Source organism: Rhizobium sp. BR 314 (assembly GCF_047445805.1).
In the GTDB taxonomy this organism is placed as follows: domain Bacteria; phylum Pseudomonadota; class Alphaproteobacteria; order Rhizobiales; family Rhizobiaceae; genus Rhizobium; species Rhizobium lusitanum_B.
The window spans coordinates 57,129-106,961 of sequence record NZ_JARWLA010000023.1 but is presented as its reverse complement, the minus strand read 5'-3'; the positions used below and the strand labels follow the sequence as shown (position 1 = coordinate 106,961).

At 58.7% G+C, this 49,833-nt stretch carries 47 protein-coding genes; 3 read left to right on the top strand and 44 right to left on the bottom strand.

Features of this window, described 5'->3' with window-relative positions:
• Window positions 1-727: acetyl-CoA C-acyltransferase (locus QD461_RS24535; protein WP_414090067.1), on the top strand; the 727-nt coding region annotated here is incomplete at its 5' end.
• Between the two features lie 476 nt (window positions 728-1,203).
• Here QD461_RS24535 and QD461_RS24530 read toward each other — a convergent pair.
• The 14 genes from QD461_RS24530 to QD461_RS24465 all read right to left on the bottom strand — a co-directional run bounded on the left by QD461_RS24530 (window position 1,204) and on the right by QD461_RS24465 (window position 14,003).
• Entirely contained in the window at window positions 1,204-1,980 is a 777-nt protein-coding gene (locus tag QD461_RS24530; protein ID WP_414090066.1) for an IclR family transcriptional regulator, read from the bottom strand.
• Window positions 1,981-2,016: 36 nt separating this feature from the next.
• Window positions 2,017-2,955, bottom strand: coding sequence for a 3-keto-5-aminohexanoate cleavage protein (locus QD461_RS24525; protein ID WP_414090065.1), 939 nt, complete (start codon window positions 2,953-2,955; stop codon window positions 2,017-2,019).
• Between the two features lie 84 nt (window positions 2,956-3,039).
• The gene (locus tag QD461_RS24520; protein WP_414090064.1) at window positions 3,040-4,311 is read right to left on the bottom strand and encodes an MFS transporter; all 1,272 of its coding nucleotides are present in this window, start codon (window positions 4,309-4,311) and stop codon (window positions 3,040-3,042) included.
• Window positions 4,312-4,341: 30 nt separating this feature from the next.
• Window positions 4,342-5,343, bottom strand: a complete 1,002-nt coding sequence (locus tag QD461_RS24515; protein ID WP_414090063.1) for a branched-chain amino acid ABC transporter permease — start codon at window positions 5,341-5,343, stop codon at window positions 4,342-4,344.
• A gap of 5 nt (window positions 5,344-5,348) precedes the next feature.
• Entirely contained in the window at window positions 5,349-6,212 is an 864-nt protein-coding gene (locus QD461_RS24510; protein ID WP_414090062.1) for a branched-chain amino acid ABC transporter permease, read from the bottom strand.
• A gap of 4 nt (window positions 6,213-6,216) precedes the next feature.
• Window positions 6,217-6,921, bottom strand: a complete 705-nt coding sequence (locus QD461_RS24505) for an ABC transporter ATP-binding protein (protein WP_414090061.1) — start codon at window positions 6,919-6,921, stop codon at window positions 6,217-6,219.
• The gene (locus tag QD461_RS24500) at window positions 6,914-7,648 is read right to left on the bottom strand and encodes an ABC transporter ATP-binding protein (protein ID WP_414090060.1); all 735 of its coding nucleotides are present in this window, start codon (window positions 7,646-7,648) and stop codon (window positions 6,914-6,916) included. Before QD461_RS24500 ends, QD461_RS24505 begins: the two co-directional genes overlap by 8 nt.
• Before the next feature lie 55 nt (window positions 7,649-7,703).
• Entirely contained in the window at window positions 7,704-8,990 is a 1,287-nt protein-coding gene (locus QD461_RS24495) for an ABC transporter substrate-binding protein (RefSeq protein WP_414090059.1), read from the bottom strand.
• Between the two features lie 28 nt (window positions 8,991-9,018).
• Window positions 9,019-9,681: a DAPG hydrolase family protein gene (locus QD461_RS24490; RefSeq protein WP_414090058.1), complete on the bottom strand. Its 663-nt coding sequence runs from the start codon at window positions 9,679-9,681 to the stop codon at window positions 9,019-9,021.
• Between the two features lie 11 nt (window positions 9,682-9,692).
• Window positions 9,693-10,949 carry an ABC transporter substrate-binding protein gene (locus QD461_RS24485; protein WP_414090057.1) on the bottom strand — a complete coding sequence of 419 codons (1,257 nt, stop codon included), beginning with the start codon at window positions 10,947-10,949 and terminating at the stop codon, window positions 9,693-9,695.
• Between the two features lie 41 nt (window positions 10,950-10,990).
• A complete protein-coding gene (locus QD461_RS24480; RefSeq protein WP_414090056.1) occupies window positions 10,991-11,902 on the bottom strand; it encodes a 3-hydroxyacyl-CoA dehydrogenase family protein in 912 nt (303 codons plus the stop codon).
• A 2-nt stretch (window positions 11,903-11,904) separates the two neighbouring features.
• On the bottom strand, window positions 11,905-12,711 hold the full coding sequence (locus tag QD461_RS24475) for an SDR family NAD(P)-dependent oxidoreductase (protein ID WP_414090055.1): 807 nt from the start codon (window positions 12,709-12,711) through the stop codon (window positions 11,905-11,907).
• Complete coding sequence (locus QD461_RS24470) at window positions 12,708-13,058, bottom strand: cupin domain-containing protein (protein WP_414090054.1); 351 nt, start codon at window positions 13,056-13,058, stop codon at window positions 12,708-12,710. Before QD461_RS24470 ends, QD461_RS24475 begins: the two co-directional genes overlap by 4 nt.
• Before the next feature lie 105 nt (window positions 13,059-13,163).
• On the bottom strand, window positions 13,164-14,003 hold the full coding sequence (locus tag QD461_RS24465) for a cyclase family protein (protein ID WP_414090053.1): 840 nt from the start codon (window positions 14,001-14,003) through the stop codon (window positions 13,164-13,166).
• Window positions 14,004-14,921: 918 nt separating this feature from the next.
• On the opposite strand from QD461_RS24465, the gene QD461_RS24460 reads away from it, so the two are divergent.
• The gene (locus QD461_RS24460) at window positions 14,922-15,464 is read left to right on the top strand and encodes a CbrC family protein (RefSeq protein WP_414090052.1); all 543 of its coding nucleotides are present in this window, start codon (window positions 14,922-14,924) and stop codon (window positions 15,462-15,464) included.
• A gap of 225 nt (window positions 15,465-15,689) precedes the next feature.
• On the opposite strand, the gene QD461_RS24455 is transcribed toward QD461_RS24460, so the two are convergent.
• Both QD461_RS24455 and QD461_RS24450 read right to left on the bottom strand, forming a co-directional pair.
• Entirely contained in the window at window positions 15,690-17,165 is a 1,476-nt protein-coding gene (locus QD461_RS24455; protein ID WP_414090051.1) for a hypothetical protein, read from the bottom strand.
• 245 nt (window positions 17,166-17,410) lie between these two features.
• Window positions 17,411-19,195: an APC family permease gene (locus QD461_RS24450; RefSeq protein WP_414090050.1), complete on the bottom strand. Its 1,785-nt coding sequence runs from the start codon at window positions 19,193-19,195 to the stop codon at window positions 17,411-17,413.
• 243 nt (window positions 19,196-19,438) lie between these two features.
• On the opposite strand from QD461_RS24450, the gene QD461_RS24445 reads away from it, so the two are divergent.
• Window positions 19,439-21,808, top strand: a complete 2,370-nt coding sequence (locus tag QD461_RS24445; protein WP_414090049.1) for a DUF1989 domain-containing protein — start codon at window positions 19,439-19,441, stop codon at window positions 21,806-21,808.
• On the opposite strand, the gene QD461_RS24440 is transcribed toward QD461_RS24445, so the two are convergent.
• From QD461_RS24440 to QD461_RS24305, 28 genes are all read right to left on the bottom strand, one after another.
• Window positions 21,805-22,404: a PAS domain-containing protein gene (locus QD461_RS24440; RefSeq protein ID WP_414090048.1), complete on the bottom strand. Its 600-nt coding sequence runs from the start codon at window positions 22,402-22,404 to the stop codon at window positions 21,805-21,807. The two genes, QD461_RS24445 and QD461_RS24440, sit on opposite strands and share 4 nt — an antisense overlap.
• Window positions 22,405-22,524: 120 nt before the next feature.
• The gene (locus QD461_RS24435; protein WP_184711296.1) at window positions 22,525-23,862 is read right to left on the bottom strand and encodes an NAD(P)-binding domain-containing protein; all 1,338 of its coding nucleotides are present in this window, start codon (window positions 23,860-23,862) and stop codon (window positions 22,525-22,527) included.
• A 65-nt stretch (window positions 23,863-23,927) separates the two neighbouring features.
• Complete coding sequence (locus tag QD461_RS24430; RefSeq protein WP_414090047.1) at window positions 23,928-24,968, bottom strand: heme-dependent oxidative N-demethylase family protein; 1,041 nt, start codon at window positions 24,966-24,968, stop codon at window positions 23,928-23,930.
• Between the two features lie 29 nt (window positions 24,969-24,997).
• Window positions 24,998-25,963, bottom strand: a complete 966-nt coding sequence (locus tag QD461_RS24425; protein WP_414090046.1) for a PDR/VanB family oxidoreductase — start codon at window positions 25,961-25,963, stop codon at window positions 24,998-25,000.
• The gene (locus tag QD461_RS24420; protein WP_414090045.1) at window positions 25,960-26,565 is read right to left on the bottom strand and encodes a dimethylamine monooxygenase subunit DmmA family protein; all 606 of its coding nucleotides are present in this window, start codon (window positions 26,563-26,565) and stop codon (window positions 25,960-25,962) included. Before QD461_RS24420 ends, QD461_RS24425 begins: the two co-directional genes overlap by 4 nt.
• Window positions 26,566-26,575: 10 nt before the next feature.
• Complete coding sequence (locus QD461_RS24415; RefSeq protein WP_414090044.1) at window positions 26,576-27,709, bottom strand: aminomethyltransferase family protein; 1,134 nt, start codon at window positions 27,707-27,709, stop codon at window positions 26,576-26,578.
• 112 nt (window positions 27,710-27,821) lie between these two features.
• Window positions 27,822-28,721, bottom strand: a complete 900-nt coding sequence (locus tag QD461_RS24410) for a bifunctional methylenetetrahydrofolate dehydrogenase/methenyltetrahydrofolate cyclohydrolase (RefSeq protein ID WP_414090043.1) — start codon at window positions 28,719-28,721, stop codon at window positions 27,822-27,824.
• A 219-nt stretch (window positions 28,722-28,940) separates the two neighbouring features.
• Window positions 28,941-30,782 carry a succinoglycan biosynthesis transport protein gene (locus QD461_RS24405; protein ID WP_414090042.1) on the bottom strand — a complete coding sequence of 614 codons (1,842 nt, stop codon included), beginning with the start codon at window positions 30,780-30,782 and terminating at the stop codon, window positions 28,941-28,943.
• A 182-nt stretch (window positions 30,783-30,964) separates the two neighbouring features.
• Complete coding sequence (locus QD461_RS24400; RefSeq protein ID WP_414090041.1) at window positions 30,965-31,801, bottom strand: WecB/TagA/CpsF family glycosyltransferase; 837 nt, start codon at window positions 31,799-31,801, stop codon at window positions 30,965-30,967.
• 353 nt (window positions 31,802-32,154) lie between these two features.
• Window positions 32,155-32,682 (bottom strand): hypothetical protein, encoded by a 528-nt coding sequence (locus tag QD461_RS24395; protein ID WP_414090040.1) that lies wholly within the window; start codon window positions 32,680-32,682, stop codon window positions 32,155-32,157.
• Complete coding sequence (locus QD461_RS24390) at window positions 32,679-33,047, bottom strand: hypothetical protein (RefSeq protein WP_004114908.1); 369 nt, start codon at window positions 33,045-33,047, stop codon at window positions 32,679-32,681. Before QD461_RS24390 ends, QD461_RS24395 begins: the two co-directional genes overlap by 4 nt.
• A 13-nt stretch (window positions 33,048-33,060) precedes the next feature.
• Complete coding sequence (locus QD461_RS24385; protein ID WP_414090039.1) at window positions 33,061-33,654, bottom strand: rod-binding protein; 594 nt, start codon at window positions 33,652-33,654, stop codon at window positions 33,061-33,063.
• A 126-nt stretch (window positions 33,655-33,780) separates the two neighbouring features.
• Window positions 33,781-34,200, bottom strand: coding sequence for a hypothetical protein (locus QD461_RS24380; protein ID WP_414090038.1), 420 nt, complete (start codon window positions 34,198-34,200; stop codon window positions 33,781-33,783).
• 72 nt (window positions 34,201-34,272) lie between these two features.
• Window positions 34,273-35,025 carry a flagellar biosynthetic protein FliR gene (gene fliR, locus QD461_RS24375; RefSeq protein ID WP_414090037.1) on the bottom strand — a complete coding sequence of 251 codons (753 nt, stop codon included), beginning with the start codon at window positions 35,023-35,025 and terminating at the stop codon, window positions 34,273-34,275.
• Window positions 35,022-37,109: a flagellar biosynthesis protein FlhA gene (gene flhA / locus QD461_RS24370; RefSeq protein WP_184709480.1), complete on the bottom strand. Its 2,088-nt coding sequence runs from the start codon at window positions 37,107-37,109 to the stop codon at window positions 35,022-35,024. Before flhA ends, fliR begins: the two co-directional genes overlap by 4 nt.
• A gap of 199 nt (window positions 37,110-37,308) precedes the next feature.
• A complete protein-coding gene (gene fliQ, locus QD461_RS24365; protein WP_184709478.1) occupies window positions 37,309-37,575 on the bottom strand; it encodes a flagellar biosynthesis protein FliQ in 267 nt (88 codons plus the stop codon).
• A 31-nt stretch (window positions 37,576-37,606) separates the two neighbouring features.
• Window positions 37,607-38,116: a flagellar hook assembly protein FlgD gene (gene flgD, locus QD461_RS24360; protein ID WP_414090036.1), complete on the bottom strand. Its 510-nt coding sequence runs from the start codon at window positions 38,114-38,116 to the stop codon at window positions 37,607-37,609.
• The gene (gene flbT / locus QD461_RS24355; protein ID WP_184709474.1) at window positions 38,104-38,556 is read right to left on the bottom strand and encodes a flagellar biosynthesis repressor FlbT; all 453 of its coding nucleotides are present in this window, start codon (window positions 38,554-38,556) and stop codon (window positions 38,104-38,106) included. The genes flgD and flbT overlap by 13 nt, the downstream gene beginning before the upstream one ends.
• Complete coding sequence (flaF, locus tag QD461_RS24350) at window positions 38,553-38,900, bottom strand: flagellar biosynthesis regulator FlaF (protein ID WP_184709472.1); 348 nt, start codon at window positions 38,898-38,900, stop codon at window positions 38,553-38,555. The genes flbT and flaF overlap by 4 nt, the downstream gene beginning before the upstream one ends.
• Window positions 38,901-38,937: 37 nt before the next feature.
• Window positions 38,938-39,981, bottom strand: coding sequence for a flagellar hook-associated family protein (locus QD461_RS24345; RefSeq protein WP_414090035.1), 1,044 nt, complete (start codon window positions 39,979-39,981; stop codon window positions 38,938-38,940).
• Between the two features lie 3 nt (window positions 39,982-39,984).
• Window positions 39,985-41,493: a flagellar hook-associated protein FlgK gene (gene flgK / locus QD461_RS24340; protein WP_414090034.1), complete on the bottom strand. Its 1,509-nt coding sequence runs from the start codon at window positions 41,491-41,493 to the stop codon at window positions 39,985-39,987.
• A gap of 548 nt (window positions 41,494-42,041) precedes the next feature.
• Window positions 42,042-42,713 (bottom strand): transcriptional activator Rem, encoded by a 672-nt coding sequence (gene rem, locus QD461_RS24335; RefSeq protein ID WP_184709466.1) that lies wholly within the window; start codon window positions 42,711-42,713, stop codon window positions 42,042-42,044.
• A 280-nt stretch (window positions 42,714-42,993) separates the two neighbouring features.
• On the bottom strand, window positions 42,994-43,569 hold the full coding sequence (locus QD461_RS24330; protein ID WP_414090033.1) for a transglycosylase SLT domain-containing protein: 576 nt from the start codon (window positions 43,567-43,569) through the stop codon (window positions 42,994-42,996).
• On the bottom strand, window positions 43,529-45,097 hold the full coding sequence (locus tag QD461_RS24325) for a flagellar hook-length control protein FliK (RefSeq protein WP_414090032.1): 1,569 nt from the start codon (window positions 45,095-45,097) through the stop codon (window positions 43,529-43,531). The genes QD461_RS24330 and QD461_RS24325 overlap by 41 nt, the downstream gene beginning before the upstream one ends.
• A 2-nt stretch (window positions 45,098-45,099) precedes the next feature.
• Window positions 45,100-46,404: a chemotaxis protein MotC gene (motC, locus tag QD461_RS24320; protein ID WP_414090031.1), complete on the bottom strand. Its 1,305-nt coding sequence runs from the start codon at window positions 46,402-46,404 to the stop codon at window positions 45,100-45,102.
• 3 nt (window positions 46,405-46,407) lie between these two features.
• Window positions 46,408-47,841, bottom strand: coding sequence for a MotB family protein (locus QD461_RS24315; RefSeq protein ID WP_414090030.1), 1,434 nt, complete (start codon window positions 47,839-47,841; stop codon window positions 46,408-46,410).
• Window positions 47,838-48,470, bottom strand: coding sequence for a hypothetical protein (locus QD461_RS24310; RefSeq protein WP_414090029.1), 633 nt, complete (start codon window positions 48,468-48,470; stop codon window positions 47,838-47,840). Before QD461_RS24310 ends, QD461_RS24315 begins: the two co-directional genes overlap by 4 nt.
• A 249-nt stretch (window positions 48,471-48,719) precedes the next feature.
• A complete protein-coding gene (locus QD461_RS24305; protein WP_414090028.1) occupies window positions 48,720-49,697 on the bottom strand; it encodes a flagellin in 978 nt (325 codons plus the stop codon).
• Window positions 49,698-49,833 lie beyond the last annotated feature (136 nt).

Sequence of the window (49,833 nt, the reverse complement as noted above, 5' to 3'; positions counted from 1 at the left end):
CTTCTACGGCTACCACATGGGCATCACGGCGGAAAACGTCGCCCGCCAGTGGCAGCTTTCCCGCGAGGAGCAGGACCAGTTCGCCGTTTCCTCGCAGAACAAGGCGGAAGCCGCCCAGAAGGCGGGGCGCTTCAAGGATGAGATCGTCCCCTTCACGATCCAGACGCGCAAGAGCGAAGTAACCGTCGATGCCGACGAATATATCCGCCATGGCGCGACGCTGGACGGCATGGTGAAGCTGCGCCCGGCCTTCGACAAGGAAGGCACCGTGACTGCCGGCAACGCCTCCGGCCTGAATGACGGCGCGGCTGCTGCGGTGCTGATGACCGAGGCGGAAGCCTCGCGCCGCGGCATTCAGCCGCTCGCGCGCATCGTTTCCTGGGCAACGGCTGGCGTCGATCCGCAGATCATGGGCACCGGCCCCATTCCGGCATCCCGCAGGGCTCTGGAAAAGGCCGGCTGGTCCGTTGGCGATCTCGATCTGGTCGAGGCCAACGAAGCCTTTGCTGCCCAGGCTTGCGCCGTCAACAAGGATCTCGGCTGGGATACGTCGATCGTCAACGTCAATGGCGGCGCGATTGCCATCGGTCATCCGATCGGCGCGTCCGGCGCGCGCGTTCTCAACACGCTGCTGTTCGAAATGAAGCGCCGCGGCGCCCGCAAGGGACTTGCCACGCTGTGCATCGGCGGCGGCATGGGTGTTGCCATGTGCTTCGAGGCGCTTTGACGCAATTCATGGTGGGCTTGTTGCCTGATATGCCGGAAGCGGCTCACCGCCGCTCCTCGAAGCAATCAGCCAGCACGTTTCAAGGGGCATGTGGTCGGATTGGCAAAAACACCTATCCGCCCGTGGGCCAGCTTGTTGATCAGCGACCGTAGATAGACCCACGAAACGAGCAGCTCTTCCGTCGGCTCCTAGCGGACGACAAGCTGTTGCCGTTGCTCGACGCCCTCCGACAGCTTAACGCCGCAGTCCATCTTGCGGCATTTTCCTTACTCCACCCATGCTTGCCGATTGCGCTTCTGCACGACGAGCAGCCATACAGTGGAGATAGAGCCACGGACCAATCCATGGCCCCAATCCTTCCATCGCCGAACTTGGAATAGACCGCAGGCAAGATGCGCGAGAGCCGGTTGAACACGGCCTTGACGGTCAGAAACACCCCGCCCTTCCTGACGCTGCCGCCACCGGTGTAACTTCCCTCAATTCGCCCGGAAAATCTCCAGCGCGACTATTAGTGCGAGCGTGCGGCTCAGTTCATTGATGAGTAGCTTCTCGTGCGAATGAAATCGTGCGCTCGGGGTCGGCACCGAGATAGCGTAGAGGTCTCCCTGAAGGTCGTAGAAGGCCGCGCCGACCGCCGAAATTCCGTCGGTGTGCTGGTCTCGGTCGAACGCAATTCCGGTAGATCGGATCATCTCGATCTCCGCCTTATAGGTCCGAAGGGCTGCCGCATTCTCCGCAATGGAAGGCTGCTCCTCCTGGAGGCGGGCGAGAATTTGCGTGTCGCTCAGCTTGGCAAGGCAAGCCTTGCCGTTGGCCGTGTCGCAGAGCGGAAAGTTCTCCCCAACGAACGAAACGGTCCGCAGCCGATGCGTGCCCGGGATTTGATCGACGAATACAAGCCGCTTCGATCTGAACACGGCAAGATCGACTGTCTCCTTGGTCCTTCGTGCCAGCTCGACCAGATACGGCCGCAGCATTTCGAGGACATCAATCCGCGCCGAATCCGCCAGAGCACCGATCTCCGGGCCAAGGCGAATGCCCCGGTCCGGACTTGCCGCAATCACGAGCCGCTCAGTCTGCAGCGCCCCGACGATACGCTGAACAGTCGAGCGTGGCAGATTGACGCGATCGGCAATCTGCCCAAGACTCAAGCCGTCACTTTCGTTCTTCAAGCTCCTGAGGATCGCTGCTGCTCGCGCGATCACCTGGATGCCGGAACGGCTGTCATCGTTGCTCTTTACCGCGTCAGTCATGAATCGAACCTCGACCTCTTTTGGCCCGTACCTTAGTCAGAACCCAACCTGATCGCCACCCTTCAGGCCCAGGATTTGACGGGCCTCAGCCGGGGTCGCGACCTCATGCCCAAGTTCTTGAAGGATCGCCTTTATCTTGCCAACCTGCTCCGCATTGGAATTTGCGAGCTTTCCGCGTCCGATATAGAGCGAGTCTTCAAGTCCGACGCGGACAGAACCGCCAAGCATGGCCGATTGCGTCGCAAATGGCATCTGGAACCGACCCGCGGCTAAGACGGACCAACGGTACTGATCGCCGAAAAGACGGTCTGCGGTTCGTTTCATGAACATGAGATTGTCCAACTCGGGGCCGATCCCACCCAGAATGCCGAAGATCATCTGAACGAAGAACGGGCCTTTGACGAGCCCACGATCAACGAAGTGAGCAAGATTGTAGAGATGGCCGACGTCGTAGCACTCGTGCTCAAACTTGGTGCCGTGCTCCTCTCCAAGGATTTTGAGGATACGCTCGATGTCCCTGAAGGTGTTTCTGAAGATGAAATCGTCCGTGCCGCGCAGGTAAGGCTCCTCCCAATCGTATTTCCAGTTGGAATACCGATCCGCCAGCGGATAGATGCCGAAGTTCATCGACCCCATGTTGAGCGAGCACATTTCCGGCTTGGCGATCAGCGGGGCGGCGAGACGATCTTCGACGGTCATGTTCAGTCCGCCGCCGGTGGTGATGTTGATCACGGCGTCGGTCGACTGCTTGATGCGCGGCAGGAACTGCATGAACACGGCCGGATCGGGTGTCGGCCGGCCATCTTCGGGATTGCGGGCGTGCAAATGGAGAATGGAGGCGCCGGCTTCCGCGGCCTCGATAGACTGGCGGGCGATATCTTCCGGCGTGAATGGGAGCGCGTCTGACATTGTGGGCGTGTGAATGCCCCCGGTCACTGCACAGGTGATAATAACTTTTTTGGACAAGTCAGCCATGTCGGTTCCTTTCGATGAGCGGATTGCCGCTCCTGCTGTATTGCAGGCACGGGGCGAACGAGGCGCCCCGTGCCGTCGCTTGCGCTATGACCGCTGCACAGCCTCACTGGCGTTGTCGCTATCCGGCAGCAAGGTGCGAGCACCCCTGGTTTCCGGGAGAAAGAGCATGGTCACGCCAGCCCCAAGGAAACCAATCGCGCAAAGTCCTATCCCCATTGCCAGCCCATAACGCGTTCCGACCTGGCCCAGCACGAATGGGGCGAATGCGGAGATGCCCCGGCCGACGTTGAAGCAAAAGCCTGCCCCTGTCCCACGCACCCGGGCAGGATAGAGTTCCGGAAAGTACGATCCAAACGGACCAGCATAGGCAAAGAAGATCGCCAATAGCGGGCCCATCCAGAACAACAAATTGTTGTCATGGATCGACGCGTAGATCGGCAACATGATCGTCGCGCCTGCAAAGCAAATCAGAAGCGATGTGCGGCGGCCGATCTTGTCGGCAAGAAAGCCAAAAATCTGGTAGCCGACGAACATGCCTACGTTGAGCATGATAATGAAAATCGTCATATGGCTGGCATCCAGGCCGCGCTCCTGCACCAGATAGGTCGGTAGCCACGTGTTTGTGCCCCAGTAGCCGACCAGTGCGCAGCTCGCTGCGATAGTGCCAAGGATTGTCTTCCGCCGGAGCTCAGCTGAGAAGATCTCGGCAATCGAGGCGCGTTGCTTGGTGGCCGCCCGTGCAGCCTTCTTCCTTTCCTCTGCCCAGACCTGCGATTCCGGAACGAAGAACAAGATATAGATGACGGTGATGATTGCGCCGCCACCGCACAGGAACAGGATCCGCCACCCCCAGTTCGGCATGATGGAATGTGCAAGAACCGCTGCAATGCCAAAGCCGATCGGCCATGCGCTCAATACGAACGAAATGACCCTGCCACGCAGATGCTTCGGCCACGTCTCGTTGATAAAGGCTGCGGCAACGCCCCAAACCCCTCCAAGCCCAAGGCCGGCGATAAATCGGAGAATGATCAGGTCCGTCCAGCCGCGCGCCAGAGCCGCCGCTGCGGTAAACAGGCCAAACACGAGCAGGCTGATGATCAGCGCCTTTCGGCGGCCGTAATTGTCCGAGTACCAGCCGATGACGACGCTGCTCAAGCCAACGCCGATCATGCCGGCCGTTCCCAAAAGCCCGGCGTCTGCCAAGCTTAGATTCCACTCCTTGATGATGAGCGGCAAGGCGAGCGCCAGTAACATGAAGTCCATGGCATCGAATGCGTAACTGGCGAACGAGGCAGCCATGACATGCCATCGGCTTGGCGCGCCCACGGCGTCGATATGTTCATTGGAAACTCTCAAGACAAAGACCTCTCGTTCCGTATTTAAAATCTATTGGAAAATGACGCGCCGGCGGATGGGCACGAGCGAGACGCCGGTGCGCTCGCTCAAGGTCCCCCAGATGCCGCGCGGCGCCTTGAGCATGATCACGATGGCAAGTGCGCCCAAGATCATCAGATAGGTGGTCCCCAGATCCGCGAGCGTCTCGCGCAGCAGAAAGAAGACGATCGTGCCGATGATAGGGCCCTCTATCGTGCCAATGCCTCCAATGACCGCAATGAAGATCACATAGGCCGTCCAGTCGTTCACGCTGAAGGCTGCATCCGGGGAGATGCGAAGCTTCTGCAGGAAGATGAACGATCCGACCATGGTGGTGAGGCCAGCGACGCTGACATAGACCGTCATCTTCGTGCGCCAGGAATTGATGCCCAGGCTCTCGGAGGCAATCTCGCTGTCCCGCAACCCTGTCAAAGCCAGTCCGGCCTTCGAGCGTAGCAGAACCACCACGAACAACACCGATGCGACCGCGAGCGCGAGGCCAGTCCAATAAATGAGGATTTCGCGCCATTCTCTGCTGCTCGCGATCCCCGTAATGACGGAGGTGGGCAGGCTCGATCCCGAGCCGCCGCCGAGCGAAGAAATCTGGGCAAACGATAGTCGCAGCACTTCTGCAAACACCCAGCTTCCGATTGCGAAATACGCGCCATGAAGCCGAAACAGCAAGGTCCCGATTGGAACGGCAATGACCGCCCCAAGGACACCGGCCAAGAGGATAGCGGCGAGCGGATCCAACCCTAAGAAAATCGCGAGCGCAAACAGCATGTATCCGCCGAAACCGACGAAGGCTTGCTGGCCGACGGATACGAGACCGCAATAGCCTGAGAGCAGATTCCAAAGGCTGGCCAGAGCCAGGAACGAGAACATCTCGCCAAGCAGTCTTATATTGGCTCGGCCGGTGAGCCATGGTGCGGCGACCAACCCGATGAGAACCAGGCATGCGACGATCGATGTCGCATGACTGGCAGGGGTAAAGCGTTCGATGCGGAAGCTCATCTTTGTCAATCCATTTTCGGGAAAAGGCCGCGTGGGCTAAAGGCCAGCACAATGAAAAAGACGATGTGCCCGGCGAGGATTTGCCATCCAGGCGAAATCTGGGCACCGATGGCCTGAGCGACACCCAGCACGATGCCGCCGGCGAGCGTTCCCCAGAGATTGCCGAGGCCCCCGATGATGACCGCCTCAAAACCAAAGATCAGTCTTGTCGGGCCTGAGGAAGGATCGAAGTTCGTGCGGATGGCAAGGAATATGCCCGCGATCGCGACCACGCCGAGGGAGAGTGCCATCGCCATTCCAAAGATGTGGCGACGGTCAATCATCATCAGCTGCGCCACCTCACCATCATCGGATGTGGCACGAAATGCACGACCAAGCGACGTGTGAAAGAAGATCCGATCGAGGCCGAAGATCACCAGGATCGAGACAACGAACATCAGCAATGGCAGGACACCAATTGTGAGCCCCGAAAAGGCATCGAAGCTGGCGGTTTCCAGGGGACCCGCCGGCAGGCGACGACTGTCGGCTGTGAACCCCAGCAGCAGCCCGTTCTGCAACAGAACGGAAATCCCGAAAGTCACCAATAGCGGCGGGAGGAGATCCTTGCCGATTGTCGGATTGAGCAGGAACCGCTGAAGCGCATAACCAATGAGTGCCATGATCGGAACGACCAACAGAGCCAAGGCGAGTGGATGCAAGCCGGTGGCCTGCACAACGACCAGAGCGACGTAAGCGGCCAGCACGATAAGATCGCCATGTGCGATATTGACCAGCCGCATAACGCCGAAGATCAAAGAGAGGCCAGCCGCGAAGAGCGCGTATAGTCCGCCGAGCAGTATTCCCTGAATGATGGCGTTGATCCAATCCATGGCGTCAAGTCCCGAAGTAAGCGGCCGTGACTTCGGCTCGGCTGAATTGTGATGGCTGCCCTGCCAGGGAGATCTTGCCCTCTTGCATGCAGACGAAGCGATGAGCCACAGAGAGCGCGCGTGATACGTCTTGTTCGACGAGGATTGCCGACACACCGCTGTCGACGATCTTTGGAAGAACGGTGTAGATGTCCTTGATGACGACAGGCGCGAGACCGAGTGAAATCTCATCGAAGAGGATCACATCCGGGTTCGCCATCAGGGCACGGCCAATCGCGACCATCTGCTGTTGCCCGCCCGATAATGCCGTTCCGGGGTTCTTCCGACGTTCGGCCAGGATGGGGAAAAGGGAATAGATGCGTTCAAGCGTCCATGCGCCGGATTTGGCGCGTTCGCCGCCGATGATCAAATTCTCTTCAACGGTCAGCGATCGAAACAGACGCCGCCCCTCCGGAACAAGGGCAATACCCTCACGCGCGATCCTGTCGGGACGTTGCCCGCCGATTTCCTTGCCGTGGAAACGGACCATGTTGCTCCGACAGGAAACCAGACCGGTGACGGCCTTCAGCAGCGTGCTCTTGCCTGCACCGTTTGCGCCGATCAGAGCAAGGACTTCGCCACGGTTCAGCGTCAGATCGACACCGAAGAGTGCTTGGAAGTCTCCGTAGCCAGCCATCAAGTCATGCGTGGAAAGAACGACTTCAGGCATGCGCCACCTCGCCCTCTATACCCATATAGATCGCAACAACCTCGGGGCTGGCCATGGTTCTGGCAGGGTCGCCATCGGCAATCTTCCGTCCGAAGTCAACGACGGCGATGCGGTCGACGACCGCGAGGAGCGCATGGACGACGTGCTCGATCCAGATGATCGAAACACCCTGACTGCGAACGCTCTTGATCGCAGCGACAAGCTCGACGCATTCCGGTTCGGTGAGACCACCGGCAATTTCGTCGAGGAGGAGCAGCTTTGGAGAGCTTGCCAGTGCGCGTGCCATTTCAAGCCGCTTGCGCTCCAGCAAGGTCAATTGCCCCGCAAGCGTATTGGCCTTCTTTGCAAGGCCCGTGAGCTCCAAAACCTCGACGGCTTTCGCTGCACCAGCCTTTTCGCTGGTACGACCGCCGAATGTCGCGCCAACCAGCACATTTTCGTAGGTCGTCATGCCGACGAAGGGATGCGGTATCTGAAACGAACGGCCAATGCCGCGATGACAGCGGCTTCGCGCCGGCACACGCGTCACGTCCGACCCGTCAAAGTGGATCGTGCCGGCATCAGGCAATGTCGTCCCGGCAATCAGGTTGAACAGCGTCGTCTTTCCTGCACCGTTCGGGCCAATGATCCCGACGGCTTCGCCCGCAGCAACCGACAATGAGACATTGTCGGTCACCTGGAGGGCGCCGTACCGCTTGCTGACCTTATCCAGTTCAATAATGGACATCGTGTTCTCTCGGTTTGACAGCCGTCCACTCTCTGCGGGCGACCACGCAAGCAACTCAGAGGAGCTTCAGTTCGCCGCCGACGGGGATTTCGGGCGCGGTCTTGTTGGTCGTGATCACCAGTTCTGCCTTGCCGTTGGCGCGTTGCCATTGACCGGCGACCAAGGGGGTCTTTGTCACGTTCTTGACTGGCCCCTTCGACCAATCGACCGGACCGACAATCGTCTTCATATTGGTTTTCCTGATCGCCTCGATGATCGAGGCAGGCTCTCCCAGATCTGCAGCCCGCCTGACGACGTCGGCCACCACTTCGAAGAGCGCATGCTTGAAGCCGATTGGCTGCGTCCATGGACGATTCGAAGCTCTAACGTATCCCTCGGCAAGCTGCTGCGAGCTTTCCCCGGTCAGACTGGACGAGAACGGGTGGTTCGGCGACCACCAGATTTCGGAGGAAAGCCCAATGCCTCTATCTCCCAACGACGCGACGACCGAAGGGAACAGAAGCGCCTTGCCAATTGTAACGATCCTGGGCTTCAGACCCTGTTGACCCGCCTGGCTCCAGAAGGTGCCGAAGTCTGGAGGTATCATGTTTCCGGTGACGATCTCGGCGCCTGCCGCCTTGAATGCGGAGATTTGCGCGGAGAAGTCATCCGACATGGGTTGATATCTGCCGGGATCGGTCAGCGCGTAGCCTGCTTCCTTCAGCGGCCTGGGAAAGCCGCGCTCCGCATCGCCCCAGGCATTTCCATCGGCATCATTTGGGAAGAGGCCGCCGACCTTCTGTGCGACGTTCGGATTGCCCCATAGAGACAGGAACGCGCCGATGACATCTTCCAGGCCCCAGAAGAAATGATAGGTCGACTCGAAGCCCTGGTCGGGCTTGCCATTTCTTCCAAAGAAATATGGCTGCCACGGGCAGTCGGTCGTAATACATGGCGTCCCGTTGGCCTCGGCCTGATCGGAAACCGGATTGACCGTATCGGGCGTCGAGGCGGCGACGATAATGTCAACCTGGTCCTTCAGGATAAGGTCCGCCGCCACCTCGGCGGCGCGATTGGGGTTGGACTGACTGTCCTTCGAAATGACCTCAATCGACCACGATTTGCCGTTATTCTCGACAGATGAAAGCGATTTCCTGATGCTGTTCAGAATATAGTCGTTGGCTTCGGCAAAGCCCGCAAGCGGTCCGGTGACCGGGCTCACATGACCCACTTTGATGGTCGGGCTTTTTGCATAGGCGCGGGTGAAGTGAAGAATAGCGGGCGCCGCGAGCAATCCCAGACCGGCCCGCAAGACCGAGCGACGCGTCGAGCCTCTGTTATCGTTATTGCCATTCGAACTCATTTTATCCTCCCAGATAAGTCCGATGAATTTAGACCGTCACGTCCCCAGTCACCTGCCGGTAAAACACCGGCAACAATTCACCGAGATATCCCATCTCTTCGGTGGCATGCTGATGGAGGCGTCTGGCGAGGTCTTCGGTGACAAGCTCACGCCGCAGGCTCGCCTTTTCCTCCTCCGAAAAGTCATGATCGGGATCGCGGCTCTCGATGTGCCCCAGGAAGAACCTTGAGCGCATTTCACAGCCGAAATCGGTATTGCGGACGAAGTGCGTCATGCGCCCGAGATTGACGGGCTGTTCTAGGCTACCGATCCGGGCGCAAACGGCCGTTCCGTCGAAGGCGGCGTATCGCCGCTGATCGAAGAACTCATGCGGATCACGGAAATTGATGCGGAGCTTGAACAGCGGACCGTCGTCGCCGCCGAGATATTCGTGAACGAGATGGCTGGAGCCGATGTAGGTGCCGGACTGACGATTTTCCCAGTCGCTGAACACATGGTCGCGAGGATGCCAAAGCTTGTACTGGTCGGTGCCGCCAAGCCAGCCGAACCACCAGTCCACCATCTTGGCCTTGCACCCGGTCATGCGGGTGTAAGCACAAACGGTTTTGAAACCATCGTCGTAATCCACCACGCCTGACTCGATCTTCAGGTATCCAGTGTTCAGCAGATCGTTCGCGTTCTCAAAGCGCATTGTCTCTCTCCTCAAGCCAGCGGCTGAAGCTTGTCGGCGACGGGGATGGCAGCCGTCGTCGGATTGGCACAAACGACAAGATCAAACTTGCCGCCGTTCTGTCGCCACTGGCCGCCAACGATTGGCACCTTGGCCACGTTCTTGATGGGCGAAGCGCTCCAGTCGACAGTGCCGAGAAGTGTGTCCGCCTTTGTCGACTTGATCGCCTCGACCACGGAGGACGGGTTCGTCGGGTCGCTTGCTTGCTTCAAGACATCGACCGCGATGTCGACAAGCGCATGTTTCAGACCAACCGGTTGGGTCCATTGCTTGCCCGTGGCCTTCTGCCATTCGTCGGCAACAAGCTGCGAACTATCGCCCGTCGTTACCGACTTCGAAGGGTAGCTCGGGTGCCAGGCCACCTCGGTGGATAGACCGCTCCCAGCCGGACCGATGGCATCCAAGGTGGTGGGCAATAACAAGCTCTTGCCGATCGTGGCGACCTTCGGATGGAACCCCTGTTGTTTTGCCTGGTTCCAGAACGCAAAGAACTCGGGCGGGATCATCGTGGCGGCGACGATATCTACACCTTCCGATTTCATCTTGGTGATCTGCGCCGTAAAATCCTCGGCAAGAGGCGTATATCGCCCCGTATCAACGACCGTGTAGCCAGCTTTTGTCAGCGCCGGAGGGAAACCGAATTTGGCATCGCCCCAGGCATTGCCGTCGGCATCGTTAGCAAACAGAAGACCGACTTTCCTATTCGTCTGAATGGTGGCCCACAGGCCCATATAAGCCGCAATCGCATCTTCCAGGCCGAATGCGAACAAGTAGCTCCAATCGAACCCCTTATCGGGCGTGCTGTTGCGCCCGAATACGAAGGGCTGCCAAGGGCAGGCCGCTCCAATCATGGGAACACCGTTGATTTCGGCCTGGTCAGCGACGGGGATGACTGTGTCGGGGCCACCCGCCGTGATCAGCAATTGCACCTCGTCCTTGAGAGCAAGCTGACTGGCAAGCTCCGAAGCCCGACTCGGGTTCGATTGGCTGTCCTTGACGATGATCTCAATCGGCCGCCCGCTCGCGCCCGCCTTCATTGCAGCCTGAAAACGTCCGAGGATAAAGCTGTCCGGTTCACCGAAGAATGCCAGCGGCCCGGTCTGCGATGTAACGAATCCCACTTTGATTGGCGCGTCGGCGGCAAACGCGCGCCGACTAAGTAGAGCAGGTGCGGCCAGTGCCAATGCGCTCGCTGCCAGGAACTTTCTTCTGCCGAATTTCGTCTCCATCCGAACCCCCTCCCAAGGGTGGAAAACCAACATGCTCGCGGTCAATCGACCGCTTTGAAATCCCGTAGATATTTTGCGACCCGCTCACGCAGCTCGGTTGCCTCTTGTTCGGTCCACGAACGGAAGCCTTCTCCTGACTTCATTCCCAGCCTTCCGCCCCTCACCAGGTCCTCGAGATATGGCGAAGGCTCCGCATCGCGATTGAGGTGCTGAAGAACGACGTTATGGATGTCGAGGGTCAGGTCCGTGCCGACCAGATCGGCGTTTTCCAGGGGACCGAGCACAGCCAGTCGCCGACCGAAGCTTGCCTTCACGACCGTGTCGACCGTTTCGGCGTCGGCAATCCCTTCAGCCACGATCGCGATCGCCTCGCGCCACAATGCATGCTGCAGGCGATTGCCAACAAAGCCCGCCACGTCCTTCTTAACGTGAACAGGTGTCTTGCCCACCGATGACAGCAGCTCGATCATCCGGGTGATCACCGCGATGTCGGTTCGCGCCGTGCCGACAACTTCGACAAGCGGAACGAGAAACGGAGGGTTCCACCAATGCGTCCCGACTATGCGCTCTCCCGTCGCAAGGCCTTCAGCAATATCGGTGATCGGAATAACCGAAGTGTTCGATGCCAGGATTGCATTGCGGGGTGCAAGGCGCACCAGATTGGCGAAGATCGACCGCTTGAGGTCGAGCTTCTCCGGCGCCGCTTCGATGACGACGTCAGCCGTCGAAACAGCCTCCTGAAGGTCCACAGTACCGGTTACGCGCAGTTGCGCATCGTCAGGAAGACCAAGCGTCCGCAGGTTCTTCGCAACCCTCGCCCGAAGCGTATCGAGAGCCTCGTGATGGGCATCGTATACCCGAACCTCGTGCCCGCCCACAGCGAAGGCCTGGGCAATGCCATGTCCCATAAGGCCTGCGCCGATCACGGCAATATTCTGTTTCTGGTTCGACATTCTCAGCCCGCCGTGTAGCCGCCGTCGGCGTATAATATGTGCCCGGTGTAGAAGTCGGAGGCTCGCGAGGCGAGAAACAGAAGCGGACCTGCCAGGTCATCGGGCTCCCCAAGCCGCCCCTTTGGAACGCGACCAAGAAACCCCTTTCGTACCTCCTGTGCTCTCTCGGTGTCCTCGAACATCCAAGCCGTCAGAGGCGAGCGAAACACGGTTGGCGCAATGGCGTTCACCGTTATGCCCGTCGGGCCCCATTCGCAGCCAAGTGCCCGCGTGATGCCATCGACTGCGGATTTTGAGGCGCAATAGGCCGAATAGCCGGCCGGATGTCCGAGCAGCCCACGAGCGGACGACATGAAGATAACTTTACCGCCCTCGCCCTGAGCCAGCATCTGTTTGCCCGCAGCGCGCGCCATCAACCAGCTCTGCGTAACGTTGGCGTCCATGACATCAAGAAACCGCTCAGGAGCCATTTCCGTGATCTTGGAAACATCGTTTTTTCCGGAGGCAACGACAAGGATATCAACGCGTCCAAAATGCGCGACTGTCTCATTGACGATTGCCTCGCAGTCTTCCTCGCTGGTGGGTCGACAATTCAGCGAAACCACGGCGGCCCCGGCCTCCTGGCATGCGGCTGCCGTGTGCGCGAGTGCTTGGCTGTTGCCTGCAACGAGCACCAGTTTGGCCCCTGCGCCCGCCAGAATCCTGGCAGCCAACTCGCCGAACGCGCCGGATGCCCCGGTGACTATGGCGACCTTGCCGCTGACATCGAAAAGACTGAGGGGCGAACGCATAACTTCTGCGGAGATCATTGGTTTGCCCCCTGCGGGTATGGAATGACCACGAGCATCTTGCAGACGTGGTTGGATCGATTGACAATCTCGCGGACTTCACCCGGCCAAACCGTGCAGCTGTCCAGTGGACGCAGCAAACTTTCCTTGCCATCGACGATCATGGTCATTTCGCCTTCGAGAACGACGTAGACCTTCTCGAATGGAGTAGAGTCCGGACCGGCGCCGCCACCAGGAAAAAACTGAGAGAGACCGACCCACTGGTTCTTCGGGCCGCCTTCTTCGAACCCCTGCAAGCGCAGGCCAAAGCACCCGTGATGATTGGGCGCGTCATAGGGTTTTGCTTCTTCGAAGCGCTTGATGAACATAACTCCTCCCAACGGCGCCATGTGGATGATTTCACTTGAGGCAGTGGGCGATACCCTGCTTTGGGTGTCGCCCACATCCGCTCATTTGCGGCGCGACTTTACTGCCTAAAAGGCCTCGCCCTTCTCGATGCGATAGTTCTGGTCCTTGTCGACCATGGCGACCAGTCGGATGATGCAACCGTCACCGCGATCCCAGTTGATCGGGAAGAAGGCAAACGTGCAGCGCTTACCGGTCACGGCATCGAGGTCGCCGCCCACGTTTTCGATACCGAGAATACCTGCCTTGAATATCTTCTGGTGAACGGGCTCCCATTCTGGAAAGTCATCCTTCCAGTCGCGACCTCCGGACCACTCCTTGTATTCTTCGGCGAGGTGCGGAAGCAGAGGGCCGTTGCGTTGCGGTCCGATAGCCGTTGCCAAGGGATGGTCGTTGGCCTGCGTGTCATGACCGACGACCTTGACACCCTTTTCGATCATCCAGTCTGCAGCGGAAGGCACAAAACCCGGGCAATAGGCAAAATAGTCGCCGTCTTCATATTCCTTATGCCAGCCGGTGTTGATGATCAGCACGTCACCTTTGCGAATGGCATGGCCGCAGGCTTTTTCGAGATCGTCATGGGTGATCGGCTCCCACTTTTTCTTCGGGATCGACACGACAATGCCAGACCCGAAGAAGTGCGGCAGCGGCACCTCGTCGATGAACGGGGTGCCTTGTACGACGTGAGCCGGCGCATCGATGTGGGTGGTGACATGCATCGTTGTCGTGATGGTTTGCGACAGCACGCCGGACTTGGCCATGTAGTGCATACGCTCAATGCGAACATCGCGGAAATAGGGCCAGTTCGGGCATTGGTAGCCGAAGCGATGCGAGAGATTGTAAAACTCGATCCCCATTGGGTTGTCGAGATTGTCCTCAAATTCGATCCCGCGGACAGTAATGGACATACAGAAATCCTCCTCGCCCCGCAGTGCGAGGCGTAGCATTCGACCCAAATTTTGGCTGACTCCTCCAAGAGCGCCTGTACCTTTATACGGTACATCTGTATCGATTATTGTCAAGGTGCATTTGTGTCTCCGTGAGAAGTTTGATCTGGCCGTCAGAAGGTGCTCGGTTCGATTGGGAGGATCAGAAGTGAGGACAAAGCTCGTCAGCCGCGGCGCTCGCATACATGGACGCGCTCTAGCTTGTCGCGCCTTCCGAGGGGACTGCCAATGCCGCTGCTTGCTCTTGAGTGAATCCGAACCGGAGATTCGCAGATCGATTGCGGTCCCGGCTGGACCCAATCCGGCGCCGAGCTGGACGAGACGATCCGCATTTACATCAATGCGTTTGCGTTGCAGCAATTGGAAGTATTGAAAGAAGACCGCATCAATGAAATGCTCGCTTCGAAAGCAACCTGATTGCCGCCTGCCGAGAGGCTCCGATGAGAGTTCGCACTGGATTGCAAAAGATGTGGCACGCACCTGTGTTAGGGGTTTGCGATCTACGATTGCCAGAACCGACAAATCCGTTCACTTTTCCGCCATGCCCCACATCGCACGACTTCTCGTGACCGACAACGATCTAACGGGCACATTCGCTACCAGGATGCGTTGCAAGCAGCTTTTCAGGATCTAGTAAGTGCGGCGATCTCTGTCGGCTGATCGGAACGCGAGGTCTTGCTGGCGATCGGTGAACTTCCGGCTCACCAGCTCCTATCGATCGAGGCCAACGACCACACGGACGTCCTGGTCGCATTATTGACGCGCATGACCTAGTCTGCCTTCCAACTAGGGTCGGGCGGCAAATGATTGCCGTCTTAGACGGACAACCGATGGCGTGTTCGATCCTTCTTCCATACTATGTTAACAACGGAGCCACGAATGACAGCACCCGCAGAAGATCTTCCCAACTTCGAGTATTTTCCTGATCCAATCGCGGACGGCTGCGTCGTGGCCATGCTTGCAACGTGCCCATGTTGCGGGGAAGACCGGAAATACATGTATCGCGGCCCGATATATTGCAAGGAGGATATTCCGCACGTATGCCCGTGGTGTATCCACAGCGGCGAAGCCGAACGAAAGTGGGATGCCTCATTCAACGACGCGTATTCGATACCGATGAACGTCCCGAAACAAGCGATCAAGACGGTGTGTAACAGGACGCCGGGATTTGAAAGCTGGCAGACCAATCGATGGCTTTTCTCCGAGACGGACGCCATGGTGTTCGTTGGCGAGATCGATGGGGCCGCATTGTTGGCCGAGGCAGACGACGCAAAAATGGCCGCCTGCCGGAAGGCGCTAGACGAGTGGCACTTTCCTGAAGACTTCGACTTCGCGGGAATCACCCGAGGAGGCCAGCCGGCCATCTATCTTTTCAGGGACAGACAATCCGGTGAGTACAGCGCATATGCTGATATGACCTGACGCATGCGAAAAGAGCCGCCGTCGTAGGTGATATGTATTGAGCCGCCGCTCGGCACCTTCTTCAACGGTATGGGATTATCTCTTAAAATGAGGCTTCGTCGCGCGATATAATGTTACACAGCCGGACATTGCGCCAGAATTTCACTCGCAAACGAACAGGATCGCTGATCTGGGATTCGCGAGATTTGGTTGGAGTTCAACGTGACCGCCGCACCGCCACACAGATCAGCTTTGGGGGCAGCGCAGCCAATAGCGCTTGAAGGCGGACGGCCCGCTGCCGTAGGAAGGAGGCTCACCCCACGTGTTATTCGGGCTTTCGACAAGCGTATCATCGTCGATGGGAACAATCGTAACCGGTAACGCTGCGGACAACGCCGTTTGGCGATACCAGCCGATGGCGGTCTGTTGAAGGCGTTTGGCGACCACGTCGCGTTCCGTGGCAGGTGGAACGCGCAAACGCTCTGGGTGCTGTTTGACCTCAACCATTGGATCTTGGAGCGCCACTCGCGTGAGCTCGCCGTCACCGGCGAGCCGCAACTCGAACTCATCCTGCGAGGCCGGTACAGGGCGGTCCTCCTCTGACGCCGTGTCAATGACATGGGCGGTCAGGATCGGCAGAGGCTGATGGTTCGCTTGCATGTCGACGCGACGGATTTGGCACAGTTCGGCGATGGTCTTGTCTCGTACCTTGGATTTGGCAAGTTCGTCGACCAGGGTCCAACTCCCCTGCATTTTGCTGACAAATGGAACAGATCCGTCAGAGCCGTAGGACAAAAAACCAGCTTGCTGAGCCATTGTCTTTACGATCGTGTTCACGATCTGGATATTCCGCGCACTTCTCGCACCGTCCTCGGGCTCACCAGGGCACCGAACCCAGAAGCTGGCGCTCGATGGGATCGCTGAGTTCTGAAAACCGATGACATCGTCATTCAACGGAAAAGCCACACCTTGCTGAACACTCCTTTGCATGACCAAGCCACGTTGAAGTTTCGCAAGATCTGTATCCGGAGAATTGTCAAAGCCGAGAGCCCGCATCTCGTCTTGAACATTGGCGATCCAATAAAACGCCGCCCCGACAGATAGGCGCAATTCAAACCGCCTGGAGCCTTGCCTACCGATCCGCCCTTCAAAGATTGGATAAGCCGGATCCGTCTGTTTTATGTTAACCCGGTTGAACGAGCACCACTGCTTTAGTTTGTCCGCGGGTATATCGCCCGCGAAAGCCTCCGACGACAACGTGGCCCAGTCGCCGGGCAGTATCTTGATGAGAGTTTGCGGGCTCAGATCCGCCCCAAAGCTGAACGCCCGCATCAGCGCATCTGTTGCCGATTGCACCCTTTCGCCGACGGTTCCCGCGCCAGCCCTTATTGGCGAGGCAGGTGCATTCTGCGCCCGTAGGGACGATGATCCGATCGCAAACCAAACAAGCCCAAGCAACACGGCAAGCACGATGCTTCTCGGCTCGGAGCCACAAGATCTGCAACTAACTTTCGGCGACATGTCCCAACCCATCATTGCAATAAAGGCGAGTGATATCCGCTGGGCATTAATAGTTCCGCCCACTCGCGCGTCAAATTTGAATAACTTTCCGAGTGCGGCAATCGGCACTCTTGATGGATCAAAACCGGCAACCATCCCCTCGCCGAACTGCCTGAAAGGCATCATAAGCTTGACGGAAAAAAGGGCGCGAGCACGAAGCAAGCCGCTTTTTCGGTCATGCCCGGGTGATATTCGCCCACAGTTCCATTGCGGCGCGCCGCTCGCGATGATGGCTGGAGGTGATGTGATGGCGTGGGATATGGAACAGATTGGCATCGCTCATCAAATTCCAAGCTCCATTAAGTCTACGATGTCAGGAAATTCCTGTCTTCATACGAAGACAGATTCCATAAAACTTGCTCCGCTGTGGCGAGCCACAGCGGAGCAGTCGTTATCATTGATCTATTTCAAGCCGGCAATTGAAAGGCCCAATTGGCAATCAGCACAATGGCGAGGCCCCCAACCAAGGCCAGATAGGGCAGCATTCCCGCCTTCTTGACGCCGAGGTCCTGGCCGACAAGACCCAGATCGTCCATGGCCCCGGCCGGGAATTTGCCGCCGTCACGCACATAGTGCCGGTAGGCGAAAACTGGAAGGATCAGAGCGGCGAAAGCAAAACCGATCCAGAGTGCGTTGGCATAGCCCCAAACCTTTGCGCCTGCACCGAGGAAGAGCGCGTTGACGAAGGCCAGAACGGTGTTGAGACCGATCAACCAGGACGGCGCCTTCCACGGGCGCTCGACATGGCCGGAATCCATGCGGTGGATCCAACCGGAGTTGAGATTGAGGAAGTTGAAGATGATGTAGCCGACATTGGAGACAGCGAGCACGAAGAAGTAACCGCTGGTGTCGGATGCGATGGCAAGAAGAGAGAGATTGAAGGCGAAGTCCGTCCACATGGCCCTGGTCGGAGCGCCATGCTCGTTCACGTGATCGAGATATTTCGGCAGCCAGCCGTCCTTCGAGCCCTGATAGAGCGTGCGCGAGGAACCGGCCATCGCGGTCATGATGGCCAGGAACAGTGCCATGATCATCAGGATGACGAGAAGCTGGGTAACTATACGGCCGGCACCGATCAGACCGCCGAGCGCTTCAGCGACACCGGTGCCGTCGACGATACCAGGTGCCAGCATGCCAGCGTGGCCAAGCACGCCCTGGAAGGCGAAAGGCACGAGGAAGAAGAAGATGCAGCAGGCAAGACCGGAATAAAAGATCGCCTTGAAGGTGTCGGTCTTCGGGTTCTTCAGTTCCCGTGTGTAGCAGACCGCGGTTTCGAACCCGTATGTCGACCAGGCGGCAATGTAGAGACCGCCAAGGAAAAGCGTCCAGCCACCGTTGCTCCATGTTCCATCCGTCCCGGCATAGGCGGCGGTCGGCGGCACCAGACCGGTGACGTTGCTGGAGAGGATCTGTCCGCTGACAATCGGATAGATACCGATGATGAGCAGCGGGACGAGGACGATGATCGCCAGCCATTTCTGCACACTTGCCGTCTCGGAGATACCGCGATGCTGGATCGCAAATATAATCAGCATCAGAATGCCGCCGATGAAGAAGGTGGCGTTGATGTTGGCCGTTGCGAGGAGAGGAATATTGAAGCTGACGAGAGACCAGTTGCGAATGGCGGGCGTCAGGGCGGCCACGCCATCGGCACTCAGCAGTGCTTTTACCGCATCTTGCGGCGAGGTGCCGGCGTGGGCCGCGATGTATTCGGCGACACGCGGACTATCAGCGACAACAGTGGTCGCATGGGCAGTAATCCAACTCAGCACCGCTTGCGAATCCGCGGCCGGGATCGGAAAAAAGGCATTGAGAATATAACCGGCTGCGATGGCACAACCGAGCGACAGCACCGGCGACCATGCAAACCAGTTGCACCAGACTGAAAGCGGCGCGATGAACTTCGAATAGCGCAGCCATGCCGTCGCACCATAGACCGATGCGCCGCCTGACTTGTTGCCGAACATGCCGGCAATCTCTGCATAAGTGAATGACTGCAGGAACCCCATGATCATCGAAATGATCCAGACGACGAAGGCAAGTTTGCCCGTCGTACCGGCAATGCCGCCGATGGAGAAGAGAACGAGTGGCGGCACGCCCGCAGCCACCCAGAACGCGCCCTTCCAGTCGAGCGCGCGTATAAGCTTACCTTCGGTGCCAGCGGAAACGCCGGCGTCCACAATATCCGTCATCAGTGATATTCCCCATCTTTGTTCCGGACGTATCTTCGTACGTCTCCCTGAACGTGCCTCCCATGGCATTGCGGGGCTTGCTGGAGGTTTTCATGAGCCGAGTCTGCGCGCGGATTCCAGATGCATGCCCTTTATGCATAGTGAAGATATTTTCTTTTTAGTCAACATCACTTTACTTTCGGACAGCATTTTGTCAGCATGATTCCGGTGTGGTGAGGCACATCTATTTCCCGAGAGGGCTATATGCGAGATCTCCATCCGCCGAGCGCCGGAATCCGGCCCGTGTCGGCAAGTACTGTCCGCTATCCAGGCATTTCGACACTGCCGCACGGTACCGAACGCTATCGCTGCAAGGGGGGCGGAACGCTGGTGTTGCGGGTAGAGCCCGGCGATCGCGCAACGTTGCGCGACTGCGAGGGCGGTCAGGTGTGCGAGCTCGCCTTCCTCGACGATAGGGGTCGCTTTCAGTCCGAAGGATTGGGTACAGGCTTCAACTGCGAAGCGGAAGGATTGAAATCCATCCTGTCCGCCGGGGAGGACAGCGCCTCACGTGTGCGTGCGGCACTGCAACGACGCGGCGCGGATTTCGCCTCTGCGGGAGCACTGCGCCTCTTCGGCGAAGCGTCGCCGCCGGGCAGCCAGGCCGAGTTTACCATTGCTCTCAAAGGTTTGCTGATCGTCTGCGCTCCAGGGACGTCCATGTCGCCTGAGGCACAGGACACGGCAACACCGGTTGAGGTGAGGATTAGGCGCGCCACGATCCTGCGCGACTATACTTCCGCACTACCCGAACCGCTCGCCGACCCGATAGAGGACATCCGGATCAGAGCGGCAACCGCGTCGGCCTATTTCGTGCGCGCCGGAGAATTCATCCAGATCATCGATGTCTACGGGCGGCAATGTACGGATTTTCAGGCCTTTTCCGCCCGCAAGGTGGACAGGGGGATGGACCTAGCGCTCGACTCCACCGTCACCCGCACCCTGCTTGGCCGCAGCTATCCGACACCCGGCCTGCCGTCCAAAGCCTTTGACCGTGATTTCGAACCGCTCGTGGAAATCGTGCAGGATACCGTCGGCCGGCATGATGCCTTCGCGACGGCCTGCAACTCCCGCTACTATGACGACATGGGCTATCCGGGCCACGTGAACTGCACCGACAATTTCAATGCGGCACTCGCCCCTTATGGCATCGCCGGCCGCAAGGGCTGGGAGGCGCTCAACTATTTCTACAACACCAATATCGATCACAATAACCAGCTCTATCTCGACGAACCTTGGTCGAGACCGGGCGATTACGTCCTGATGCGCGCACTGACCGATCTTGTCTGCGTCTCCTCCTCCTGCCCGGACGATATCGACGCGGCCAATGGGTGGGACCCGACTGATATCCATGTGCGCACATTTTCCGGCAAAGAGAAATTCACACGAGCGGTGGCCTATCGCATGACCCCAGATGCTGATCCCGAACTGACGCGGGAAACCGCATTTCATCCGCGCCTTTCCGCCATGACGCGCGACTACACCGAATATCGCGGCTTCTGGCTGCCGAACCGCTTCTCTTCCGAGGGGCCGGTTGAGGAATATTGGGCCTGTCGCGAGCGCGCAGTTGTCATCGACCTGTCGCCGCTGCGCAAATTCGAGGTGACCGGACCGGATGCGGAAGAGCTGCTACAATACTGCCTGACCCGCGACGTTCGCAAACTGTCGACCGGCCAGGTCGTCTATTCCGCCATGTGCTACGAACATGGCGGCATGATCGACGACGGCACGCTGTTTCGATTGGGCGACAAGAACTTCCGCTGGATCGGCGGCGATGATTATAGCGGCATCTGGCTGCGTGAGCAGGCTGAGAAGAAGGGCTTCAAGGCCTGGGTCCGCTCGTCAACGGATCAGATGCACAATATCGCGCTGCAGGGTCCGAAGAGCAGGGATATTCTGAAGGAGATCATCTGGACGGCACCGCGCCAGCCGACGATCGGCGAATTGGAATGGTTCCGTTTCACCGTTGGCCGTATCGGCACCTTTGAGGGCGTGCCGGTCGTCGTCTCCCGCACCGGCTATACCGGCGAGCTCGGCTTCGAGATCTTTTGCCACCCGAAGGATGCAGGAACCGTATTCGACGCCGTATGGAAGGCTGGCGAACCCTATGGTCTGAAGCCGATGGGTTTGGAGGCACTCGATATGGTGCGCATCGAGGCCGGCCTGATCTTCGCCCATCACGAATTCGACGACCAGACGGATCCTTTCGAAGCGGGCATTGGCTTCAGCGTACCTTTGAAGTCCAAGCAGGATGATTTCATTGGGCGCGAGGCACTGATCAGGCGCAAAGAACACCCACGTCACCTGATGGTCGGGCTCGATATCGAGGCCAATGAGGCGGTCGGACATGGCGATTGCATCCATATCGGCCGCGCGCAGATCGGGGTAATCACCAGCGCAACCCGCTCGCCGATCCTTGGTAAGACGATCGCGCTCGCCCGTGTCGACGTCACGCATGCGGCCGTTGGCACCAAGGTCGAGATCGGCAAGCTCGATGGCCATCAGAAGCGGCTTCCGGCCGTCATTGTGCCGCTATCACACTACGACCCGCAGAAGACGCGGCCGCGCTCTTAGTCTGCCCTCCTTTGCGCGTTCGAGATCGCGCGCGCAGCCTCTTCCGACGAGTTGGCAAGCGTGCGCATCTCCGCAGCCAACACCGCAAATCCCGACCCTGCTGTACCCGCTCTCGCCGCCTCGATGCCCGCATTGACGGCAAGCAGCTTCAGATAGCGGAGCGACTGCAGAATCTCGTTGGTTTTCGACGCGGTGACCCGCATGCCGGCGGTCTGCTCATCGATGCGCTGATAGAGCGATTCGATATTGATGATGCTGCCTTCGAGATAAAGCAGCGTGCCGGAAGCGTCCCAGACGCCGCCGCCGGTCTCCGTCACCCAGACGAGATGGCCGGCACGATGGCGAATCCGATATTCCATCGTCCAGTCGGTACGCCCTTCAAGCGCTTGTCCGACCACCTCATCCATCAGCGGAACGTCCTCCTCATACATGATGGAGGTGAAGGTCCGACTTCGGTTACCGATGATCTCGTCGGCGGCATAGCCAAAGATGCGCTCGATGCCGTCGGTCATGTCAAGCATCGTGTAGTTTTCGTCGGCGCGGCACCGATAGAGAAAGCCGCTCATGCGACCGAGGACACTGGTTTTAAAATCCATGAAGACCATATCCGATGAAAAAGTTGCCGATCAAATCGCCTCGTCTCGTCTCAAACAGACCGGCAGGGGCTGCCTCGTGCCTCCCCTGCCGGTTTACGCGGAAATGTGCCTGGCCCATTATTAGTTGCGCAGATATTCCTCCATAGAGTCATCGAGCGCATCGACCCAAGGCGTATGGTGCTTTGGCGACATGTTGCCGGTCATTAGCGACCGATAGGCGTGATCACGGAAGCCCATGATATTCTCCGCCTTGTGGTGCTCCCACTCCATGAAGGTCTTGTTCGTACCTTCGATATCGAAGCTCGGATAATCCGTCTCGGCGAGTAGCTCCTTCACATAGTCGCCCTGATACCAGATCATCTGCTCGGCATCCTCGAGCGTCTCCTCGCGCGCGCGCCACTTGTCGAAATTCGCCTGCAGCTCAGCCTCCGGAGGCAGTTTGATGCGACCCATGATGACATCGCGCGCCCACCAGGCCTGCACGTCGAACATGTTGAAGGTGTAGAACTGGTCCTGCATGCCGATATAGAAAAGCTGCGGGTTCCCATCGAAAATCACCCCCTTGTAGAGGTGGTCGGCCCAGAGGCGATTGGCCGTCTTCAGCCGCAGGTCATCGGGCAGGAAGGGGAAGTGATGCTGATAGCCGGTGCACAGGATCAGTGCGTCGACATCCTTCGACGAGCCATCGGCAAAATAAGCCGTCTTGTTCTCCAGCCGCGTCAGCAGGGGCCGCTCCTCGAAATTGGCAGGCCATTTGAACCCCATCGGCTTGGAGCGATAGCTCGTTGTCACCGATTTTGCCCCGTACTTCCAGCATTGCGAACCGATATCCTCGGCCGAATAGCTGCGCCCGACGAGCAGTACGTCTTTGCCTTTGAATTCCAGCGCATCGCGGAAATCATGTGCATGCAGCACGCGGCCGTTGAAGGTCTTCACGCCCTCAAAGTAAGGGACATTCGGTGTCGAGAAGTGGCCAGAAGCAACGACAACATAGTCGAACTCCTCGTCATACATCCGGTCCTGGGGCCGGTCATGCGCTGTTACAGTGAACTTCTTGGTCCCTTCATCGAAGCGGACCATGCGCACTGGCGTGCTGAAGCGCACCCATTTGCGCACATCGGCCTTTTCGACACGGCCCTTGATATAGTCCCAAAGAACGGCGCGCGGCGGATAGGAGGCGATCGGCTTGCCGAAATGCTCCTCGAAAGAGTAATCGGCAAATTCCAGACATTCTTTCGGGCCGTTCGACCAGAGATACCGATACATGCTGCCATGCACGGGTTCGCCATATTCATCGAGACCCGTGCGCCAGGTGTAGTTCCAAAGGCCGCCCCAATCCGCCTGCTTCTCGAAGCAGACGACCTCGGGGATATCAGCACCCTTTTTTGCGGCCGATTGAAAGGCCCTCAACTGGGCAAGGCCCGAAGGGCCGGCACCGATAACGGCAACTCGTGTCATGAAGCATTCCCCTTCTCGATTGTATCGAATTTTTATCGTATGCAGTCGTTGGGCGCGGCCCGGTATCAATCCGGGAAGATGCCGGGGCTGGTCGGCGCCCCATCGTCATAGGCAGCAAGCCAGTCGATCGTCGTTTCGCGATAGCGCGCCAGTCCCTTGTAGTCGATGAGCTCGGGAGGGAGCGTGCGCAGCACACGGGGGAAGCGGCGCGCCCATTTCGGCACAGTCACCAGCTCGTCCATGTTCATCAGATAGCAGCGGATAACGAAGAGGATGGCGTTCGAGCGCGGCAGGCGCCAGAGGCTTTGCAATTCCACACGAAGATGCACCTTCTCGCCGACATTCTCCGGAGTGACTGTGGTGCGATCGGGACCCCATTTTGGATAGTTTTCGGGACTGGTATCGAGACGGGGATTGATGGTCATCGTCCAGTTGAGACGGCGCGTCGGCTTGCCCTGTTGCAGGTTCAGGAGGAATTTCAGCGCGCGGTCGAAAATGCCTTTCTGGTGGGCAAGAGGCACCGGGCCATGCCATTCCATGAAGTTCATGCCGATATCGAAATCGAGCGACCAGTCTGCCTGGGTCGTCACCATCCCGGCATCCATCCAGAGATTGCCGTCGCGTTGGTCGACGATGCAGAAATCTCCCTGCGCCTGACGCGTGATATATTCAAAGGGTTCGTAAGGTAACGTCGACGCATCGCCGAATGTGAAGGTGTCGTCGATGCCGAGAGGACGATTGATCCAGCGCCACTCATCCCCGTTCTTGGTCAGCGTGAAGTGCTCGGGATAGCCGGCAGCCTGCTCCTCCATCAAGAGCTCCAGTGTGTCCCACTGTGCCGTCATCATATGCGGCAGCGCTTGATAGCGCAGAGGGTCCTCCTTCAGCACCAGCGCCCGGTCATGCATCTCAGCGACATAGTGCTCATCGACGTCGATGAGACTCTCGAAGACCGTATCCTTCTGCCCCTTCACATGCGGTTCCATGTTGACGGAATACATGTATTCGTCGCGATCGAACGGGAACGGAAAGCGCCGGATGTTTTCCGGACTGTTGCAATAGCTGAAATCGTCACGAAACGTTTCCTGCTTGAAGGCGATAGCCATGTCCGTTCTCCTGGGTATTGGCCAGAAGCCTAGAGGTCGAGATGCAGCGTGCTCCCCTCAAAGCGGGAGACGCAGATCATGACCTTTCGGCCAGAGGCCTTTTCTTCATCGTTCAGATAGACGTCATTGTGCAGAAGCCTGCCGTTACAAACTGCAACGCCGGTCTCGCACTGACCGCAGGCACCGCCGCGACAGAGGAAGGGAGGATCAACACCGGCAGCTTCGATTGCCTCCAGCATGCTTTCGTGATGGCCGACGTGCACTGTCTTGCCTGATCGGGTCAGCACGATGGAAAAGGGCTTGCCGGGCTGCGACGACAGGAAGCGTTCCGAATGCAGGTTCTGTTGCGGCCACCCGGCCTCGATGCCCGTCTTCAGCACGCCGTCGATCATGCCGGCAGGTCCGCAGACATAGAGATGCGTACCGAGCGGCTGGCTTTCCAACAGTCGCGCGACCGGGATGAAATTGCGATCGACATCGCAATAGATCTTGATGCGCTGCGAGCCATATTGCTCGACGAGTTCGCGGCAATAGGCGCCGCGATCGAGCGATCGCACGGCATAATGCAGCTCGAAATTGGCGCCCTCGCGGGAAAACTGCTGCATCATCGCGATGAATGGGGTGATGCCGATGCCGCCGGCGATCAAGAGATGCTTGCGGCCGCGCCAATCGGGCTGAAAAAGATTGACCGGATAGCTGACCTTGAGCTCATCGCCTTCACGCACCCTCTCATGCATGAAGGCCGAGCCGCCGCGCGAATCCTCGACGCGGAGCACGCTGATCTCATAGGCCGAACAATCATGCGGCGGCGACATCAGCGAGTAAGCGTTGCGACGGACATGCCCGTCATCGTTCATGGAGACGATCACATGCGCGCCCCCGGAAAAATAGGGCATCGGCTCACCGTCGAGACGCTCGAAACGGAAGCGCTTGATGCGATCAGCGACCGGCGTCACCCTGGCAACACGAACCGGAATTTCTGTACCACCGCTCACAGGAACAACTCCTCGGGATCGGGCGCGCTGCCTGGCTCTTCCGCATCGATATTGACGCCCTGGAAGGCGCCGAGACGGCGCGAATAATGATCGCGCACCAATAGCGACAGACCGCAGTGGCTGCAGGTAAACGGGGAATGCGTCACATCGTCGGTGGTGCCCTTGCAGTGGACGCATTGCACCCGCCTTGCGAGCGAGCCGCGATGCTCCGTCATGATCGAGGCGTGGTCCATGCCCAGATCCAGCGCCACCATCATCGCCTGACCGATAAAGCCTTCGGTGCCCGCTATATAAAGCCGCGTGCCCATGTGAGCCGTCGAAAGCGAGCCTCTCAGACGAAAGAGCAAGGTACCGATTGTCGGTGCCGTGAAGAACATATCGGCGCCGAGCCTGCACAGGGCGCCGTCATGACCCTTCCCCTGCGAACCGCGCGCAACATAAAGGATTTCGCTGCGCGACAGCGTTGCATCATCAAGCATAGAGCCTTGATCGAGAAGAGCAAGAGCGCCCTCCCCTTCAAGGACGAACAGATGCCGACGGGCATGCGGCTGGATTGCGAGACCATGGTAAACCGGTCGGCTCTTGATGCCTTCAACAAGCATGAGCGCCTCCTTAGCCGATGGCCGTCCTCTTCTTCTTTTCCGGGTCATCGAATGGCAGCGTATGGGCAATCGCACTCGCCTTGAGGCTCTTGCCACGCACTTCGAGTTTCGTGCCCTGAATAGCCTTGTCTACGTCGAGACGGGCGATCGCCATCGATTTCTTCGTCAAGGTCGAATAGCAGGGGCAGGTGATGACGCCGACTTTTTTGCCCTCGACATAGACCTCGTCGCCGAGATCGGCGGGGCCATCGGCATCGATCAGCATGCCGAAGATCTTGAAGCGCTCCTTGCCCTTCAGACGCGCGTGTTCCTCGGCGCCACGAAAACCGGTCTTGCCTGGGCTGACGGTGAAATCAAGGCCCAGTTCCCAGAGACTGTCGCCAGGAGGCTGGTCGGCAAAAGGATACATTTGCGAGTTATCATAGGGGTAGAAGAGCAGGTAGCTTTCAACGCGCAACATGTCGAGAACGCTGAAGCAGCAGGGAATGATCCCCATCTCCTCGCCTTCGGCAACGATGCGATCCCAGACCATCGGCGCATCCTGACCGCGCACGAAGATTTCGTAGCCGCGCTCGCCCGTATAGCCGGTGCGCGAAATCATCACAGGCACGCCGAAGAGTGTCGTCTGCATATGATGGAAATATTTGAGGTCGCGAATGCCGGGCACATATTTAGCGAGATAGTCAACGGCGGCAGGGCCTTGCAGCGACAGATCGTGCAGATCGTCGTCGAAGAGGACGGCGCAGTTGCGCCCCGCTGCCTGCTTGAGTACTTCCTCGTGACCGGAGCCCGAGCCATGTACCAGCATCCAGGAATTCGGACCGGTGCGATAGACGATGCAGTCATCCGTGAAGTAGCCACGATCGTTAAGCATCGCGGCGTAGACGGAGCGGCCAGGATAGATCTTGGACATGTCGCGGGTGGTGATATAGTCAAGCACGGCAATGGCATGCGGCCCGACCAGATGCACCTTCTTGAGGCCGGAAACGTCCATGATGCCGGCCTTGGTGCGGATCGCGACATGCTCTTGTGACATGTCCTTGTCGTAAGTCCAGGCGGTTCCCATACCGCTCCAGTCTTCTAGTTTCGATCCGAGAGCACGGTGCCGGTCCGCCAAGGCGGAGAAACGCCATGATAATGCCATTTCGTTCCCTCATTTTCTTCTATGGAATATTTATTTCCTGACTATAATCGTCTTTCGCGCCTTGGCAAGTCGATCCGCAGGGTTTTTTCTCACCCCGCGGACGGTCTTTCATTCAAAATTTCGGCGGCACTTTGCCGTCCGCATTGTGGGCCCCGATGACGGTATTGGCCATCAGCATGGCAATCGTCATCGGCCCGACGCCGCCTGGAACCGGCGTGATCGCTCGTGCGACTTCGGAGGCCTCCGCATAGGCGACATCGCCCACCAGACGGCTCTTGCCCTCGCCGCGCTCCGGCGCATCGATCCGGTTGATGCCGACATCGATCACCGTCGCCCCCGGCTTGATCCAGCTGGCCTTGACCATCTCCGGACGGCCGACGGCTGCCACAAGGATATCGGCGCCGCGCGCCACGGATGCCAGATCCTTGGTGCGAGAATGCGCGATCGTCACAGTCGCATTGGCATTGAGCAGCAATTGCGCCATCGGCTTGCCGAACAGGTTGGAGCGGCCGATGACCACAGCATTCAGACCCGACAGATCCTCGCCATGGATCGAGCGCACCAGCAGCATGGCGCCAGCCGGCGTGCAGGAAATCAGCCCGGTCGCGAGATCGCCAGTTGCAAGCTTGCCGGCGTTGACGACATGCAGRCCGTCGACATCCTTCTCCGGCCGGATCGACTGGATGATCGCATCCGAATTGAGATGTTTCGGCAGCGGCAGTTGCACCAGAATGCCGTGGATGGACGGATCGTCGTTCAGCGAGGCYACAAGCTTCGCCAGCTCGCCTTGCGTCGTCTCGGCGGGCAGCGTGTGCTGGATGGAGTTGAAGCCGCATTCTTTCGCCATACGGCCCTTGGCGCCGACATAGGTGTGGCTGGCCGGATCGTCACCGACGATGACGACCGCAAGCCCGGTCTTCACGCCGGCCTCAGCTTCAAGCCCCGCTGCTGCAGCCTTCACCGCCTCGATTACCGAAGCCGCTGCAACCTTGCCATCGATCACTGTCGTCACGCTGGTCTCCCGATATGAATTCGATGCTGGAGCGTTTCCGCCTTTCCTCGAACCGAGGCAACGCTCATTCCTATATTCCACTGCGCATTCCGGATGGAAAACCGCTGCGCTGTTTTCCTCGACATGCGCCAATCTACAAATCATCGGCCGCGCGGAATTGCCTGCCAACGCCCTATGGTGTCTGAAAGCGGTAATTGCAAGGAGAAAACGGCAGCCGCGTCAATCACGCTCGGTTTGCCGGCGCGCAGCATAAGTTTCGACCTTCGAGCGCAGCTCCGCCAACTCCTGCTGCACGCGCAGCCATTCGCCAGACGTGGCGTTGGTGGTGTCGATATCAGCGATCGGCTCGACGATATCTTCGCGAATTGCCCCAGGCGACTGCGCGGGTAGCGGCTCGATATGATATTGCGGAGCCGGCACCTGCGCCGCGGCGTGACCGATCTCACGGTCCTCGTTTTCCGTGGCACTGGCCAACCATTTCCTGAGAAAGACAAGGCCGAGCGACAGGCCGAGGCCGACCAGGAAGCCGGTCGCCTGATTGCTTGCGAGATGATCGTCGATCGGGGCCGCGGCTGCGACCGCCTGCGATATCACCGTCATCGGCGGCCTGACCTCCTGGGGAGCCAGGGCCGCATTCTGCTGATCAGCATCAAAGCGGCTTTGCGCCGCGGCAACGGCATCCCGCAGTTGCCCGAGCCGGGCAATATCGACATCCATGCTATTCTTGCTGAGGGCCGTCATTTGCGCCGAAAGCGCTGCCTGCTTGTCGAGCGCAGCCTTCAAGGCTGCATCGCTGCTGGTGACAAGCCGCTGCAATTGCGCGCGAAGATTGGCGCCAAGATCGTCAACGGTCGCCTGTTGTGCGAGCAGGCGCGGGTGACGTGGCCCAAGCTGCGTTGCAAGCTGGGTTAACTGGGCCTTGGCGGCGCTATAGCGACTGCGCAGATCGTCCAGGCTGGCAGAGGTAAGATCCGCCGGCAGGGCGCCGCTCAGCAGGGAGGTGGGCGTTGCCGATCTGGCCGCCGCGACATTCGCCCTGGCGGTGCGCACGGCGAGATCGACCGCCTTGATTTCGCTGTCCAGCTGACGCCGTTGATCCTGCAACTTCAGCGCGGCCGCGATCTTGTCTTCACCATATTCCGCCTTGAATTCGGCAAGCGCTGCGGTGACGCGATCAAGTTCCTTGCGGCTACGGTCGGCCGACGTATCGCCAGCCCTAGGCGCAGCCGCCGCCTGCACAACGGCGGCATCATAAATGGTGGCAACGACGAGGCGGTTGGCGATATCGGCCGATCTGCCCGGATCGCCTGAGGTAACGGTCAGCCGCAGAAGGCCGGTTGAGTCATCGACACCAACGGCAATGCCTTTGCGAAGGGTGGCCTGCGCGCGCGACGGCGCATCCGATGCGCCACCATTGCCCGACAGGAGTTCCATGGCAACGCCGAGGGCGCCCGCACGGGTGCCGGTGAATTCCGGATCGCGGTCAAGCCTCAACCGGGCGACGACATCGGACAGTGCGGCGGGAGCGACCGCGCGTCTTGCCGCGATGTTCAGCACGGACTGGCGTGCCCTCCCCTCACCTTCCGCATGCAGAAACGCCTGGGATACATAGGCCGGCGGCGGGGCAAACAGCGTCGGTATGGCCGCACCTGCCAGTGCCGTTGCCGTGACGAAACCGAGAGAACCGATGCTGAGCGACCAGTTGCGGCGGCGAGGTAAGACGAGGGGAGCAGCAGGTTCGGCGAACTCCGGCAGCAGCGCAGCTTCGCCAACGAGCAAGTCCGGCACGAATTCCAGCAAATCGGCAACGGGTTCCAGCTGCGGCTTAACGGCAGGCTCGTTCTCTCCGTAGCGGTGGCCCAGGATGGTGCCGATCTGCTGGGCCAGGGGCTTCGCCTGCGGCATTGCCTCCGCCCGCAACGGTTTTCCGCCGGATACCGGATAGGGATCGCCATTCAACCTTCTGCGCAGGATGGCGCGCAGTTCCGCATCGCGCGGATCATCGGAATTGGCGGCCCGCAAATCGGCATAGGCTTGAAAGTCTCCGCCGCGGTCCGACAATGCGTGCCCTCCCGACCTTCGCAAACGCTCGAAGGTTTCGGCATCGTTGGCGTGGGATCCAGTCCTGGCTTTACTCTCAAACATAGCGGGTCATCTCGTGCGCTTGGCCTTACGACCAATGCAAATGTTAACCCACTCTAAACTTTCATAGGAAAGAAAGAGTTAACGCCGCGCCAGTAGCGTCAGCTCGCCAATTTGTCAGGAGGCATGAGGCGCGGCCGGGTCTGCTGCACCTCCATGCGGTCGATGCGGCCCTTGCGGCCGAACTGATGCCTTGCGACCTGATAGAGGAAGAGCGGCACGCCCAGCATATAACGCCGCCAGAGCCTGTTCGGCTCAAGCGCCAGGCGGAACAGCCACTCGCTACGCAGCGCCCTCACCAATGCCGGAGCGCGCGGCACCGTGCCGGAAACGAAATCGAAGAGTGCACCTACGGTCAAGACCAACCGTGCATGCTGCGGCCCGACGTGTTCGTCCACCCACTTCTCCTGCAGCGGAGTACCCATGCCGACGATCAGAATATCGATCTTCTGCCGGCTGATTTCCGCCGTGACCGCATTGCTTTTCTGTGCATCGAAGAAACCATCTGAAATGACGGTGAATTCGTGCCATGGAGCGTGCTGCCGCAGTCTTTCGGCTGCGTTCTCCACGACGGAACGGCGACCGCCGAGCAAGCCGATGCGTTTTGGCCGTTCCATGAAGGTCAAAAGCGCCGGGACGAAATCCGTGCCGTTCAGATTGGCGGGAAAGGGTTCGCCATGCGCGACGCGCGACGCAATATCGAGACCGACGCCATCGGGCAGGACCAGATTGCGCTCCAGAACCTCGCGGTAGCTGCCGTCGCGCAGCATCACCAGCATGTTGTGGGCGTTGACGAAGGAAATCGACGTTTGTCCGACGGGCAAGGATGCGAGTTCATTGACGAAAGTCAGCGCATCTTCCCAATCGAGATCACAAACCGGCAGATCAAAGATCATACGGCGAGACGCAACCGCGGCAAAATCAGCAACCTGTTTCAATCCAACAACCTCCTGCCGGCGCCATCGACATGACCGGCGCCGGTAACGCAAGGTCCTGTCGTTTCCCCGGCCATTGGCACGGCAACCACAGGTGCATTGCTAAAGGTCGCTTATAGCAGAGCAATCCCAAGCTTCCGTTAGGACAAAAAGCTGCAATTTCTCGAATTCGTCAGGATTTCATTAAGCATAGGCTGGGCAATGGCGCGACGGCAACCTGTTCCCGCCGGACACGATGCTTCGGCAGCCCATCTCTGCGCCGAAACGCCGAGCCGCAGCAGCCTGCCGGCATCGGCTATTCCGAAGGGTATCCAGCCATCTATTTCCCCGATATAGGATACCCGCCGGAACGACATCTATTCGATCGGAACCTTGGCCGCTGCCGCTTCCGGTACGATTTTTACCGGCTTGACCGTTTTCTTGCCGATGCTTTCCCCGCCGTGGGTTTCTTCCTTGGAGAGGTAGTCGAGTTGTTCGATCAGGACTTCGGCGACATAATCACCACCGAGCCGTTCGTTCATCCGCTTCTTCAAATCGCTGCGGAAAGCCGCAATGTCAAAATTCTGCGTATGGGAGATATCAATCGCATTGTTGCCGACCAGCAGAGAGAATAGCTCGTCGGTCGTCAGCTCCGGCAAGGGGATTTGCAGCGCGGTCGCCTTGCCCTTCTCCATCATGAAGGAGATGCGGGTCAGGAAGTAGCCGGTCACCTGGCCGTTGGCGATGACGGGAACATTGATCGATTCGCCCTTGACCAGTTCCTGCTGCGCCTTCTTGGCGTCATCAGGGCTGATCACGGGCGCCGTCGCCGTCTGCACTGAAAAATAGACCGAAGCCAATGTTACAGCGCAGACCCAAAGGCCGGTGAGCACGAGCTTGATCATCCGGCCTCACGGACGCGGAATTGCTCCTGCGAGTAAGTGCCATCGGTATCGGCATTCTGCGCGGCATTCTTCAAAATGTCGGCAACGGCGCGCACGGCCTCGAGATGAGCTTCAACGCGACGAGCGTTTACCACCAGCTTCTTCTTCAACCCATGCAGCTGCTCGACATGCGCAACCGCGAGATCGGCGGGGTCGGTATCGCGAAACAGCATCGACAGTTCGTAGAGGCAGCGGCTCTTGTGAGCGTTCGACACCTTCAAATCGAATTCCGGGTCGGTACCGATCCGGTTGTTCTCGTTGTCGATAATCATCTCCAGACGGCCAAGGACAGATTTGATCCGATAGTCCTGTGACATCACTTCCATGTTGTTACCTCGCTTATGCTCTCTGGGACGTCAGCGTATTATGATTGGTAATGCTCGTGTCGCCGTCATTGGCGTCATGGGCAGCAAGCGTCTTGCGCTGAAAATCCGTGATGGCGCTGAGCGCCATCTTCTTGTCGTTCTCGTCGGTCGTAGCGTTGACAACGCCGCTGTTACGCATCTTGTCGACCTGTTCCTTGTACATTTTCTCGGCGATGCCGACGCCGCCATCCTTGGCGAGCGTGTTGCCGAGCTGCTCGGCCATCATTCCCTTCCAGATCTCGCCGGCCGAGCCCTTGCCATAGAGCGTCTCGCTGCTCGGCAGCATGTTCTTGACGAAGTTCTGCAGCACCATGGCTTCGAACTTGCGGTAGACCTGCGGCACCTTCGAGGGGCCGGCATGCGTGTTGGCATTGCCGAGGCCGGCCTGCGACGAGGCGGTATTCAGCGCATCGACGGCGGCGCCGAAGCCATTGCCGTTTTCCGCGAGGCTGGTGGCGGCAAAGGCGGCCTTATTGGCGGCGAGCTTTGCTTGGGCAATCTGGACATCGTCCGGATTCGCGGCCCTGACAACATCCAGAACCAAATCACTCGGAGGCGAAATAGCCACGTCACGTCTCCTTCTGCTATCGCACGCTCCTCAAAACCAAATGCAACGGATGAGGACATGTCGAATCAAACGGTCGGAGCAGGCTGGCAACCTTGTGATGCATGCCATGCTCCATGATCGCGGCGATTATGAATTTTGAAGCTTGCTGGAGGCTGGCGTTGCGCTGGCGAAGCGCTGGTCGATGATATCGTAGACCGCATTATCGTCCGCTTCACGAGTTTCAAGCGCCCGGGCATCTTTCATATGCTCTTCCAGCCGGTCACCCTTGGTGCGCTCCTGCTGAACCTTCATCTGAATCAAGGTCTGGATGCTTTCGAGCTGTTGGTCCTTGATAGCCAGGCGGCCGTAGCGTTCGGCATAATGGATCGAAAATGCCATATGTACGGGGTCGGAAGAGCTAATGGCATCCATGACCCTCTCCATCGATTCGGTAACTTCGAGACGGTGACGGGTGGTATCGGCGAGCTCATTTTCAGCGATGCGCTCCAGATGGCGCTGCACCGCGACAAGGCGCTTCAGTTTCTCGGAACGGCTTTTCTCCGCCATCGTCTACCTGCCCACCAAGCGGGTGTCTAGGACCGCCTCGAATGTATATTTCTTGGCCCTGTTCCTCATCGGCTAATGCCCGTTATAGACGCTAAGAAACGCGTTGGAGAACTGATTAATCACCGCCGCGATGCTCAAATAAAGCATGAACAAGCCACCCATCAAAAGATAGGGCGTGGAGATGAAGTAGATCGGGATCTGCGGCGCCAGCTTGTTGATGAAGCCGATCGAAATCTGGAACATCATGCCGTAAAGTAAAAACGGGCTCGACAGCCTGAGCATGATGAAAAAAGTCGTCGATAGCGTATCCGTGATCGATATCAGTGCGGATCGCGGATCGATGTGACCACCGAAGGGGATGACGGAATAGGAATCGACCAGCGCCTGGAGAACATAGTGATGGAAATCCAGGATGAAGAGGACCATTAACCCGCAAAAGCTGATGAAGCTGGTCAATGAGGTCTCGCTCGAATCTTCGACAAGATCGGCGCCGGCCGGTGCGTTAAAGCCGATCAGCATCGATATGACCGTGCCGGCAAACTGCAAGCCGAGCGTGTAGATGCGAGCCATCATGCCGTACATCAGGCCGATGACCATTTCCGTGAAAATCAGTCCGATATAGCTGGCGCCGTCTTTTGCCACCGCCGGATAGATCGTGTTCCACAACAGGGGCAGGACGGCCATCGACAAGGCCGCAGCGAGCAGAAGCCTGATCTGCACCGGTACGCGGCCTGACGAAAATCCCGGGAGCACCATTATGCAACTGCCGATGCGGCAGAAGGCGACGAAAAGCGCCAGAATGGTCCCCTGGGGGTCAGTTATCATGAAATCGAACCTAGAATCTTGATCTCGATCCCCTTGGCCAACTCGACATGCGACAGAACCGGAAGCGTCGCGAACAGGCGTTCGATGATCATGCGCACATAGGAGCGCGTTTCCGGCGACGTGACAAGAACGAAGGGCATGCCGCGATCCATGTATTCACGGATAACTTTGCCCGCCTGCTCGCTGAATTCTTCCAGGCTGCGCGGATCGATATCGAATTCGACGATTTCGCCCTTCTGGTCGCGCTTCAGCGCCTGATGGAAGATCAGATCCCACTTACTGCCGAGGCGCAGGACGCGCAGCACGCCGTTGTCGGCCAGGTCGCCGCAGAGCTGCTGTGCCATGCGTATGCGGACATGCTCAACGATCTGCTCGGTCTTTCTAACATGCGGCGCGAGTTCTGCAACCGCTTCCAGGATAAGGTGCAGATTGCGGATCGAGACGCGCTCGGCGAGCAACAGTTTCAGCACCGCCTGCAGGCCCGAATAGGACATGTGCGACGAGCAGATTTCGTCGGCCAGCTTCTTGTACTCCGGATCGAGACGCTCGATCAGGATCTTCACGTCCTTGTAAGAGAGAAGCGCCGGCAGGTTGTTGCGGATGACCTCGCTCATATGGGTGAGCACGACGGAGACGTTGTCGATGGGCTGGAAACCTTCGCGCTTCAGATCCTCGGCGAAAGCCTCGAGAACGGAGACGGCGGGCATACCGAAAGCGGGTTCGCGAATCTCGTCGCCCGGAACGGTCGGCTTGCGGCCGGAGCCGGTGACCACGAGCACTTCGCCGACACGCAGCATGTTGGACGCGACCGTGGTTCCATGGATCCGGATCTGGTAGGACTTGTCGGCAATGGCCATATCGTCGATCACTTTGATCTCCGGTACGACGAAACCGTACTGGGTGGCGAACTTCTTGCGCATCTTGCCGACGCGGAAGGCCAGCTCTTGATGGGCCCCGAGCAGGCGCGTGGAAACGATCTTGCCAAGAGCCAGTTCGATCTCGGCGGTCTTCAGAACCGACTTGACCGAATCCTTTTCCATCTCCTTCGACTGCATCACCTTCTGCTCTTCGGCGTCGCGGCGCAGCTTGTTTTCGGCTTCGATCTGGCGCGGAATAAACCAGGCACCGGCGGCCAGCAATCCACCGAGGAACACGAAAGGCAGGAAAGGCATGCCGGGCATTACAGCGAGAATGCCCATAAGGACGGCCGAGACGGCGAGTGCGCGTGGATAGCCGCTCAGCTGATTGATGACCGCCTGGTCGGTGGAGCCAGCCGTGCCGCCTCGGGAAACGAGAAGACCCGCGGCAAGCGACACGACGAGTGCCGGCATCTGCGACACAAGACCGTCGCCGACGGAGAGCTTGACGAAGACATCCGCAGCCTGACCGATCGGCATGCCGTGACGGAAATAGCCAATGATGATGCCGCCGAAGATATTGATACAGGTGATCAGAAGGCCGGCAACGGCATCGCCGCGCACGAATTTCGAGGCACCGTCCATCGCACCGAAGAAAGAGCTCTCCTCTTCCAACTCACGCCGCCGCCGCTGCGCTTCCTTTTCGTCGATCAGACCGGCCGAAAGGTCGGCATCGATCGCCATCTGCTTGCCGGGGATAGCATCCAGGGTGAAGCGGGCGCCGACTTCGGCGATACGCGTCGCACCCTTCGTGATGACGATGAAGTTGATGGTAATAAGGATCAGGAAGACGATAAGACCGATGACGAAATCGCCCGACATGACCAGGCTCGCAAAGCCGGCGATAACGCCACCGGCGGCGTCGTGCCCTTCATAGCCATGCGAAAGGATGACGCGCGTGGTCGCGATGTTCAGCGCAAGGCGCGTCATCGTGGCGATCAGCAGGATCGTTGGGAAGGATGAGAATTCAAGCGGTTTCTTGATCCACAATGCCACCATGAGGATGAGCACCGAAAGCGCGATCGAAAAAGCGAGTCCAAGGTCAATCAGAAATGCCGGGATCGGCAGAAACAGCACGCAAAGGATGACCATAATACCGAGGGCAAACCCGATATCACGAATGCTGGGATTAGCTTTTGGGAGCGCTAGTGCGGGTGGTTGTGCCATCGACCGATTTTCCGTCTCTTCATGAGAGGAGGCAAACGGCTGAGCCGCCTGCCCTATTCGAACCGATCTTTAAAAGGCGAAGCTTGCGCGAGAATGGCTTTGATCGACGAAGCGCATGATCCGAAACATGATTCAGCTGCTGGTCGCGACGTCCAAAGCGCACCGCGACCTTTCCCATCCGCCCTTTGGGCGAAATGCCTCAGAAGCCCGACTGAATGCGGGAAAAGACGAGATTGGTGAAGATCGAGATCTGCGAGCCGACGAAGGGAGCCGTGACACCGATCGTCACCATGACGGCAACAATCTTCGGCACGAAGGTGAGTGTTGCCTCCTGCACCTGGGTCAAGGCCTGAACCAAGGCAATCACCAGGCCCACAACCATCGCTGCGAGCACGGCCGGACCGGAAGCTACAAGCACCGTCCATATGGCCGCCTGGAAAATATCCAACGCATCGGCTTCATTCATGCAACGTCATCCCCTGTTCAGCAGCTACTCATTAGCTGCTGGTCGAATCCCCGTTCGAATTCGACGAATCGCTCGAGCTATTATCACTCGACGCGGCCGGGGTATCAATGGTGGTTCCTGCCGGAGCGATGGTCACGCCGGCCTGGATCAGAATCTTGTCGCCGGCATTGGTCTGGGCGATGATACCATCTGTATAGACGGTAACTTCCTTGATGGTGCCCGTCGTCTTGCCGTCGGCGCTCATGATCTGCTTGCCGATATAATCGGAGGCCTGCGAGATCCACTGGTTCTGCAATACCGTTTCCAGATGCGAATTCGTCTGGATCTGCTGTTCGACCTGCGAGAAGCTCGCCAGCTGAGAGATCTGCTGGGTGGCGTCCATCGGGCTGGTCGGATCCTGGTTCTTCATCTGAGCGACGAGGAGCTGCAGGAAATTGTTGTAGTTCAGGTTAGCGCTTACGGCCGCGCCGGCGGCAGTCTTCGAGGAATTGCCCGAAGACGAGCTTCCGGTCGCGCCGGCAAGGGGGTCTACCGCTGCCATGGAGCGATCTCGCGGCGGATGTGCTCGATGGTCGCCGCCGGCATTTCCTGATTGTTCAGAATACCGTCTTCGATCGGATAGAGCGTACGGATAGCCTTCAGAGCATCGAAGGCACGACCCGTTGCGACGAGGCCGTCGATGCGCTTCAGCTCGGCCAGCACTTCCTCATTATGGAAGCACGACAGCAGCATGACGATCGATTTGCGGAACATTGCCGTCGACTGCTCTTTGCCCTCGGGATTGATGAGGATCATCTGCGCGATGAAATAGAGCTGACGCATCGGGGTCGTGGCGTCTTCCGGTTGAAGCACGTGGTTTTCAAGCAGGAATGTCACATCATTCAGGAATTCCAGGGCGACCTTGCGATCGACGCGCAGAACAGCCCCGTTGATAAAGATCTTTTCCCCGGCTTTAAGCGATATGCGAAGCGTACTTTTCATTTAAGTCCATCCCTGATGATGGTGGTGACATCGATGATGCCTTGATAATTAACCGACTGGCGCCGCCGGATTCGTTCGCATTCCTTCAAAATCCAGATAGCGATCGAAATAATATTGGCCCGTAGTTCGACGTTAAGCTGGTTCTCCGGACTTTTTAGGTCCTCGACGAAGCTCACCCATACGCGCTGCGTATAATAGAGAGCTTCGATCGCTTCCCGGCCGTATTTTTCCGCATCACGGGCCGCAGAAAGGAGAGCTATCGACCGGTCCAGAACTTGTCGTTCTCGCTCCTTGGCGTCGGCCACTGCATCCTGCATGACTTCCGCATATGAGAACTGATACATTCATGCATCCTTCCTGGTCATTCCTTCCCTTTGATCATCAAAGGTAATTTACAAGGCTTAGCTGCTGGATCTTGGAGACAATAGTATAAGCCGTTTGGAGCTCGGTCTGAAGACTGTTGACCTTCGTCGAGGCCTCGTAGGGATCCACCCCTGTCAGATCGCCTATATTTGTATTCAGAATGGTCTTCTGTGCGTTCAACGTCGTGTTCGCGTCCGACAGGCGCGATTGCGACAGCCCGAGCTGGCTAGCCTGATTGTTCAACCCGTCGATCGCCTGGCGCGAGTAGCTGATGGCCTGATCGGTGACCGCGCTCAGCGCATCCTGGCTGAGGGCGGGCGTCGTTTTCATCAGCGCATTGGTAACACTGGTGGCGAGCGCCAGATAGCGCATACCGGCAGAGTTCGAATTGGTCGAGGTTTCAACCACGTCGGTATTGCTGATCCGGCTCGTCATGTTCTGATCCGAAGCGCTCGACCACTGCGACCAGCCGGCGTCGGACGTGAACATCGGCTCAACTGTCGTCGTGATAAAATCCTTCATCTGAGCGCCGGTGAGCTTATCGACCGTTGTGCCCTTGCTGGTGGCATAGGTCCCCAACGCGGTTTGGATCGCCGCGTTTGTCGTTGCCGACTTGTCGGTCATAGGCTGAACATCGGTGTTGGTGCCGGCAAAGAGATATTCGCCGTTGACCATGACGTTGGCGGAAGCGATGACGCTCGACAGTGTCGATGTCGAGAGCTGCTGGGTCAGCGCAATGCTGGTGCCATCGGTGTTGCCGCGCAGCGCCACCAACTGATCCATGAGTTTCTGCGCGTTCGAGCTCATGCCGGTCAGCGCCGTCTGCGACGTCGTCATTCGCTGGTTTGCAATCGAGTTGCTGCCCAGAATGGAATCGATGCGCGAAACTTCTCTCGTCAGGTTGACGTTGAGCGATGTATTGCCGCCGAGGGAGACGCCGATATCGGCATAGACGCCCGTGGTCGCTTCGGTCGAAGCGCTCGTCATCTCGTTCTGCGCCTGACGGATCGTCTGGCGCATGGCGTTCTGAATGGCTTGGCTCGAAATGAAAGAAAGTTTCATGGCTTAGCTCGCAATATCCAGTACCGATTGAAGCATCGCATTGACGGCGTTCAATATCTTGGTTCCAGCCTTGTAGGACTGTTCGATATCCATCATCAGCGTCAGCTCTTCGTCGAGGTTGACACCCGTTGCATTCGAATAGGCGCCCGAGGAGCGCGACAGGGCCGCCGAGGTATTTTCCGCCGCCGAGGTTGCCGAGCTGCGCTGGCCTTCGAGCCAACCTATGGAGCTCGCCGAGTAGCTCATGAGGGTGGCGCTGGTATCGGACCCGGCACCGCCGTCAAAGCTGATTTTCGTGTTCATCGCGGTGATCAACCCATCGAGCTTCCCCGAATAGCCGGCATCCAGGGGCTTTGACGGGTTAGCCGGATCATAGCTCGGGTTCGTGATATAGGCGCTGCCGTTGATACCGCCGTCGCGCAGCAGGCTCGGATTGGAGACCGCAGCCGCATTGAGCTTGAGAGTACCGGCAAGGCCAGTAACAACTGCCCCGGTGTCCAGTCCGGTGCCAGCGGTCCAGGTGGCCGGTGCACCGGTGTAGGTGAACAGGCCGGCGGCCTTTGTTGTGCCGCTGGACGTCGTTTCCGCAAATGTCGAGACCAGGCCGCGTGCGATTTCGTCAAGCTGCCTCTGATAGGTGGGCGCAACGGTGTCGCGAACTTGAAGCGAGGCCTGAAGGCTGCCCTGCGCGGTCGTGCTCGCGCCCTGTCCTGGGGTCAGCGCCACCCCATCGATGTAGACATTGTTGCCCTGCGTCCCCGCCGTATAGGTATTCGTCGGTGTGAAAGTCACCGTACGCGGGATGGTTTCGAACAGGGTCGTGCCGCTCGAAGTGTATAGCGCCATATCGTTGCCGTTGCCGCGCGTTACCGCGGTCACACCGACGATCTGCGAAATCTGCTTCAGAAGCGAATCACGCTGGTCGAGCGCATCGGCAGCCGCACTCGAAGTCGGGCCGGCCGTCGCTGTTGCAGATTTCACCGCGTCATTCGCCGTCTGGAACTGCTTCAGCAGGCTGTTCAGCGTGTCGACGTCGGAGCTGATCTTCTTGTCCGCATCCGTACGCGCATTTTGTACGGCCGTCGTGGCATTGTTGAGCGAGGTTACCAGGCTCTGAGCCGCATTGATTGCCGACTTTGCCGCCGTCGTGTTGGACGGTGAACCGGAGAAGTTCTGCATCGCGGTCTGGAATGCCGCCAGATAGGTGGCTGGCGCGATTTCGTTGTTGTTGCCGCCAAGCGTGGCCGACTTAAGGTTGCCGTAAGCGGCCAAAAGCAACTGCTGCGCCGCATCGGACGAGGAGTTGGTAAGAAAGGCCGTTTGCAGCGCCGGCTCCTGGCTGCGAGCGATCTTGACGACCTGCGCGCCAGTCCCGTTGGTCGTGAGTATGGCCTGTCGACGCGAGTAATCGGCATTATTCGCGTTTGAGATATTGTTCGACACGACGCTGCTCTGCGTGCCGGTATTGTTGAATATTGCCTGCGCGTTGTTGAGAGCTGATGTGAGCGTCATGACTGACTCGATACCCTATTCGTTTTTGCGCCGCAGATCGGCCGATGGCACGCCGGATGCGTCAGGTTAGCCCATCGAGGTGAGACCGACGGAATTGAATAGACCGACGTTGGCACCACCCAGTGGATTCGAAATGACCGCCTGGAAGCGTTTTCGCATACGGGACCACCGAGACGAGCCGGCATCGCACGGGTGACCATACCGGAGACGACGCCCAGACGATTGGTCTGCACATCCCCTTCCGCAGTCACGATCCTTACGTTGCCGAAATTCCTCATCTGGAATCCTCGTTATCCTTCATGCGACTGAGAGTAGGTGGCGGGCCTTGCGTGAAGCTGTCTGTGAGGACAGAAAACCGATCATTGTGAAATCGCTCCGCCAAGTATCCCGACAAACCGGCAAGCGACGCTCACCAAGCACAAAATGTAAGGCATAACGCACCATTTAACTTGGGCGGCACCAGCTGCCTCGCAAAAAAAGAAGCCCGGGAATCGGTGGATTCCCGGGCACATAGTTAAATTCGGAAAGCTAGAGGCTGGCGGGAAGCTTCACTCCCAATCGATGCAATAGCCGAGGAAACGCTTGGAATCGACGGGATCGAAATCCAGCTTCTTGCGAAGCTTCTTGCGAAGCTTCGAAATGTGGCTTTCGACCACGTTCTCTTCAACTTCCTCGTCGAAGATGCCGTAGATGGCATTGAAGATCTGCGTCTTCGTTACCCGGCGACCGCGGTTCGCAATCAAATATTCCAGGATGCGACGCTCACGCCGCGGCAGTGCAAAAACCTCGCCATTGATCTCCGGATCGCGACCATCCGCAAAAACGCGAATCGGTCCGATATCGGTATAGTTGCTAATGGCCTTCAGCCTCCGGCGGATCGCTGCGGCCCTTGCCAGGATCTCGCGGGGATGTACCGGTTTGCGCACGACGTCGTCCACGCCGCAATCGAAGAGTGCAAGCGTCGATTCGAGCGAGGGTTGATCGCTGACTGCGATGACTGGCGCCGCCGTCCGGTCGCGAATCGCTCTCGGCAGCTCGTGAACGTGCTGTCCCTGCCCGATCAAAAACGCTTCGACAGCGGCAATATCGCCCTCGGCCGCCGTGGTAACCCATTCGCCAAATTCGCGTGGGTCAAATCCCGTGGACGGGATGCCCTCGCGCCCAAAGAGTGATGTATATCCGTCCTTAACGAGCTCTCGCTCATCAACCACTACGATCATTCGTCCGCCTCCGAATCAGTGTGGTGTTTCGATGACCTATGGGTACGAATCGGGCGAATCACGAACAACTGTCGGAAATGAGTGGCAGAAATTAATAATTGATTAACCATAGGGGTGCGATTTGCACTACATATAGTAGGTAGTTATCAAATCACACCAATAAAAAACTTGTTTGTTAGCTTATCGTTAATAGGCATATTTTGGGCAATCTGGTGGCAGTCAATCGCAGCGCAAAAGTTAGCGCCAGCTAACCAGAAGGCGAATACAATCTATAGGTTGTCTAATTGCGGCAGAATGTTGCCGCGTTGGCCGTCCATTTGCCGTAACCCGTCGCGACCAAATTGGCGATCACGCGGCAAACATAGACCTTCTGGGCGGGGTCGTTGTTCGGACCGGCATGGTATCTTGCTACCGCCATCGTCCACGTTTCATGCCTGTCGTGAAGATTGCGGAGAAACTTCGCGGCATATTCGACATTGCTGCGCGGGTCGAACATTGCCTCCACGGAGGTAAAATTCTCACCGTGGAAATACTGATTTATCTGCATGCAGCCGACGTCGATAAGCTTGGCGCCGCTCTGCCTTGCTGCGGCAAAAACCTGTAGGGCGGCATTCTCGGAGGGCGGAAAGATGGGCCGTCCTTCGACATTGAGCGCATAGGGGTAGAGTGAGCCTTTGCGTCCTGTCTCCGTCAAACCGACCGAATAGAGTATTCCTTCCGGTATTCCGTATTTCGCGGCTGCCGATTGGATCTCGCGTTCGCAGAGGCCGGCGGCGCCATTATTTGGCGGTGTCGGGTTAGCCGATGCTTGTGCATCAGAGGTAAACCGCACCAGAGCGAGAACGCTGAACGCCACCAGCAGCGCCGCCGTCCACGCCGCGCTCACTCGAACCGCGATTGCCCTTGTTTCCATCTGCTTGCTGCCCCGAATAGTTCTGGCCTCGCGGACGCGCGTCACCGCCCTGCCCCTGGTTCAGCAAGGATTGCTGCTGCTGTTGACTCGATCCGGACTGCCGGCCGCTATCCGACTGCTGATCCGAATTGGAGGCCATGGAGACGGTAATGCTGTCGACCTGATAGCCCTGCGCTCGCAGAGCATCGACCATGCGGCTCTGATCCGCGTGCAGCTGTCTGTAGGCCTCGCCCGTCTGCACCTTCAGATCGACGGTCAGTTGATCGCCGGAAAGCCGCATCGTAGCAGTAACATCGCCAAGATTGTCGGGGCGCAACTGGATCTTCAGCGTGTTGACGACCTTGCCTGTGCTGCCGAGATTTGCGGCGTTGGAGAGTGCCGAACCCGGCTGCATTGCGGCCGACCATTCGCGATTTCCAGCCAGCGATCCGGTGACCAATGCCGAGTTGGCAGCAAGCCCCAGATAACGACGTGAATCGAGAACGGTGACGGTTTGTGCATCGCCGCCGGCAGCAGCGGATATCTTGACGTCGGCCGCCTCCTCGCCGCGCTTGGCGATCGACATGTCAAGCGCGCTGGTTTTCCCATCTGCGCGCGCCAACCGGAAGGTCTGCGCCGTGTCGGTCGTCGCACCGTCTGTCGGCATGGCTTGCTCTGCATTAGCCGCGGCATCCTTCAACCCCGCGGCGGAAAGTGTTACTCCCTGGACCTTCGCATCGCCGCGAACCTGTCCGTTGTTCGCGGCAGCCTCCTGCCCAGCAACAACGGTTTGCGCGACATTCAGCAGCGAGAGAGCGTCGGTAATCGAATTCGCAACAGGCGCGCCTTGCGTCGCCGTAGACTTACCATCGTCGGCCGAAGATGTGTCCTTGTCAGACTTTGTGGATGGTGCCTTGCCATTGCCATCCGCGGGAACGGCCTGACCGCCGGCGACGGCTTCCGCCAGTTGTTGCGCGATCTCGGCAAGCTGCGCCGCTGCATCCGCCTGCGTCGGTACTTTGCCAGTATCGGGCATCGCCGCCGTCGGATCGTTGGCACCGGCAGCACGGCCCGCCTCTGCGGCGGAAGGATCGGTTCCAGGCATCGCCTGTGCGGCCTTCTGAAGCTCGGCCAGCGACTTCGAGAGCGAGAGAGGACCGGCATCCTGAAGGGACTTCGCCCCTTTCACCAGGCCGGCCAGATTTGCGATATTCGCGGCGGACGTATCGATCATCCCGACTCCGACATTAACCCTGTCATCGATAGCAAGCGCCGCCTTTGCTGCGCCCACATCGCCGTCGGAATTGTCATTGGCTGTTTTCGACGTACCTGTTCCGGCATCCGCGCCAGACGAATTGCGCCCGTTGCCGAGCGAATTGGCCAATGCATCGAGAAAACCCTTGCCATCATCCTGCTTCCCGGAGCGGGAGCCCTTTGCGGCAACAAGAATATCTGCGCCGGACGAGGCGCCGGAGACACCGATGTCGTTCATGATCAATGACTTCCCTGCTTCAACATGCCGTCGATAGCATCCAGCTTCGAGCGGCTCGTCGTGACGAATGCGTTGAACGAAGAGTCGGCCTCCTGCCCCCCTCCCTTCGAGACGGGAGCTGCCTTTACCGCGCCTCCCTGCTCAACACCCGCTATGCCGGGGGACTGGCCTCCCGTTTTAATCGTCACAGCAGCATCGTGTTCAGTATTCTGTTGATTGGGCAGATTAGGAACGTTGCCTTGCCCGAGGCTTGCAGGATCGGGCGCCCGCAGAATCTCCTCCGCCACGGCCGTCGCTGCGTCGCGCAGTGCGCGATCCCGTGCATTCAGCTCGCCGGCGGGCATTTGATTGAGGTTGCTGATCGCCGCCTCCACATCCGACGTCGAAACGCCGGCTACGCCGCCGTAAAAACCCGCCAGCGCGCCGAAGGCATCACTACCGTCACTTGATATGGCCTGAGCGCGGCCCGCCGCGAGCGCGGCCAGATCGGCCTTGCCGGCAATCGCTGCGCGACGAGCCATGCGCAGATAGATCTCCCGCTGCCTGGGTGGATCCATCGAGGCAAGGATGTCGATGATATCCTGCTGCTTGACGTCGGAATCGTGATCCACGACCAACTGCACGAAGAGGTCGGCAAACTGGCTGGCATAGGGAGAATGCAGGAAGCGCCTCGTATAGCGCCTCGCATATTCGATCCCCTGCGGCACCATCCCGGCATCGGCGCACAAAGCAAGCGAGCGGCGCAGTGCGGACTCCTCGACGACGGTGCCGGGCGCCAGCAACCGGGCCCAATCGTAAAGCTTCAGGGCCGCCATGGCATTCTTGCCGGACATGACATTGCCGGCAATCAGCGAGAGGTAAGGACCGATCGGCTTGCCGCGATATTCCTTGGCGATATCCGCAAGGGTATTGACCACCAGCAGACCCTTGCCGTTCAGATATTTTCTGAGAACGTCGGCAACGCGATTGTCGAAATTGCCGTTGATATCACGCTGCATAAGGTATTCGAGCGTTTCCGGATTGCCGCCGCTCATCGCATAGGCGAGAGCCGCGTCGGAATTGCGGGTATCTTCGAAAATGGACTTATCCGCATTGCGCAGCCGCGCATCGATCGTGGCCAGCAGGAAGCGTTGCATCTCACCCGCTGAGCTATCGCCCGCAACCACGGAATCCTGAACGAATTCAAGCGAGCGCAGCATCTTGTAGAGCGGCAGGTTGTCCTGCCCCTCGGCACGAGCTCCCCACGGCGTCAATACGCCGAGGCTCAACGCAAGTGCAAGATGATGACGATGCCGTTTGCGCGCCATGGATTAGCCCTGCTTGCCTTGGCCCGGCTTGGCTTTCTCCAGCGCCGGTTTGACGGGGTTCTGGCCATCGGGCTTTGCGGGGTCCTTCGCGGCCTGAGCCGGCGAATTGACGATCAGTATCTCGATACGGCGGTTCGCGTCGTTGAAGGGATCGTTGGGCAATTTCAGTCGCCGATCTGCAAAGCCGGAGACCTGCGAAATCCGCTTCTCGTCGAGGCCACTGCTCGTCAGCATGTAATAGGCGCTCTGGGCACGATCGAGCGACAGACGCCAGTTGTCGTTGCGGCCGCTGACCATGTAAGGGCGTCCGTCGGTGTGACCGCGGATAAGGATCGCTCCCTTGCGCTCCGACAGCACCTTCCCGATCTTCTCCATGGCTAGCACCATCTCCCGGCGCGGCACGGCGGAGCCGATATTGAACATCGGATCGTTGCTCTGGTCGGAGATGGTCACCAGCACGCCGCCTTCGGCTGCCGTGACTTGCAGTCCCTCGGCCAGTTGACCGGCGATGCCGCCGATCTGCGCCTCGATCTCCTGCTGCAGCTGCTTGGCTTCCTGCTGCTGCGCCTTCGTCGGCGGAGTATCCTTGCTTGGAGAAACGGCGACGTTATCGTCGAAGCTGGAGGCGCTGCTTTGCTCTTTGGCGCTGGCAACCTGCTGCTGTTGTGACTGCTGCTTACCCTGCTGTTTGCCGACGGCCTGCGGCTCGCTCTGCGTCGGCTGCTGCTCGGCGATCTGCGGCTGATCGGCGGGTTGGCCGCTATCGGCTGCCGTCGCCTTGGACAGGGCCACGACCTCTCCCTTCGGGGACTTATCCGACTTGGCGGACTGTTCCTCATTCGCCTTCTTCGAGGCGCTGGAAACCTGAACCTGCTTCGTCCAAAAATCCGGGTCGAAGGGATCGCGATAGGCCTGACCGCCATCGGCGCCCGTAGCAGGGCCGGATTGAGCGGCACCGCCCTCGCCCTTGGCGCTGACATTGGCCTGCTGGCCGACTTCCTGTGCGATCTCAGCCAGCACCGAATAGGGATTTTCGAAGAAATCGGCCTCTGAATAGTTCGTCTGGTCGCCCGACGTCGCCGTCAGGTCCTCGCCCGTCTTGGCCGACTTGCCGTCATTCGGCTTGTCCTGTGCCTTGTCCGATTTCTGCTTGTTCTTCTCGCCCTCGGCCTTGTCGACGGGCTTCTTGAGCCCCTTCTCCGTGGGCTTCTCATCGGCGAGCTTGATAGGGTTGAAATAGGACGCGACCGAGGCCTTCGTCTCCTCATTGGCGGCATTGACCAGCCACATGACGAGGAAGAAAGCCATCATAGCCGTCATGAAGTCAGCATAGGCAATTTTCCACGCGCCGCCATGACCGCCTTCATGATCGCCGCCGCCGTGACGCTTGACGATGATGATCTCGTGCTTTCCGTGATTTTGATCGCCATCGCTCATTTCAGAATCTCTTTCAAGCTGGCGGCCCATGCGGACATGCGGGTCACAAGAACGCTCTCACCGATGGTTACCGTCAGATCGACATCTTCGGCTTCGACGTGACGCAGCAGAGTTGCGCTCTCACCAAGATTGGCCTGCAGCGCTTCGAAGAGATGGCGCGGGCCGCTGACGGAGATGGGGCCTGCGCCGCCATCGAGAATTGCGGTCCTGACCAGGTCGGCAAGATCGGTGACGGCCTTCATCGTCATCGTCTCGGTCATGACTGGCGCGAGAACCGCAGCCGCCTCCGCGCTGATGGCTTGGCCGAGCATCGTGGCAATACTTGCCAGGTTGACGGCAATTCTCTCAGCCGCCTGTTCTTCATAGCGTGTCCGCAGCGCATCCATTTCGGTTCGGAACGAGAGGCTCATGGCCTCGCACTCGGCACGATGTCTTTCAGACAGCTCCTGCGTCGCCGCTTCATGCCCTTCGGCAAAGGCGGCGCGGCGCTCGGCTTCGACGTCGACCGGCGGCTCCACCACACTTTCCGGAAAGTCCAGCGGCTCGGCGAAAGCCATATCCGGCATGTCCGCGGGCGGAGCTTGCTCGGCACCGAAGTCCTTGAGATATCGGGATATTGCCAGGCTCATGCGCGCATCTCCCCTTTCGCGTCGGCTAGACGCTGCGGGTGGATGCCACAAAAGGGCCGGTCATTTCCCATTCTCAAAACGTCGATCATCACGCTTCCGGTTTCCGTCTTCTGGCGACGCTGGCGGAGATGACGACTCTCTCCGGCAGCTTGCGGCGCAACCATGCCACTGCGCCGGACCGTAGGCAGTCAAACTTGTGCGAGGATGAATGCGGGGACGGCATTGGCCATCCCGCCGCGCCACCCGGCATCATTTGCCCTGAAGGATAATCAACACCTTGCTCGCCATGCTATTGGCGATCGACAGCGCTTGCACTCCCATCTGCTGCGCCGTCTGTAAGGCTGATTGCCGCGCCGCTGCTTCTTCCATGTTCGTGTCGACCATGTCGCCGACGCTGCTCTTGATGCTGTCGGTGAGCTTGGAAATATAATTCGACTGGTCGTCGATATTCGACTTCATCACACCGAGCGTTGCGCCGGCCGCCGTTGCAGACTTCAAAAGCGAACTCGTGACGTTGAGCATGTCTGTCAGCTGATCGTCGGTGGTGGTGCTCGAAATGGCGATTTCGGTGCCACCAGTTGGCGGCGTGCCGCCAGTGGCGGCCAGAAGATAGTAGTTGCGGGGCGTTGAGCCGCCGCTCGACGTGCTGAATGTGCTGGCATCGACATTCTTCGTCAACAAGCCACGGCTCGCATCGGCAGTATCGATCATCAAGGTTTGGGAACTGTCGTAGCCGATCGTCTCAAGGGTGATTTGTCCACCCGTGCCACGGGTGAAATTGCTGATGACCGACTGCTGCATGGTGGGATGCGCGTCCGTATTGTAGAGCCAGTTCTCATTGGAGAAGGAGGCCGACTGCGTGACAGACTGCAGCTGATTCTTAAGCTGCTGGATATCGGAATTGATGGCGGTCTTGTCTGTGCCCGGTTCCTTTGCCGAAACCAGCTTGGATTGGATCTGGGTCAGCAGGCCGACAACCGTATCCATGGCGGTCGATGCCGTGTCGACCTTGGAAGAGCCAAGACCGAGGGCGTCGTTGATGGTCGACAGGCTGCTCTGATCCGAGCGCATGGTCGTCGCCATCGACCAATAGGTCGGATCGTCGCTCGCCTTCTGAATGCGGTAGCCGGACGACACCTGCAGCTGTACGACACCGAGATCCTTGTTGACACCGCGTAACACGGTCAATGCCGCAGACGTGGCCCCATTCGCCGTCACATTGCTCATCAGAAAATCCGTAATTCCATTGGGATTGGCAAACCGGGCCGATCCGGCAGCAACGAATGGCCTCATGCCCACCAGCGGGAGATTTCCCAGCGCGGCCCGTCGCTAAAACAAGACGCCGCCCTCGCTTTGAGGAAAA

Coding starts and splice junctions, on each gene's coding strand:
- QD461_RS24345 (WP_414090035.1), bottom strand. CDS start 39,981: ATGAAACTTTCTTTCATTTCGAGCCAAGCCATTCAGAACGCCATGCGC.
- QD461_RS24495 (WP_414090059.1), bottom strand. CDS start 8,990: ATGAGTTCGAATGGCAATAACGATAACAGAGGCTCGACGCGTCGCTCG.
- QD461_RS24515 (WP_414090063.1), bottom strand. CDS start 5,343: ATGAGCTTCCGCATCGAACGCTTTACCCCTGCCAGTCATGCGACATCG.
- flgK (WP_414090034.1), bottom strand. CDS start 41,493: ATGACGCTCACATCAGCTCTCAACAACGCGCAGGCAATATTCAACAAT.
- QD461_RS24465 (WP_414090053.1), bottom strand. CDS start 14,003: ATGTCCATTACTGTCCGCGGGATCGAATTTGAGGACAATCTCGACAAC.
- QD461_RS24485 (WP_414090057.1), bottom strand. CDS start 10,949: ATGGAGACGAAATTCGGCAGAAGAAAGTTCCTGGCAGCGAGCGCATTG.
- QD461_RS24450 (WP_414090050.1), bottom strand. CDS start 19,195: ATGACGGATATTGTGGACGCCGGCGTTTCCGCTGGCACCGAAGGTAAG.
- fliQ (WP_184709478.1), bottom strand. CDS start 37,575: ATGAATGAAGCCGATGCGTTGGATATTTTCCAGGCGGCCATATGGACG.
- QD461_RS24390 (WP_004114908.1), bottom strand. CDS start 33,047: ATGGAAGTGATGTCACAGGACTATCGGATCAAATCTGTCCTTGGCCGT.
- motC (WP_414090031.1), bottom strand. CDS start 46,404: ATGGCGCGCAAACGGCATCGTCATCATCTTGCACTTGCGTTGAGCCTC.
- flaF (WP_184709472.1), bottom strand. CDS start 38,900: ATGTATCAGTTCTCATATGCGGAAGTCATGCAGGATGCAGTGGCCGAC.
- QD461_RS24315 (WP_414090030.1), bottom strand. CDS start 47,841: ATGAGCGATGGCGATCAAAATCACGGAAAGCACGAGATCATCATCGTC.
- QD461_RS24310 (WP_414090029.1), bottom strand. CDS start 48,470: ATGAGCCTGGCAATATCCCGATATCTCAAGGACTTCGGTGCCGAGCAA.
- QD461_RS24490 (WP_414090058.1), bottom strand. CDS start 9,681: ATGCGCTTTGAGAACGCGAACGATCTGCTGAACACTGGATACCTGAAG.
- flbT (WP_184709474.1), bottom strand. CDS start 38,556: ATGAAAAGTACGCTTCGCATATCGCTTAAAGCCGGGGAAAAGATCTTT.
- QD461_RS24510 (WP_414090062.1), bottom strand. CDS start 6,212: ATGGATTGGATCAACGCCATCATTCAGGGAATACTGCTCGGCGGACTA.
- QD461_RS24480 (WP_414090056.1), bottom strand. CDS start 11,902: ATGTCGAACCAGAAACAGAATATTGCCGTGATCGGCGCAGGCCTTATG.
- QD461_RS24325 (WP_414090032.1), bottom strand. CDS start 45,097: ATGAACGACATCGGTGTCTCCGGCGCCTCGTCCGGCGCAGATATTCTT.
- QD461_RS24445 (WP_414090049.1), top strand. CDS start 19,439: ATGCGAGATCTCCATCCGCCGAGCGCCGGAATCCGGCCCGTGTCGGCA.
- QD461_RS24420 (WP_414090045.1), bottom strand. CDS start 26,565: ATGCTTGTTGAAGGCATCAAGAGCCGACCGGTTTACCATGGTCTCGCA.
- flhA (WP_184709480.1), bottom strand. CDS start 37,109: ATGGCACAACCACCCGCACTAGCGCTCCCAAAAGCTAATCCCAGCATT.
- QD461_RS24380 (WP_414090038.1), bottom strand. CDS start 34,200: ATGGCGGAGAAAAGCCGTTCCGAGAAACTGAAGCGCCTTGTCGCGGTG.
- QD461_RS24415 (WP_414090044.1), bottom strand. CDS start 27,709: ATGGCATTATCATGGCGTTTCTCCGCCTTGGCGGACCGGCACCGTGCT.
- QD461_RS24430 (WP_414090047.1), bottom strand. CDS start 24,968: ATGGCTATCGCCTTCAAGCAGGAAACGTTTCGTGACGATTTCAGCTAT.
- flgD (WP_414090036.1), bottom strand. CDS start 38,116: ATGGCAGCGGTAGACCCCCTTGCCGGCGCGACCGGAAGCTCGTCTTCG.
- QD461_RS24305 (WP_414090028.1), bottom strand. CDS start 49,697: ATGAGCAATGTGACGGCGAATGGGGCCACGTCTGCGGCATTGACCGTG.
- fliR (WP_414090037.1), bottom strand. CDS start 35,025: ATGATAACTGACCCCCAGGGGACCATTCTGGCGCTTTTCGTCGCCTTC.
- QD461_RS24530 (WP_414090066.1), bottom strand. CDS start 1,980: ATGACTGACGCGGTAAAGAGCAACGATGACAGCCGTTCCGGCATCCAG.
- QD461_RS24505 (WP_414090061.1), bottom strand. CDS start 6,921: ATGCCTGAAGTCGTTCTTTCCACGCATGACTTGATGGCTGGCTACGGA.
- QD461_RS24460 (WP_414090052.1), top strand. CDS start 14,922: ATGACAGCACCCGCAGAAGATCTTCCCAACTTCGAGTATTTTCCTGAT.
- QD461_RS24395 (WP_414090040.1), bottom strand. CDS start 32,682: ATGATCAAGCTCGTGCTCACCGGCCTTTGGGTCTGCGCTGTAACATTG.
- QD461_RS24435 (WP_184711296.1), bottom strand. CDS start 23,862: ATGACACGAGTTGCCGTTATCGGTGCCGGCCCTTCGGGCCTTGCCCAG.
- QD461_RS24500 (WP_414090060.1), bottom strand. CDS start 7,648: ATGTCCATTATTGAACTGGATAAGGTCAGCAAGCGGTACGGCGCCCTC.
- rem (WP_184709466.1), bottom strand. CDS start 42,713: ATGATCGTAGTGGTTGATGAGCGAGAGCTCGTTAAGGACGGATATACA.
- QD461_RS24470 (WP_414090054.1), bottom strand. CDS start 13,058: ATGTTCATCAAGCGCTTCGAAGAAGCAAAACCCTATGACGCGCCCAAT.
- QD461_RS24475 (WP_414090055.1), bottom strand. CDS start 12,711: ATGATCTCCGCAGAAGTTATGCGTTCGCCCCTCAGTCTTTTCGATGTC.
- QD461_RS24440 (WP_414090048.1), bottom strand. CDS start 22,404: ATGGATTTTAAAACCAGTGTCCTCGGTCGCATGAGCGGCTTTCTCTAT.
- QD461_RS24525 (WP_414090065.1), bottom strand. CDS start 2,955: ATGGCTGACTTGTCCAAAAAAGTTATTATCACCTGTGCAGTGACCGGG.